Raw genomic sequence first — 40,413 nt, forward strand, 5'->3', positions numbered from 1 at the left:
CGCGCAGGTCCTCGGTCTCCTCCTGGGCGTGGCGCAGCCGCAGGGCGAGCAGCCGGCGCGGGTCGGTCCCCGTCCGGTGCGGCTCGCGGGGCTTCGACACGGCGTCAACTCTCCAGCCAGTGAAGGACGGTGGTGATCAGGTGGGTGGTGTCGACGGGCTTGGTGAGGTGGTCGTCGGCGCCGGCGGCGAGGCTGCGGGCGCGGTCGTCGGGCAGGGCCTTCGCGGTGACGGCGATGATCGGCACGTTCGCGTGTTCGGCGCTCTCGCGGATCGCGGCGGTGGCGGCGTAGCCGTCGAGTTCGGGCATCATCAGGTCCATCAGGACCAGGTCGGTCTCGGGGTGGGCGCGCAGCAGGGCGAGTCCGGTGCGGCCGTTGGCGGCGTGCAGGGCGGTGGCGCCCTCGCGTTCGAGGGCGGCGCTGAGCGCGTACACGTTGCGGGAGTCGTCGTCGACGACGAGCACGGTGCGGCCGGCCAGCCGGCCCGCGCGGTCGGAGGGCGCGGCGGCGGGGGCGGGTTCGTCGGCGGGCGGGCCGGCGGCCTTGCCGACGCGTTCGCGCAGTTCGTCGAGGCCGGTGGTGATCTCCAGCCGGTCGCCGTCCGGGAGCGGGGCGTCGGGGGTGGTGGTGTGGCCTATCACCGGGACCGGCGCGGGCCGGCGTTCGAGGGCGGCGAGCAGGGTGCGGGCGCCGTCCTGGGGCAGCGCGAGGTCGAGGACGATCAGCCGGGGCGGGCGGCGGTCGAGGGCGGCGAGGGCGCTGTCGGGGTCGGCGGCGCTGTCCACGGTGGTGTCGCGGTCGGCGACGGCGCTGCGGGCGAGCACGGTGAGCAGCCCGGGCGGGTCGGGTTCGACCACCAGGATGCGGCGTTCGGCGGCTTCGGCGGGCTCGGCGGCCTCGGCGGGGGCCGGGGCGGGCAGCAGCAGGGTGAAGCAACTGCCTTCGCCCGGCACCGATTCGGCGCTCACCGCGCCGCCCAGCAGGCGGGCCAGTTCGCGGCTGATGGACAGTCCGAGGCCGGTGCCGCCGTACTTGCGGCTGGTGGTGCCGTCGGCCTGCTGGAACGCGCCGAAGATGGACTCCAGGTGGTCCGCGCCGATGCCGATGCCGGAGTCCTGGACGCGGAACGCGACGGCGGCCGACTCCCGCTGCCCGGTGGGCAGTTCGCCGGGCCGGGCGGCCTCGACGGTGAGTTCGACGAAGCCGCGGTCGGTGAACTTGACGGCGTTGGAGAGCAGGTTGCGCAGGATCTGCCGCAGCCGGGCCTGGTCGGTGCGCAGCTCCTCGGGCGCGCCGGGCGCGGTGCCGATCCGGAACTCCAGGTTCTTCTCGGCGGCCAGCGGCCGGAAGGTGGTGTCGACGTAGTCGAGCAGTTCGCGCAGCGGGAACGGCTCCACGGTGACGTCGAGCTTGCCGGCCTCGACCTTCGACAGGTCGAGGATGTCGTTGATGAGCTGGAGCAGGTCGGAGCCGGCCGAGCGGATCACCTCCGCGTACTCGACCTGCTTGCCCGTCAGGTTGCCCTCGGGGTTCTGCGCGAGCAGCTGGGCGAGGATCAGCAGGCTGTTCAGCGGGGTGCGCAGTTCGTGGCTCATGTTCGCCAGGAACTCCGACTTGTACATCGAGGCGGACGTCAACTGGCGGGCGCGTTCCTCCAGTTCGCGGCGGGCCTGTTCGATCTGCAGGTTCTTCGCCTCGATGTCGCGGTTCTGCGCGGCCAGCAGCTCGGCCTTCTCGCCGAGTTCCGCGTTGGAGCGCCGCAGCTCCTCCTGGCCGTCGACCAACTGCTCGGAGCGGGCCTGGAGTTCGGCGGTCAGCCGCTGCGACTCCTGGAGCAGTTCGTCGGTCCGGGCGTTGGCCAGCAGGGTGGCCAGGGTGGTGCCGATGTCCTGGGCGAGGCGCTCCAGGAAGTCCCGGTGCAGGTCGGTGAAGTGGTGCAGGGTGGCGACCTCGACCACGCCGAGCAGCCGGTCCTCCATGGCGATCGGCTGGATCAGCAGTTCCCGGGGCGGCCCGGAGCCCAGCCCGGAGCGGATCTCGGCGTAGCCGGGCGGCAGTTCGGTGATCGCGATCGGCCGGCGGCTGCGCCCGGCCTGGCCGATCAGCGACTCGCCGAGGCCGAAGCGGCGCGGCGCGCCGGCCTCCGGGTGTCCGTAGCCGGCGGCCCGGACCAGGGCCGGCCGGTCGGGGCCGTCGCCGCCGCCGTCGTCGGGCTGCTCGGCGGGGCCGCCGCCGGGGCGGTTCTCGGCGGGGCCGGACTCGGCGAGGTAGCAGGTGCCGTACTGGGCGCCGAGCAGCGGGCAGAGCTCGTCCATCAGCAGCTCGGCGACGGCGGCGGGCTCGCGGCGGCCCTGGATCATGCCGGTGAGCCTGGCCAGGTGGGTCTTCAGCCAGTCCTGCTCGCGGTTGGCCCGGGTGGTCTCGCGCAGCGACTCCACCATCACGTTGACGTTGTCCTTCAGGTCGGCGACCTCGCCGGACGCGTCCACGGTGACCGACCGGGTCAGGTCGCCGGCGGTGACGGCGCTGGTGACCTCGCCGATCGCCCGGACCTGCCGGGTCAGGTTCCCGGCCAGCTCGTTGACGTTCTCGGTGAGCCGCTTCCAGGTGCCGGAGACGCCCTCCACCTCGGCCTGCCCGCCGAGCCGGCCCTCGGTGCCGACCTCCCGGGCCACCCGGGTCACCTCGGCGGCGAACGAACTCAGCTGCTCCACCATGGTGTTGACGGTGTTCTTCAGCTCCAGGATCTCGCCCCGGGCGTCCACGTCGATCTTGCGGGTCAGGTCGCCGCGGGCCACCGCCGTGGTGACCTGCGCGATGTTGCGGACCTGGCTGGTCAGGTTGTGCGCCATGAAGTTGACGCTGTCGGTGAGGTCCTTCCAGGTGCCGGCCACGTTCGGCAGCCGGGCCTGGCCGCCCAGGGTGCCGTCGGTGCCGACCTCCCGGGCCACCCGGGTCACCTCCGCCGCGAACGCCGACAGGGTGTCCACCATGGCGTTCAACGCGCCCACCAGTTCGGCGACTTCGCCCGCCGCCTCGACGGTGACCCGGCGCGACAGGTCGCCGCGCGCCACCGCGGTCGCCACCTGCGCCATCGAGCGGACCTGCCCGGTCAGGTTGGCCGCCATCACGTTCACGTTGTCGGTCAGGTCGCGCCACGTCCCCGACACGCCCCGCACGTCGGCCTGCCCGCCGAGGGCGCCCTCGGTGCCGACCTCCCGGGCCACCCTGGTCACCTCGCCGGCGAACGAACTCAGCTGCTCCACCATGGTGTTGACGGTGCTCTTCAGCTCCAGGATCTCGCCGCGCGCCACCACGTCGGTCTTCCGGGTCAGGTCGCCGCGCGCCACCGCCGTCGCGACCTGCGCGATCGAGCGGACCTGCGCGGTCAGGTTGCCCGCCATGAAGTTCACGCTGTCGGTCAGGTCGCGCCACGTTCCCGACACGCCCCGCACGTCGGCCTGCCCGCCGAGGATGCCCTCGGTGCCGACCTCGCGGGCCACCCGGGTCACCTCGGCGGCGAATGAACTCAGCTGCTCCACCATGGTGTTGACGGTGTTCTTCAGCTCCAGGATCTCGCCCTGCGCGTCCACCGCGATGGTCCGGGTCAGGTCGCCGCGGGCCACCGCCGTGGTCACCTGCGCGATGTTGCGGACCTGCGCGGTCAGGTTGCCCGCCATGGCGTTCACCGAGTCCGCCAGCTCCCGCCACGCGCCGACCGCCTGCGGCACCTCGGCCTGGCCGCCGAGCATGCCCTCGGTGCCGACCTCCCGGGCCACCCTGGTCACCTCGGCGTTCAGCCGGGACAGCCGCTCCGCCATGTCGTTGTAGACGCCGGAGATCTCGCCCAGCACCCCGGGCGCGTCCGGCAGCCGCAGCGACAGGTCGCCGTCGCGCACGGCGGTGAGTCCGGCCAGCAGCCGGCGCAGCGCGACGCCGTCGGGTTCGGCGTGCTGCTGCGCGGGCCGCTCGGGTTCCGGCGCCTTCGGGTCGGGTGTGCTGTCCACGTGGCCACCACCTCGGGTCCGGTCGACGGGGCCGGGGCCGACGGGCGGGTCGGGCCCGGGCGTTCACGGTGGGTCCTCTCCACTGTGGCACCCTCCCGGTCAGGGTTCCGCCGGAGGGCGCAGCGTCTCCAGCCACACCCGCTTGCCGCCGCCGGGCACCGGATCGCTGCCCCAGGCGGCGGCGAGCCGGTCGACCACCCGCAGGCCGTGGCCGCCCGGCCGGGCCGGCGTGTGCGCGGCGCGCAGCACCGGCAGCCGGTCGTCCCGGTCGCGGACCGCGATCCGCAACAGCGGTCCGCAGCAGGTCAGTTCCAGCGCGTAGGGGCCGCTCGCGTGCTGGCAGGCATTGGTGACGAGTTCGCTGGCCATCAGCAGGACGTCCTCGGCGGCGGCCCGGCCGTCGGCGTCCCGGGCCGGCAGCCAGCCCCAGGCCAGCAGGGCGAGGCGGGTGAACTCGCGGCTGCGGGCGACGGCCCCGGGCGCGGTGTCCAGCGCGAGGCTGCGCCGCTCGGTGCGGTCCTCCCCCCGGTCCTCGGCGCGGTCGTCCCCGGCCCGGTGGCGGTCCTCGGCGCGGTCCTGGCCGGATCCGTGGCTCTCGGCGCGGTCGTCGGTGCGGTCGCTCTCGGTGCGGTCCTCGGCGGCGGGACGGTTCATCAGTGCTCCTCGTACCCGTCGCCGTACCCGTCCGTCCTGTCCAGCAGCCCTTGGGCGTCCGCGGCGAGCGCGTCCGCGACGGTCGGGCGGACGACCAGGACCTCGTCCGCGCCGGTGATCTCCAGCATGCGGACCACCACCGAGCCGGGGGCGGCCAGCAGCAGCGGGATGCCGGCCCGCCGGGCGGCGACGTTGGCGCGCAGCAGCAGGTTGAGCCCGGTGGAGTCGCAGAAGTCCAGGCCGCCGCAGTCGACCACGAGCCGGGCCGGCGGGTCGGCGACGGCCCGCTCCAGGGCGTCCCGGAGCGGGCCGACGCTGTCGTGGTCGAGTTCGCCCTCGGGCCGCACCACCAGCGCACCGGGGGGACGGTGCAGAGCGACGGTGAGCGGGACACCGGTGGCAGGCTGTGCGTCCACGGTCCGAACACCTCCTGCCGTACGGCGTTGGTCCTCCACCCTCGGGTGGCTCGCCCGCGCGGCTACCCGGCGGGAGCGGACTCAATCAGCGTCCGGGACGGGCCGCCCGTCGCCCTCGATCTGCTCGCGCAGCCGGGTCAGGGTGGCGGCGAGGATCCGCGAGACGTGCATCTGGGAGACGCCGATCTCGCTCGCGATCTCGCTCTGGGTGAGTCCGCCCCAGAACCGCAGCAGCAGCACGGTGCGTTCGCGCTCCGGCAGTTCGGCGAGGAACGGGCGGGCCACCACCCGCAGTTCGGCGAGTTCGAGCTCGGGGTCGCAGGTGCCCAGCCGGTTGATCAGGGCGCTGCCGGTGTCCTCGGAGTCCTCGTCGCGCAGCGAGTCCAGCGAGTCGCAGCGGCACAGCCGTCCGGCGTCCAGCCCTTCGGCGGCCTCGGCCTCGGTGAGGTGCAGTTCCTCGGCGAGTTCGGCGGTGTCGGGCAGCCGGCCCAGGTCCTGTTCGAGCCGGTCGGAGGCGCGGGCGGCGGCCAGGTAGCGCTCCTGGACGCTGCGCGGGACCCGCAGCGGCCACGAGGTGTCGCGGAAGAACCGCTTGATCTCGCCGGAGATGGTCGGGATCGCGTACGTCACGAACTCGACGCCGCGGTCCGGGTCGAACCCGTCGACGGCCTTGATCAGGCCGATGGTGCCGACCTGCAGGATGTCGTCGAGCTCCTCGGGGCGGTGCCGGAACCGCGCGGCGACGAACCGCACCAGCGGCATGTTGAGTTCGATGACGGTGCCGCGCACGTAGCTGTACGTCGATCCCTCGCGCGGCAGTCGGCGCAGCCGGCGGAACAGGGCGTCGCTGATCTCGCGGGCCTCGAACTTGCCCATGGCGCGCATCTCGCGCCGGGTCGGCCGGTACATCGGGTCGATGTCGCGGGCGGCCGCGGCGCGGGACCGCGCGGTGCGCTCCTCGTCGTGGGGGTCGGGTGCGTGCTGAGGTCCGCCGGTCCCGTTGCGGGACGGCGGTCGGCGGTGGGTCGTGGTGGTCACGGGGAGTCATCTCCCGGGGACGGCGTGGGCCCGTCGCGACGCTCCGGCGAAGGACGGCTCGCCGCACGCCGGGGCACTGGGCCCGGACGGGGGCGGCCGCCGCGCGGAGCGGCGGTGGGACGGGCGGAGAACCGTGGTGCCCGGCTTCTTCAGGCGGACGGCTCCCGGCACGCAGCTCGCATGCCGTGGCTGGCGACCTTGCGGGTCGGACCACACCGGGCGCGGTGCACTCGGCGTGACGTCCCACTCGTACCCGATCGGCTGCGGTTGAATCCGATTCGCCCCGGTCGATCCGGGTATGCGAGCGCGTGACCCCGTACGGCGACGAGAGGAGAGCGGTCATGCCTGCCGGTTCGAGCCCCAAGCGGGAGCGCCAGTACGAGCACATCAAGGAGAGCCAGCTGGAGCGCGGCGCCAGCAAGAAGCGCGCCGAGGAGATCGCCGCCCGCACCGTCAACAAGGAACGCGCCCGGCACGGCGAGAGCCGCACCGCGTCCCGCAGTTCGCTGAAGGACGTCTCCTCCGGGCACCGCGGCGGCAAGCGCTCGCACAGCGGCTCGCAGGGCCCGACCTACGACCAGCTGTACAACGAGGCCCGCCAGCGCAACATCAAGGGCCGCTCGAAGATGAACAAGCACCAGCTGGAGAACGCCCTGGGACGGTGAGAGCGATGACGATGACGGTTCCGACCCCCTTCGACCCGGACGTGCGGCCGCCCGAGCCCCGGACAGCCCGCCCCGGCCCACCGACCCGCCGGGCCCCTCGGCCCCTCCCCGCTGCCGCCGGACCCGGACCCGCCGCTCTCGCCGCCCGTCCCCCACGACCCGCAGCCGCCGTCGCCGCGGCCCCGGTCCCGGGCCGCCCCGAACGACCCGAACCGCCCGCCCGGGCGGCCGGACCCGGAACCGACCCCGCAGCCGGCCACTCCGCCGCCCGGCGGGTAGCCCTTACTCCACGTTCGCGGCGGTCACGGTCCACGCCTCGGCCGACGCCTCGTCCATCCGGAGATCGAACGTGAGGGCGATCGGCCGGCGGACGCGGGCGTCGCCGCGGAGCACCTGCTCGGTGCGCCGGTCGACCTCGTAGTAGACGCCCTCCGCGTCGGCCGAGACGCGGAAGACGATCGGCTCGCGCGAGACCAGCGAGCGCACCGTGACCGCCTTGACGACGGCCTCGCGCATGACGGTCCGGTTGATCGTGCGCACGGGCGTGAAGTCGAGGCTGCCGTCGTTCATCACCCACTCCTCGAGGAACCGCTCGACGGCGACCTCCAGGACCGCCCGGTCGAACCGGCCGTCCAGCACGCTCAGGTCGCCGGCGGCGGTGTCGGCGTCCGTGCTCCACGAGATGTTGGTGAGCGACAGGACGTCGCTCACGCCCCGCACCGCGGTCTTCCCGGCCACCTCCAGCACCGCCTCGCGGGCGACCTCCTTCTGGTCCCAGCCGTCCGTCTCGATGGCGCTGGTCAGGTGGTGCGCGCCCTCGGCCGCCTGCTCGATCGACGAGACGATCCACTCCCCGGCCTGGTTCTTGCGCAGCGTCCAGTACTCCACCGGGCGCGTCGAACCGTCCTTGCGCACCGCGTCCGAGCCGTAGCTGCGGCGCACGTAGTCGTTGAGCGTCGCGGTGATCCGGAACGTGACGGTGTCGTTGACCTCGCCGGCGCGGTTCGCCACGTCGACCAGCTCGACCTCCGGGCCGGAGACGATCTCCACCACGTTGACCTCGCCGCGCGACTCGTAGTCCCGCAGCTCCTCGCCCCACTTGCCGTACAGCACCGGGGACAGGATCTGCTGCAAGGTGCCGTGGTCGTGCTGCGTCCACGCCTGCTGGGCGGTCCGGTACAGCCACACCGCCCGCTGCTCCAGCGCGGCCCGGTCGAAGGTCGCGTCGGTTTCGGCGATCGCGTCCACCCGCGCCCCGACCTGGGCGGCCCGCTCGCGCGCCTGCTCGTCCGAGCGGTGCGCCGTACGGTCCGACACCGTGTTCAGGCCGGCCGACTGCTGCGCCTTCCGCTTCCGCCGCCGGAGCCACAGGAACACCAGGACGACGATCACGAGCACCAGCAGCGGGAAGAACCCACCGCCACCGCCGCCCGCGACGAACCCGTAGCCGAAGCCCCCGCCGGTCGTGTGGAAGCCGCCGCCACCGCCACCGCCGCCCCCACCCCCGCCGTTGAACCCGTGGCTACCGCCCCCGCCACGCGCGTACGCCACCGCCGGGCTGCTCAGCGCAGCGGCTCCGGCGACCACAGTTATCCACCGACGGGTGCGCACTCGGCTCCCCCTTCAAGAATTCAGAGCTGCTCCCTGCGAGCCTACAAGCCGGGCCACCGCGGACCGCACCCGCCGGGAGACGCGGTGCCCGGGGCCCGGTCGCCGCCCCGGGAATTGACCCCGAACACCTGGGCGGAATTGACCTGAACCACGGGCCACTCCGGGCCATAGGCTCGTGATCATGACTACCGAGAGCGTGCACCTGCCCGCGATGCTGACCCGCCGTGCCGAGGCCGAGACCTGTGCCGACCCGAGCAGTGTGATGACCCTGCTCGGCGAGTCGGACGCCGCGCCGGGCGGCTTCACCAGCTACCGGTCCAGCTTCGCCGCCGGGGCGCCGGGGGCTCCGGCGCACTTCCACACGAAGGCGACGGAGCTGTTCTTCGTGCTCGGCGGCTCGCTGCGGGTGCTGGTGGACGACCTGGTCACCGTCCTGCACGAGGGCGACTTCCTGGCGGTGCCGCCGCGCACCCCGCACGCCTTCGCGGCGGCGCCCGACTCGGAGGCGGACGTCCTGTTCGTCTTCACCCCCGGCCTGGGCCGGTTCGACTACCTGCGGCTGCTCGGCCGGGTGATGCGCGGCGAGGCCGACCCGAAGGAGATCGCCGAGTCCGCTGAGCGCTTCGACAACCACTACGTCGACAGCCCCGTCTGGCGCGCCGCCCTCGACGCCTCCGCCTGACCCGGCCGCGCGGCGGCGGACGGGCCTGCCTGCCGGGGTGCTCCTCCGGACCGGCGGGGCGTCAGGGGATCAGCGAGTCCTCCGCGCTCTCCAGGGCGAGGCGGACGGCGCCGACGGCGGCGGACTCGTTGCGCAGCGGGGAGCGGTGCAGGGCGGGCGGGGAGAGCGTGATGTGCCGCAGGCGGGTGCGGAGTTCGTCGACGAGGTCCGGGTGGCGCTCGACGACGCCGCCGCCGATCACGAGGGCGTCGGGGTCGAGCAGGTGGGTGAGGGCCGCGAGGCCCGCGCCGATCCGGCGGACGGCGGTGGCGCGGGAGTCGGGATCGGTGAGGTCGGCGTCGAGCAGCCGCTGTTCGAGCCAGCCGGGCCGGGCCGGCCCGGTGCGCGGATCGCCGGGGACGTCCGCGGGGGCGAGGTACCCGAGTTCGCCCGCCGCTCCCCCGGCGCCCCGGTGGAGCCGGCCGCGGATGAGCAGGCCGGCGCCGACCCGTGAGCCCCAGTGGACGTAGGCCACGGTGTCGAGGCCGCGGGCCGCGCCGTGGTGGTGCTCGCCGAGTACGGCGAGGTTGGCGTCGTTCTCCACCAGGACGGGGCAGCCGGGGTGGGCGGCGAGGAGGTCGGCGCGGAGCCCGGCGACCGGCCACGGGCCGCGCTCGGGGAGCGGGGCGGTGACGAGGCCGGGCGCGCCGACCGCGACGGCGCGCAGGCTGCCGGAGCCGGGCAGTCCGGCCAGCAGTTCGGCGAGGCGGTCGCACACCTCGCGGGCGGCCCGAGGGGCGGTCATGCCGTGGTCGTCCAGCCGCCAGCGGCCGACCACGGCGCCCTGGAGGTCGGCCAGCAGGACCACCAGGCGGGTCGGCCCGACGTCGATGCCGGCGACGTGCCCGGCCTCCGCCCGGAACCGGACCGTGCGCGCGGGCCGGCCGGGCCACTTCGCGGCGCTGTCCGACACCCTGGCCCCGCTCGGCATCGAGGTCGGCTGGAGCTGGTACCTGACCCACACCGGCACCTCGACCCCGGAGACCATCGGCGACGCCCTCCGTCGGCACGGCGTCACCCCCGTCGAGCCGGTGGACGCCCTGGTGGCCGTCTGCGAGGAGCGGTACCTCGACCACCTCGCGGAGGTCCGCGAGATCCCCCGGGTCGCCGACCTGGCCCGCTCGCTGGCCGGACGCCTGCCGCTCGCCGTCGCCTCCGGCGGCATGCGCCGCACCGTGCAGGCCACCATGGCGCACCTGGGCCTCACCGGTCTGTTCAGCTGCACCGTCACCCGCGACGACGTCGCCGAGGGCAAACCCGCACCGGAGATCTTCCTGCTCGCCGCGGAGCGCCTGGGCGTCGACCCCGCCCGCTGCCTGGTGCTGGAGGACAGCGACTCCGGTCTCCTCGCCGCCCACCGCGCCGGGATGGCCGCCGTCGACATCCGCACCGACGCCTTCTGACCCGGCCCGCCGCCCGGCCGGGGCGGGTGAGGAGCGGCCCCGGCTGCGCCGACCGGGTGGCGCCGGGCGGGCGGCGGCGCGGAGCGCGGAGGGCCGGTCCGGGCGGGGCTAGCGTCCTGCGCGGGCGGAACAGGCGGACCCGTGGGAGCGGCGGATGCGGTGGTGGACGGCGGTGGCGGAGACGGCGCTGTGGTGGGCCGGGCTGTGCGGCCTGTACACCGTGCTGATCTCCACCGTTGACGCCCTGGAACTGCTGGTCGGGGCGCTCGCCGCGCTGCTCGGAGCCCTGGCCGCCCGCCCGGCCCGGCTCGCCTCCGGCGCCCGGGCGGGCGGCGCGGCGGGCCTGTGGCCCGCCATGCGGCGCTGGCCCCCGGCGGTGCTCGTCGACACCTGGCGGCTCGCCGTGCTCACCCTCCGACCGTCCCGCGCCCGCCCGGCCTTCCGCGACCTGCTGCTGCCCGAACGCACCGGCCCCGCCTGGGCGTTGGCGCTCTACTCGGCCACCCCGGGCGGCTACGCGGTGTCCGCCGACCCGGCCCGGGTGCACGTCCTGACTCCCGGACCCGGGCTGCTGGAACGGGCCCTGACGACCCGCCGGGTGACCGGGTGAACGCCTGGCTGGCCGCCGCGGCCGTGGACACCGCCGTCCTCGCGCCCTGCCTGTGGCGGTGCGCCCTCGGCCCGCCCGAGGAGCGGCTGGCGGCGGTCGCGCTGGCCGGGCCGGTGGTGACGGTGCTGTTCCTGCTGCTCTCGCAGGGGCTGTCGCGGCCCTCGTACGGGGATCTGGCGCTGGTGCTGGCGGTGCTCGCGCCGGCCGGGACGCTGGTCTTCACCCGGCTGCTGGCCGGCGAGCCGCACGGGGACGCCGCCGACGAGGGCACCGGATGACGGGCCGTCACGCGGTCGCGCTGGTGCTGCTGTCCGCCGGGAGCGCGGCGCTGCTGCTCGCGGGGGCGGCGTTCGCCCGCCTGCCCGGGCGCTACCTGCGGCTGCACGCTCTGTCGGCGGCGACCACCCTCGGCGCGCCGCTGACGGCCGCCGCGCTGGCGGTGGAGACCGGGCCGGGGCGGGCCGCGCTGAAGCTGCTGCTGATCGGCGGCCTGGTCCTCGCGGCGGGCCCGGTGACCACCATGGCGATCGGGCGGCTGACCGCCCGTCAAGGCCGGGAGCAGCCGCGGTGACCGCCCTGATCGCCGTCGCGCTGCTGCTGACCGCCGCGTTCGCCACCCTCGCGGCGCTGACCCGTGACCCGGCCCGCCAGGCGATCGTGCTCTCCGGGCTCGGCCTCGCGCTGGCCTTCCTGTTCACCACCCTCCAGGCCCCGGACGTCGCCCTGTCGCAGCTCGGCGTGGGCACCGCCGTCACCCCCCTGCTGATCCTCCTGACGGTCCGCAAGGTGCGCCGCCCCCGGGCCGGCGACGAGCCCGACCGGCCCGCCCCGCCCGACCGGCGCCGGGAGCGGCGGTGAGGCCCGGCACCCGGCTGGTGCTGTTCGCCCCGGCGGCGGCCGGCCTCGCGCTGGCGTTCGGCGCGGCCGCGCTGCGCCTGCCGGCCTTCGGCGGCGACCAACACCCGTACGGGGCGCGGGCGGTGACGGCGGCGCTGGCGCACCGGACGGCGAACGCGGTGTCGTCGGTCAACTTCGACCAGCGGGCCTTCGACACGCTCGGCGAGGAGTCGATCCTGTTCGCGTCGGTGCTGGCCGCGACGCTGCTGCTGCGCCTGGCGCGGGACGAGCGGCGGCGGCGGCCGGGCCGGCGCGGGTGCTGCCGAGCACCCGGCTGCTGGGGGCGGCGCTGCTGCCGTTCACGCTGCTGACCGGCGTGTACCTGGTGGCGCACGGGGCGCTGAGCCCGGGCGGCGGGTTCCAGGGCGGGGTGGTGCTGGCGACCGGCCTGCACGTGGCGTACGTGGCGGCGGACTACCGGGCCCTGCGGCGGGTGCGTCCGCTGGCGGTGCTGGACGTGGCGGACGCGGTCGCGGCGGGCTCGTTCGCGGCGCTGGGGCTGGCCGGCCTGGCGGCGGGCGGGGCGTACCTGCAGAACGTGCTGCCGTGGGGGACGTTCAACACGCTGGCGTCCTCGGGCCTGGTGGCGGTGGTGAACGCGGCGGTCGGCGTGGAGGTGGCGTCCGGGGTGGTCGTGCTGCTGGCGCACTTCCTGGAGCAGGCCGTGGAGACGGCGGAGCGGGACGGGGGCTGAATGGGCGTCATGGCGTACCTGGCGGCGGGCTGGATCCTGCTGGTGGGCTGCTACGGGCTGGTGACCAGCCGGAACCTGATCCACGCGGTGGGCTGCCTGGCGGTGTGCCAGTCGTCCACGTACGTGCTGCTGCTGGCGGTCGGCTACCGCTCGGGCGCGACCGCGCCGGTCTTCGCGGACCTGCCGACGGACGCGCCGGTGGTCGATCCGGTGGTGCAGGCGCTGGCGCTCACGGACGTGGTGGTGGGCGCGACGGTGACGGCGCTGCTGCTGGCGCTGGTGATCCAGCTGCGCAAGCGGCACGGCACCGTCGACCCGCAGCGCCTGACCGGGCTGCGGGGCTGACGGGGTGCCGGGGCCGCCGCGCTGCTGCCGCTGTCCGTCGCGGTGCCGCTGCTGGGAGCGGCACTGCTGGCCGTCGCCGGGCGGTGGCTGCCGCGCACGGCGCGGGACGCGCTGGCCGGGTGCTGCGCGCTGGCGCAGGTACTGTGCCTGGTGGCGCTGTGGGTGCGCACCGGTGACGGGGTGTCGGTGTCCTGGCTCGGCGGGTGGCGTCCGGTGGGCGGCTCGTCGGTGGGCATCGTGCTGGCCGCCGACCGGATCGGGGTGCTGCTGGCGCTGGTCGCGGCGGTGCTGGTGCTGGCGGTGGTCGGCTACTCCTGGCGGTACTTCGAGGAGCCGGCCGGGCGGAAGGGCGGCGTGTACCCGGCGCTGCTGCTGCTGTTCTCGGCCGGCATGTGCGGGTTCGCGCTGACCGGCGACCTGTTCGACGCCTTCGTGTTCTTCGAGCTGATGGGCGCCGTCGCGTACGCGCTGACCGGCTTCCGCATCGAGGACCCGCGTCCGCTGCACGGCGCGCTGGCCTTCGGCATCGTCAACTCCCTTGCCGCGTACTGCTCGCTGCTCGGCATCGGCCTGCTGTACGCGCGCACCGGCGAACTCGGCCTGGCCCAGCTCGGCCGGGCGCTCGACGGCCGCCCGCCGGACGCGCTGGTGCGGTGCGCGTTCGTCCTGGTGCTGGCCGGGCCGCTGGTGAAGGCCGCCGCCGCGCCGTTCCACTTCTGGCTGCCGGACGCGCACGCGGTCGCGCCGAGCCCGGTGTGCATGCTGCTGTCGGGCGTGATGGTGGAGCTCGGCGTGTACGGCGCGGCGCGGATCCACCGGACGGTGTTCGCCGGCCCGGGCGGGGTGCCGGCCGACGCGGTCCGGCCGGTGCTGCTGGCGCTCGGCGTCGTCACGGCGCTGGTCGGGGCGGTGATGTGCTGGCAGCAGCGACACCTGAAGCGGCTGCTGGCGTTCTCGACGGTCGGTCATATCGGCCTGTTCCTGGTCTCCTTCGCGCTGCTCACGCCGGCCGGGGTGGCGGGCGCGGCGGTGTACCTGGCGGGCCACGCGGGCTGCAAGGCCGCGCTGTTCGGGCTGTGCGGCGTGCTGCTGGACCGCTTCGGCTCGGTCGACGAGCACGGGCTGTTCGGCCGCGGCCGCGAACTCCCCTTCACCGCAGCCCTGTTCGCGCTGGGCGGGCTCGCCCTGGCCGGGCTGCCGCCGTTCGGCACCGGCCTCGGCAAGGCGCTCGCGGAGGACGCGGCCGGCGAGTGGGCGTGGTGGCTGCCCGCCCTGTACGTGCTGGTGTCCGCAGTCACCGGCGGCGCGGTCCTGCGGGCCTGCGCCCGGGTGTTCGGCGGCCGGGGGCGCCACCCCGCCGAACACCCGGACGAGCCGGAGACCACCGGCGAGGGCGAGGAGCCGGAGGTCCGCGACCCGACCCGCCCGCTCCCGCTGCCGGTCCTCGCCGTCCCCGCACTGCTGCTGGCGGCCTGCCTGGCGATCGGCCTGTGCCCGCCACTGGCGCGGCAACTCGCCGCGGCCGCCGCCCGGTTCACCGACCGGGCCGGCTACCTGGACGCCGTCCTGCACGAGGCCGCGGCGCTCCCCGCGCTCGTCCCCCCGCCCGCCGGGTGGACCGCCCCCGGCCTGCTGCTCGGCCTGCTCTCCACCGCCCTCGCCTGCGCCCTGGCCGCCGCCGCGCTCCGCGGCCCGCTGCCGGCCCCGCCTGGACCCGCCCCCGCTCCGCGCGCTCCGCCGCCTCCACTCCGGCCTGCTGGGCGACTACGTCACCTGGCTCCTGGTCGGCCTGGCCGGCCTGCTCGCGGCGATCACCGCACTGGGCTGAACCGGCGGCCTCGAGGCACCGCCGGGCGCGGAGCGGAGGACCGCCCGAGGGAACGAGGCGCGGGCGGCGCGGCCACGTATCGGATGCGCACCGCCCGACCGGCCGGCTCCGGATTCGGTACGCGCCGAGCTGACGCCCCGTCAGTTCGCGGCGGCGAAGAACGCCAGCAGGCGGGCGTTGACCGCGTCCGGGCGCTCCAGGGTGAGGCCGTGGCCCGCGCCCGGGAGGATCTCGGCCTGCGCGTGCGGGACCAGGGCGGCGATCCGGCGCAGCACCCGGCGGGGCGGAGCAGCGCGCTGCGGGCGCCGATCAGGGCGAGGACGGGGACGGTGATCCCGCGCAGCTCCTCGTCGCCGAAGGGCGGGGCGGCGGGGCGGGCGGCGGGCTTCCAGGTGCGCATGCCGAGCATCAGCGGGGCCAGCATCTCCGGCGGGGCGGCGAGCGCGGGATTGGCGAGCAGGCGGGCCAGGGCGGGGCGGAGGCGGCGGGGGGCGAGCATGCCGAACAGACCGGCGACCATGTAGAGGTAGAACCGGGCCGGGACCTTCTCGATGCCGCCGGGGTCCAACGGGGCTACGGTGGCGAGCCGTTCGGGCGCGCGGATCGCCTGGTTGAGGGCCAGCCAGCCGCCGTAGGAGACGCCGACCAGGTGCACCCGGCGCAGGTCGAGCCCGGCCAGCACCTCCCCCAGCCAGGCGGCGTTCTCGGCCGGCCCGGCGGCGACGGCGCGCTGCACGCTGCGGCCGGGGTCGTCGAGGGTGGAGACCGCGTACACGGGGTGGTGCGCGCCGAGCGCGGCGATCTGCGGGTGCCAGTTGGCGGGGTGACCGGCGTGGCCGTGCAGCAGGACGACGGGGTCGCCCGTGCTCGGGCCGTAGTGGTGGACGTGGACGGTGCCGTAGGCGGTCTCGACGTCCAGGGCGCGGTGCGGGGCGGGCCACAGCTCCATGGCCCGGTCGTAGGCGTCGAGGTACCGGTGGCGGGCCTCCTCGCTGACGAAGTGTCCGACGCTGGTCCTGGTCATGGGCCCCTCCCGTTGCTTTGGTGGTATGGTTGTACCATAAAAACGTTCGAAGGGGCCGGGATGCCGAAGCTGGTCGACCACGAGGAACGGCGGGCGCTGATCATCGACGCCCTGCTGCGCGACGCCGCCCGGACCGGCCTGCACGCCGTCACCATGCGCTCCGTCGCCGAGGAGGCCGGCGTCTCCGTCCGCCTGGTGCAGTACTACTTCCACACCAAGGAGCAGCTCCTCCTCGACACCCTCACCCGCCTCGGCGTCCGCATGGGCGAGCGCGTCCGCGACCGCGTCCGGGCCGCCGAGGCCTCGTCGACCGCGCCGCCGTCCCCGCGCGAGATCGTCGAGGCGGTGCTGCTGGAGGCCGTCCCCACCGACGAGGAGAGCCGCACCTTCCACCTCGTCTACACCGCCTACGCCGTGCTCTCCGTCACCGACCCGGCGCTCGCCGCCCGGTCCTTCCTCGCCGCGCCGAACGAAATGGAGGCCTTCCTGGTCGCCCACCTCACCGCCGCCGGCCTCCCCGAGCCCGACCACGAGGCCGTCGTCCTGCTCGCCCTCTCCGCCGGCCTCGGCCTGAGCGTCCTGCTCGGCCAGCGCACCCCCGAGGCCGCCACCACCGTCCTCCACCACCACCTCAGCCGGCTGTTCCCCACCCCCTGAACGCCCCTCCGGACGGCCGCGGCTCTCGCGGGCGCACCGCCCGGCACGTTTCCGTTCCGGATTCGCGGCCAGACGCGCGGCAGTGGTGTCTTCGCGTGAAGGAGGGACGTCCCGTGTCCAGGAACGTGGCCGATCAGGTGCTGGCGCGACTGCGGGAGTGGGAGGTGGACCAGGTCTTCGCGTACCCCGGGGACGGCATCAACGGGCTCCTCGCGGCGTGGGGGCGGGCCGACAACCGGCCGTCGTTCGTGCAGGCCCGGCACGAGGAGATGGCGGCGTTCGAGGCCGTCGGGTACGCCAAGTTCTCCGGCCGGGTGGGGGTGTGCGCGGCGACCTCCGGGCCCGGCGCGATCCACCTGTTGAACGGCCTGTACGACGCCAAGCTCGACCACGTGCCGGTGGTGGCGATCGTCGGGCAGACCGACCGCACCGCGATGGGCGGCTCGTACCAGCAGGAGGTGGACCTGCTCAGCCTGTACAAGGACGTCGCGTCCGCGTACTGCCAGATGGTGACGGTCCCTCAGCAGCTGCCGAACGTCCTCGACCGGGCCTTCCGGACCGCCGCGCTGTACCGCACCGTCACCGCCGTGATCATCCCGGCGGACGTCCAGGAACTCGCCGAGGAGGCCCCGGAGCACGCGTTCAAGATGGTGCCGTCCAGCCTCGGCCTGCCGCGTTCCCGGCCGGTCCCGGAGGACGCCGACCTGGACCGGGCCGCCGAGGTGCTGAACGCCGGGAAGAAGGTCGCCATGCTGGTCGGCCAGGGCGCCCGGCACGCCCGGCCGCAGCTGGAGCAGGTCGCCGACCTGCTCGGCGCGGGCGTCGCGAAGGCCCTGCTCGGCAAGGACGTGCTGCCCGACACCCTGCCGTACGTGACCGGCTCGATCGGACTGCTCGGCACCCGGCCCTCGTACGAGCTGATGCGGGACTGCGACACCCTGCTGACCGTCGGCTCCAACTTCCCGTACAGCCAGTTCCTGCCGGAGTTCGGGCAGGCCCGGGCGGTGCAGATCGACGCTGACCCGTTCATGGTCGGGCTGCGCTACCCGAACGAGGTCAACCTGGTCGGCGACTCCGCGGACACCCTGTCGCGGCTGCTGCCGCTGCTGCGCCGCAAGAAGGACCGCAGCTGGCGGGAGGGCATCGAGAAGAACACCGAACGCTGGTGGCAGGTGATGGAGGCGCGGGCGAAGGTCGAAGCCGACCCGATCAACCCCGAGTACCTGGTGCACGCGCTGGACGCGCTGCTGCCCGACAACGCCATCGTGACCGCCGACTCCGGCTCCGCCGCCAACTGGTACGCCCGGCACCTGCGGATGCGCGGCACCATGCGCGGCTCGCTGTCCGGCACCCTCGCCACCATGGGCCCGGGCGTGCCGTACGCGATCGGCGCCAAGTTCGCCTGCCCCGACCGGCCGGTGGTGGCGCTCGTCGGCGACGGCGCCATGCAGATGAACGGCATGGCCGAACTCATCACCGTCGCCAAGTACTTCGAGCAGTGGACCGACCGCCGGCTGGTGGTCTGCGTGCTCAACAACTGCGACCTCAACCAGGTCACCTGGGAGATGCGCGCCATGCAGGGCGCTCCGCAGTTCCTGCCCTCGCAGTCGCTGCCGGACGTGCGCTACGCGGACTTCGCCGAGTCCGTCGGCCTGCGCGGCCTGCGCGTCGAGGAGCCCGGCAAGGTCCGCGCCGCCTGGGAGTGGGCGCTGACCACCGACCGGCCGTGCGTGCTGGACGTCCGCACCGACCCGGCGGTGCCGCCGATCCCGCCGCACGCCGACTGGTCGCAGATCAAGGACGCCGCCGAGTCGGTGCTGCGCGGCGACAGCGACCGGGCCGCCGTGGTCAAGCGGGGCCTGCGCGCCAAGCTCGCCGAACTGCTGCCGCACCGCTCCGGGAAGTGATCGCCGTGCTGACCGCCGCCCTGGAGGCCGTGCGCACCGGCCGGTTCCAGCGCTCGCTGGCACTGGCCACCGCCGGCGGCTCGGTGGTCACCGCCGCCGAGATCTACCTCGAACACGACCGGGCCGGCTTCGGCAACCGGATGATGTGGTGGCCGGTGCTGCTCGGCCCGCTCGGCGCCGGCGCCGGCCTGGCCGCCGCGCTCGACGCGCGGGCCGCCCGCACCGTGCTGCCGCTGGTCTCCGCCGCCGTCGCCGCCAACGGCGTGCAGGGCTTCTGGCTGCACCTGCGCGGCCTGCTGGAGAAGCCCGGCGGGTGGCGGATGGCCCGGTTCAACCTGGAGACCGGCCCGCCGCTGTTCGCCCCCCTGCTGATGGGCATGGTCGGCGGCATGGGCCTGGTCGCCACAGTGCTACGCCGCGAGGGCGACACACCTGGCCGGGAAGGGAGTTGAGCGATGGAGCGGTTTCCCGGCTACCACTCCATGGACCGGCGCCGGCACTGGGATCCGGCGACCGCCGCCGTCGTCACCTCCCGGGTCGCCGGGCCCAGGCCGCCCCTGCGGCTGTTCTCCCCCGCCGAGGAGGCCTGCGCCCGCGCCCTGCTGAACCGGCTGCTGGACACCCCGCCCGTGGACCTGCTGCCGATGATCGACTCCCGCCTCGCCGAACGCGAGACCGACGGCTGGCACTACGCCGACCTGCCGCCCGACGACCGCGCCTGGCCCGAGACGATGCGGGCACTCGACGAGGACGCCCGCGCGCTGCCCGGCCGCCCGTCCTTCGCCGAGCTGACGGAGCGTCAACAGGACGGCCTGGTGGAGAAGGTGCGCCGCGCCGAGCGCTGGCACGGGTGGCCCGCGAAGCACGTGTGGAGCCTGTGGACGCGCTACGCCTGCACCGCCTACTACAGCCACCCGGCCGCCTGGGACGAGATCGGCTTCGGCGGCCCGGCCTTCCCGTCCGGCTACGCCCGGCTCGGCGTCGGCCGGCGCGAACGGTGGGAGGTCGCCGACGCGCACCCGCAGGCCCCGGACGCCGACCGGACCGACCCGCCGCCGCTGCCCGCGGTCACCGACCCCGGCCGGCACGGCGAGGCCCGGGCCGCGCTGGCGACGCTCCGTCAGACCGCCCGCCGGCAGCGCTCGGTGCGGCGCCGCAACGCCTCCGCCTGGCTGCTGCCGCCCGGCGGGCTCGGCTTCGACCACGGGCTGGTCGAGCAAATGCGGACGTTCCGCGACGAGGACGAGGTGGACCTGCTGATCGTCGGCTGCGGCGCGGGCGGCTCGGTGCTCGCCCAGCGGATGGCCCGGGCCGGCTGGTCGGTGGTGGTGCTGGAGGCCGGCCCGTTCTGGGATCCGCTGCGGGACTGGGTGAGCGACGAGTACGCCTCGCACCAGCTGTACTGGACCGAGCCACGGGTGCTCGCGGGCAGCGACCCGGTGCCGATGGGGTCGAACAACTCCGGGCGCGGGGTGGGCGGTTCGATGGTGCACTTCGCCGGGTACACGCCGCGCTTCCACCCGTCCGACTTCGCGACCCGCAGCCGGGACGGCGTGGGCGCGGACTGGCCGCTCGACTACGCCGACCTGCGGGAGTCCTACCGCCGGCTGGAGGCGGAACTGCCGGTCGCCGGGCAGTACTGGCCGTGGGGCGAGCCGCACGCCTACCCGCACGCGCCGCACCCGGTGGGCGGCAACGGCGAGGTGTTCCTGCGCGGCGCGGCGGCGCTCGGCATCGAGGCCCGGGTCGGGCCGGTGGCGATCACCAACGGCCGCTTCGGGCGCCGCCCGCACTGCGTGTACCGGGGCTTCTGCCTCCAGGGCTGCAAGGTCAACGCGAAGGCGTCCCCGCTGATCACCCACGTCCCCGACGCGCTGGCGCACGGCGTGGAGATCCGCGCCGACGCGATGGCCGCCGCCGTCGAGCTCGGCCCCGACGGGCTGGCGCGCGGCGTGCGCTACCTGCGCGGCGGCCGCGAACGCTTCCAACGGGCCCGCACGGTGGCCGTCGCCGGGTACGCCATCGAGACGCCCAGGCTGCTGCTCAACTCGGCCGGAAAGCGTTTTCCGAACGGCCTGTGCAACGACCACGACCAGGTCGGACGGTACGTCATGGTGCAGGGCGCGCCGCAGACCTCCGGCCGCTTCGACGAGGAGATCCGGATGTACAAGGCGCCGCCGCCGGAGGTCACCACCGAGGCCTTCTACGAGACCGACCCGGCCAAGCCGTACCGACGCGGCTTCACCGTCCAGAACATCTCCCCGCTGCCCATCACCTGGGCCGAGCACGTGGTCGCCCAGGGCCACTGGGGGCCGCAGCTGCGCCGCTACCTGTCCGACTACGTGCACTGGGCGACCCTCGGCGCGATGGCCGAACTGCTGCCGCAGGCCGACAACCGGGTCACCCTCGCCGAGGAGACCGACCGGCACGGGCTGCCCGTCGCGCACTTCTCCTACTCGCAGTGCGACAACGACCGGCAGCTGATCGCCGCCGCGCGCGGCGTGATGGAGGCGATCCTGACGGCCGCCGGGGCCACCGAGGTGATCACCATCGACCGCTACGCGCACCTGGTCGGCGGCTGCCGGATGGCCGCCCGGCCCGAGGACGGCGTGGTCGACCGGGACCTGCGCACCTTCGCGGTGCCGAACCTGCTGATCACCGACGGCAGCGTGCTGCCCACCCAGGGCGCCGCCAACCCGGCGCTCACCATCATGGCCCTGGTCGACCGGGCCGCGTCCGTCCTCGCCGCCGGTGCCCGCAGCGGCCTGCGCAGCCCCACGGAGGCGTCATGACCGACCGTCAGCCTGCTTTCCCCGTCGACCGCCTGACGGTGCGGGTGTACACCGTCCCCACCGACCACCCCGAGGCCGACGGCACGCTGTCCTGGGACGCCACCACGCTGATCCTGGTCGAGGCCCGCAGCGGCGGCACGGCCGGCCTCGGCTGGACGTACGGCGCGCCCGCCACCGCCGCCCTGGTCCGCGCACCGCTGGCCGCCGCCGTCCTCGGCCGCGACGCCCTCGACACCGCGGGCGCGTACGAGGCGATGCGCCGCGCCCTGCGCAACGCGGGCCGCCCGGGCGCCGGCGGCTACGCGCTGTCCGCCGTGGACGTCGCCCTGTGGGACCTGTCCGCCCGGCTGCTCGGCCTGCCACTGGTCCGCCTGCTCGGCGGGCGCCCCCGGCCCGTCGCGGTGTACGGCAGCGGCGGGTTCACCAGCTACCCGGACCGCCTGACGGAGCGTCAACTACGCGGCTGGACGGACGGGCAGGGCATCCCCCGCGTCAAGATCAAGATCGGCGAGGCCCGGGGCACCCGCCCCGAACGCGACCTGGAGCGGATCGCCGCCGCCCGCCGCACCGTCGGCCCGGACACCGCGCTGTACGTGGACGCCAACGGCGCGTTCACCGCCAAGCAGGCGATCCGGCTGGCCGCGGCCTTCGCCGAGGACGGCGTCACCTGGTTCGAGGAACCCGTCCCGTCCGACGACCTGCCCGGCCTGGCCGCCGTCCGCGCCGCCGTCTCCCCCGACGTCGCGGCCGGCGAGTACGGCGACGAGCCGCGCTACTTCGCCGCCATGGCGCCCGCCGTCGACTGCCTGCAGGCCGACGCCACCCGCTGCGGCGGCCTCACCGGCTTCCTGCGGGCCGCCGCCGTCGCGGAGGCCGCCGGGGTGCCGCTCTCCGCGCACTGCGCGCCGCACGTCCACGCGCACGCCGCGGCGGCCCGGCCCGGGGTGCGGCACCTGGAGTGGTTCCACGACCACGTCCGGGTCGAGGGGCTGCTGTTCGACGGCGTCCTCGACCCGGCGGGCGGCGCCGTCACCCCCGGCGCGTCCGGCGAGCCCGGCCACGGGCTGCGCCTCGCCGCCGACCGGGCCGCGCCGTACCTCGCCGAGGACTGGAGCGTCCGGCCCGATTGAGACCCGCCGGGCCGGGCAGACGCGCCACGACACGGAGCAACGGAGCAAGCGAAAGGACTCGGACCATGCTGCTGCTCGGACTCCTCCTGTTCGCCGCCTCCGGCGCGTTCGCCGGACTGCTGATCGCCGACAACCTCGGCGGCGGACCCGAGACCGGGGTGACGGTCCTCAACAACAACATCGGCACCGTCAACACCCTCGGCGCTTTCCTCGCCGGGATCGCCCTGACGCTGATGGCCTGCGCCGGAATCGCGCTGATGGCCGGCGGCCTGCGCTGGCACCGGCGCCGCCGGGTCGCCGCGGACCAGCCGGTCGCCGTCGACCGCACCGCCGACCCGAGCCTGCGGACCGGCGCGAGCACCGACCCGACCGTCACCGCCCCGACCACCACCGCCGACCCGGCGGGCACGGCCCAGCGGCCGCGCAGCCGGCCCCGGCACCGATTCACCCACTGACCCCCGAACCACCACCCCAGAAGGGACACCCTCATGAGTGACGCCTCCGACAAGCTCAAGCACCGTGCCGAGGAAGCCGTCGGCGCCGCCAAGGAGAAGACCGGCGCCGCCACCGGCAACGAGCGGCTGGAACAGGAGGGCCGCGCCGACCAGGCCGAATCCCAGGCCAAGCAGACCGCCGACCAGGCGAAGGACAAGCTCAAGGAGGGCGTCGACCGGGTCAAGGGCGCCTTCAAGCGCTGACCCCCGCACCACCCGGCCCGGCCCCGAAGACGCTTCGGGGCCGGGCCTTCTGACGCCCTGTCCGTTCGGTGGTGCCTGGCGGTCCGTTTGCGGTGGCTGCGCGGGCCGGTCAGTCCTGGCGGCGGCGCAGGCCGGCCGCGAGGACGGCGCCGGTGAGCAGCGCGGCGGCGGCCAGCGGGACGCGGTGGCGGTCCGCCCAGGCCTGCGGGGCGTGGGCGTGCGCCTCCGGGTCGAAGCGGCCGTGCGCGCCGTGGTCGACGGTGGCGTCCTGCGGGGTCCACAGGTTGTCGGGGTCGTCGAGGTCGCGCGGCCGGTCGGTCTGCTGGGAGTCCCAGCCGGTGCGGGCCAGGTAGCGGTCCAGCAGGCCGGGTGCGACGGCGTTGGCCAGCAGGGTGGCGACGGTGGACGCGCCGACCCGGTACTCGCGGCGGCCCGGGTGGTCGGCGGCGTACAGGATCGCGCGGGCGATCGGCTCCGGCTGGTACACCGGGGCGACCGGGCGGGCCTGCCGGGGCAGCCGGGAGCGCACCCAGTCGAACTGCGGGGTGTTGACGGCGGGCAGCTGCACCATCGTGCAGCGCACCGCCGTGCGCTGGTGCAGCAGTTCGCAGCGCAGCGCCTCGTGCCAGCCCTGCAGGGCGTGCTTGGCGCCGCTGTACGCGCTCTGCAGCGGGATGCCGCGGTAGGCGATCGCGGAGCCGACCTGCACCACGCAGCCCCGGTCGCGGGGCAGCATCCGGCGCAGCGCGGCTCGGGTCGCGTACACGTAGCCGAGGTAGGAGACCTCGGTGACGCGGCGGAAGTCGGCGGGGCTGATCTCCATGAACGGGGCGAAGACGGACGCCAGGGCCGCGTTGACCCAGACGTCGATCGGGCCGAGGGCGCGTTCGACGCTCTCGGCGGCGCGCTCCACGGCGTCCGGGTCGGCGAGGTCGACGGTGACGGCCATCGCCCGGACGCCGGCCTCCCGGGCCTCGGCGAGGGCGGCGTCCAGTCCGGCGCTGCCGCGGGCCAGCAGCGCCACTCGGTCGCCGCGGGCGGCGAAGGCCCGGGCCGCGGCGCGTCCGACGCCGGCCGACGCGCCGCTGATCACGACGGTGCGGGGTTCACTCGTTGTCATGGCGGGCGTCTGACCGCCTGCGGCGGCCGGAAACCCGGCCGGCCGTGGCCCGGCGGCGGGCCGCCTTGCCCGGGCGGCCGGCGGCGGTGCTGCGCCGGCCGGCGGCCGCGGCGCGGCGGCGGGCCTCGGCTCCGCCCGGCCGGTCGCGGAGCACGCCGCTGCGGCGCATCAGCAGCCACGGCAGCAGCAGCCACCAGACCGTGAACCAGGCCATCACCCCGCCGACGATCAGTCCGGCGCCGGGGCCGCCGATGGCGACGTGCAGCAGCAGGAGCAGCGCGGAGCCGACGGTCAGCGCGAGCAGCACCACGCCGAGGGCGACCACCCGGGAGGTGGCGTCGACGAGTTCGGGCTTGAGGCGGCGTCCGGCGAGCAGGCGGTGGTAGGCGACGGGGGCGATCAGCGCGCCGGTGGCGAGGGCGCCGAGGACGACGGTGACCACGTACAGGCCGCGTTCGAAGGCGGACAGGATGGCGAAGCGCGGCATGAACACCACGCTCAGCAGGAAGCCGAACAGGATCTGCGCACCGGTCTGCACCACCCGGACCTCTTGCAGCAGTTCCGTCCAGCGCCGGTCCGCGCGTTCGTTCGGGGTCTCGTGCCGGCCCCTGCCGTCCTCGGGCACCATCGGGCGCTCCCCCTTTCCGGGCCCGCGTCTGTCCGCCGCCGCGGGTCCGGAAACGGGCCGCCGTCAGACAGGGAGTGTGCGCGACGGCGACCGGGGTAGACGGGGCGACGCGCCGGAACGGCTCCGGCGGGAATCGGACGGCCCCGACCGCTCCGTCCGGAGGAGGAGACGCCATGGCTGCGGACGCCCCGGCCGCCGCACTGTTCGACGTGGACGGCACCCTGGTGGACACCGCCTACCTGCACACCCTCGCCTGGTGGGAGGCCCTGCGGCAGTACGGCCACCTGGTCGACGCGGCGCCGGTGCACCGCGCCATCGGCATGGGCAGCGACCAGCTGCTCGACCACCTGCTCGGCGCCGACCGGGACCGCTCGGACGACGAGGCGATCAGCGCCGCCCACCTGGCGCTGTACGCCCAGTTCTGGCCCGGCCTGCGGGCCTTCGACGGCGCCGCCGACCTGCTGCGCGCCTGCGCCGGCCGGGGCTGGCGGGTGGTCCTGTGCACCTCCGCCTCCGGCCGTGAACTCGACGTCCTGCGCGGGGCGTTGGACGCGGACGACGCCGTCTTCGCGGTCACCGACTCGGATTCGGTGGCCGTCTCGAAGCCGGCCCCCGACCTGGTGCACAGCGCCCTGGAGCGGGCCTCGGCCCCCGCCGGGCGGGCGGTCTTCGTCGGCGACAGCGTGTGGGACGTCCGGGCCGCGAACCGGGCCGGCACGCCGTGCGTGGGTGTCGAGACGGGCGGCTTCGCGGGCGAGGAGCTGCGCGGCGCCGGCGCCGTGGAGGTGCACTCCTCGGTCGGGGACCTGCTGGCCTCGCTCGACGACAGCGTGCTCGCCCACCCGAGGGGCGGTGACCGATGAGCAGCGTCCACGAGGCGGGAGTGGCCGCCCGCCGGGCCGCGTACCGGGTGCGGGCGGCGACCTGGACGGCGCTGTGCGCACTCTGCTCGCTCGGCGCGGTGTCCGGCTCCGGCGCGGGCGGCCCGCTGCCCGGCACCGCGACCGGCGGCGCGGGCGGGCCCGGGGCCACAGCGGATTTCCCGGCGGCTCCGGGACGGCGGACGAGTGGCGGTGAGCGGGGTGAGCATCGTGAGCGCGGTGGACGAGTGGTGGTGAGCACGGTGGACGGTGCGACTCTCTCCCCCAGCGAGCGGCAGCGGCTGGCCGTACTGGAGGCCGAGCTGCGGGTCGACGTCGAACTCGACCTGCGGCTGCGCACCATGCGCTATCACCCGTTCCGCGCCGTCCTCGGCCCGGTCTGCCGGGCGCTGCTGACCGCCACCCGGCGGGTGGTCCGGCCTGCCGGCTGAGTCGCGCGCCCGGCGCACGCACTGCCCCATCGCGCGCCCTTGCGCGCGCCCGGCTCACGGCACCAGCACGACCTTGCCGAGGTTCGCCCGTCCCTCCACCAGTGCGTGCGCGCGGGCGGCCTCGGCCAGCGGGAGGGCGGCGTGCACGGGCGCGCAGGGCGCCGGAGCGGAACGCCGCCCACTGCTCCTCGCGCCAACGGGCGTACCGCTCCGGCTGGTTGCGGGCGATCGTCGCCATCTGGAAGCCGATCACCGAGGCGCTGCGCACCAGCAGTTTCGAAGGCGTCCACCGAGCCGCCGCCGGAGCTGAACGCGACCAGCCGCCCGCCGGGCGCCAGGCCCGCACCGCCGGACCGAGCAGCTCGCCGCCGACGCCGTCCAGCACCACGTCGACCGGCTCGCCCCAGGACGCCTCGCCGTAGACCACCACCTCGTCGGCGCCGAGGGCACGGACGAAGTCCGTCTTCGCGGCGTCGCCCACCGCCGCCACCACCCGCGACGCCCCGCCGTTCCGGGCGTACTGCAACGCGAGCCCGCCGACCGCACTGGCCGCCGCCGTGACCAGCACCGACTCGCCGGCCTCGACCCGCCCCGCCCGGTACGCGCCGCGCGCCACCAGCCCGCTGCGGACCAGCGCCACCGCGTCGACGGCGCTCGCGTACGCGGGAACGTGCGAGGCCATGCCCTGGTGCACCACCGCGAGTTCCGCGTAGCCGCCGGCGAAGGCCAGCCCGGTGACGCGGTCCCCCACCGCGAACCCGTCGACCCCCGGGCCGAGCGCGACCACCGTGCCCGCCACCTCCCCGCCGAGTGGCGCAGGCTCCCTGCCCTCGCGCACCTTCCGCACGACGGGCAGCGTCACCCCGATCGCCTCGCAGCGCACCAGCAGCTCACCGGGGCCGGGCTCGGGCTCCGGGGCTTCCTCGACGAACAGCACCTCGGGGCCGCCGTTCTTCTCGTAGCGGACGCGACGCAACGCACACCTCCAGGAGGACCGATTCATTGGGGTTCCCAACGGTCTGCACTCTAGCCGCCTTTTCATTGGGATGCCCAACGTTTTCCGCTACCCTCGCCCCATGAGCCCCGACCCCCGGCAGCCCGGCGCCCAGCGGCCCGATCCCCAGCACCCCGATCCTCAGCACCCCGGCGCGCTCGCCCACCTGCAGTCCCTGCCGAGCTGGCTCGCCGGCCGCGTCGCCGCCCGGGGCCGGGCCCTGGTCGCCGAGGCCATCGCAACCGAGGGCCTGAAGCTCCAGCACTACGCGGTCCTGGCGAACGTCGCCGACGACGGCCCGCTCGCCCAGGCCGACCTGGTCCGCCGCCTGGGCTTCGACCCGAAGGACGTGGTCCTCCTCCTCAACCACCTCGAACACGAGGGCCTGGTGGTGCGCGAGCCCGATCCCCGCGACCGCCGCAAGAACGCCGTCACGGCCACCCCCGAGGGCCGCCGCCTCCTCCACACCTGCGCCCGCCTCGCCGACCGCGCCAACGAGCACCTCCTCGCCCCCCTCGACCCGGCCGAACGCCGAACCCTGCTCGCCCTGCTGACCCGCCTCGCCCAGGACTGAGCACCGCCCCCGTCTGCCGGAGCCCTCGGCGGGCGGCCCCGTGCCACGGGGCCACGGCACCTGACAGCCCGTCAGCCGCTGCCCCGGCCGCCGTGCAGCTCACGGAACACCGCCCACCCCACCGACAGCACCGGCACCGCGACAGCCGCGCCGACGATGCCGCCGAGGGTGCCGCCGACGGCGACGGCCAGGGCGACCGTGACGGGGTGGAGGCGGACCGCCCAGCCCATCACCAGGGGGTGCAGGACGTGGCCCTCCAACTGGCCGATGACCACGATCAGGGCGAGCACCAGGAGGGCGGTCACCGGGCCGCGGGTGGCGAGAGCGACCAGGGAGGCGACGGCGAGGGCGATCGGGGAGCCGATCAGCGGGATCAGGGCCGCCACGAACTCCAGGCCCGCCAGCGGCACGGCGAGCGGCACGCCGAGCGCGGCGAGGACCACGCCGACCAGCACGGCGTTGGTGCCCGCGACCAGGAACAGGCCCCGGGTGTAGCCGGCGAAGGTGCGCCAGGCGGCGTGCCCGGCCCGCCGCCACAGGGCTCCCGCGCGGGCGGGCAGCAGGGACGTCCCCCAGGTCCACATCCGCTCGCCGGAGTGGGTGAAGAACACCGCGCAGAACAGGGCGAGCGCGCCGGCGGCGGCCGCCTCGACCACGAAGCCGGCGCCGGTGACGGCGGTCGAGAGCACCGTCTGCCGGTGCGAGCTGATCAGCTCGCCGAGCCGGTGCCGCAGGTCGCCCAGGGTGCCGGCCCGGGCGTGGAACGGCGGGCCCTCCAGCCAGTGCTCCAGCCGGTCCAGGCCGCCGCGCACCTGCCCGCCGAGCTGCCCGGCCTGGGAGCGGATCACCACCGCGATCAGCGCCGCCACCCCCGCGAGCAGCACCAGCGCACCCAGCACGGCGAGCAGCACGGCCAGCGCGCGCGGCATCCGCCGGGCCAGCAGGTCGACGGGCGGGCGCAGCACCGCGGTGACCACCAGGGCGACGAACACCGCCACCACCGGCAGCAGCAGCCGGCTGACCAGCAGGAATCCGGCGTACCCGGCGAGGGCGACGGCGAGCAGGCGCCAGGCGCGGCCGGCCAGCCGGTCCAGGCCGCCGTGGTCGGGACGGGCCGGTGCGGGGGCGCGCCGGAGCACCGGCCGGGCCGGGCGGCTGCCCAGCGGCGCGCGGGTCCTGCCGTCCCTCCGCCCACCTGTGCGTCCGGCCATCGCGCTTCCACCTCCGGCTCCCGTCTGCCCTCCCCACGCCAGCACTACCCTGCTTCCGCGCCGCCCGTCCCGCGGCGCGGCCGGACAGCGCCCGTTTCGTCCCCCGCACGGCAGGACAGACGTGCCGCATGAACGCGCTACCGGTCGACACCAGGCCGCCGCCCCGGGCGGGGCGGCGGCGGTACCTGCTCTGCCCGCCGGAGCACTTCGCGGTGGAGTACGCGATCAACCCGTGGATGGATCCGGCGCAACCGGTGGACCGGGGCGCGGCGCTGCGGCAGTGGGAGGGCCTGGCGGCGGTGCTGCGCGGGCTGGGACACCGGGTGGAGCTGCTGGAGCCCGAGCCCGGACTGCCCGACATGGTGTTCACGGCGAACGGGGCGACGGTGGTGGCGGGGCGGGTCCTGGTGGCGCGGTTCCGGCATCCCGAGCGGGCCGGCGAGTCGGCGGCGCACCTGCGCTGGTTCACGGCGGCCGGGTTCCGCGGGGTCCGTACCGCGACGGAGGTGAACGAGGGCGAGGGCGACCTGCTGGTGGCCGGCCCGCGGATCCTCGCCGCCAGCGGCTTCCGCACCACCGCGGCGGCCCACCGCGAAGCCCAGCGGATGCTCGGACTCCCGGTCGTGACACTGGAGTTGACCGATCCGCGGTACTACCACCTGGACACCGCCCTGGCGGTGCTGGACCACGACCGGATCATGTACTACCCGCAGGCCTTCTCCCCGGCCAGCCGCCGGCTGCTGCGCCGCCTGTACCCGGACGCGATCCTCGCCCGGGCGGCGGACGCGGCCGCGTTCGGCCTGAACGCCGTCAGCGACGGGCGGCACGTGGTGCTGCCGGACGCGGCGCGCGGCCTCGCGGAGCAGCTGCGGGCCGCCGGGTTCGAGCCGGTGCCGGTCGCCGTGCCGGAGCTCCGGAAGGCCGGCGGCGGCCCCAAGTGCTGTGTCCTGGAACTGCGTTCGGAGGGAGGACCGTCATGACCGCGACGCCCGACCTGCGCCCGGCCGCCCCGCCGCTGCCGGAGCCGCGCGGCCCGCTCTCGGCGGCCGTCCTGTCGGCGCTGCTCGGCCGCGACCGCTACCCGCTGCCGGAGCTACCGCCGGCCGCCGACCCGTGGGGCGACGACCTCCACCTCGCCCTGTACGTCTGCTACGAGCTGCACTACCGGGGCTTCGCGGGCGTGGACGACGCCTGGGAGTGGTCGCCGGCGCTGCTGGCGCTGCGGGCCGCCTTGGAGGAGGTGTTCCTGTCGGCGCTGCGCCGCGAGGTGGGCGAGCCGCCGCCGCTCGCCGAGGTGCTGGCCGGGCTGCTGGCCGAGCCGCCGGACGGCTACGGGCCCTCGCACCACCTGCTGGCGGCGGGCACCAGGGCGCAGGCCCGCGAGTACCTGGTGCACCGCTCGCCGTACCACCTCAAGGAGGCCGACCCGCAGATGTGGGCGGTGCCGCGACTGCCGAACCCGGCGAAGGCCGCGCTGGTCGCCGTCCAGTACGACGAGTACGGGGCGGGCCGGCCGGAGCGGGCGCACGCCGAGCTGTTCGCCGCGATGATGGCGGACTTCGGACTCGACCCGGCGTACGGCGCGTACCTGGACGCGGTGCCCGGGCCGGCCCTCGCGGTGGTCAACACGATGTCGCTGTTCGGGCTGCACCGGTCGCTGCGGGGCGCGCTGGTCGGTCAGTTCGCGGCCGTGGAGATCACCTCGCCGCCCGGGGCGGCCCGGCTCGCCGACGCCTTCGAACGGCTCGGCGCCTCGCCGCGCGGCACCCTGTTCTACCGCGAGCACGTGCTCGCGGACGCCGTCCACGAGCAGCTCGTCCGGCACACCGTCATCGACCCGCTGGTGGCCCGGCCCGGCTGCCCCGAACAGGACATCGCCTTCGGCGCGCTCGCCTACGGCCACGCCGAGGACCGGCTCGCCGCCCACCAGCTCGACGCCTGGCGGGCCGGTGCGAGCTCGCTGCGCACGCCGCTGCCGGAGGAGGACTGACCGCATGAACGGACCCGAACCCTTCCTGAACCTGCTCGACCCGCCCGTGTACGTGGTCACCGCCGAGGCCGACGGCGCCCGGGCCGGCTGCCTGGTCGGGTTCGGGTCGCAGTGCTCGATCCGCCCGGTCCGGTTCGCGGTGTGGCTGTCGCCCGCGAACCACACCTACAAGGTGGCCTCCCGGGCCCGCGCGCTGGCCGTGCACCTGCTGCCGCCCGACGACGCCGGACGCGCGCTGGCCGCGCTGTTCGGCGGCACGAGCGGCGACGAGGTCGACAAGTTCGCCCGCGCGGCCTGGCGCCCCGGCCCGGCCGGCGTGCCCGTACTGGCCGACGCGGCAGCCTGGTTCGCCGGGGCCGTGGTCGGCCGGGTCGAGGGCGGCGACCACACCGCGTTCCTGCTCGACCCGATCGGCGACGGCCCCGCCCGCCCCGCGCCCGGCGCGGTCCTCGGGCTGCACGACGTCACCGACCTCGAACCCGGACACCCCGCATGAACAGCCTCATCACCCAACCCCCCACCGTGCCACTGCGGTTCGGCGTCGAGGAGGAGTTCGTCCTGACCGACCCGCACAGCCGGATCACCGTGCCGGCTGCGGCGCCGGTGCTCGCCCACGCGGCCCGCGCCCTCGGGGACCGCGCCCAGCACGAGTTCCTCGCCTCGCAGGTCGAGGCGTGCACCCGCCCGGTCGCCACCGCCGCCGAGCTGCGCGCCGAACTCGCCGAATCCCGCACCGCGTTGCTCACCGGCGCGGAACGTGCCGGCTGCCGCCTGATCGCCACCGGCACCCCCGTCCTGCCCAGCCGCCACCCGCTGACCATCACCCCCGACGCCCGCTACCTGGACATGGCCCGGCGCGTCGACGGCGTCGCCGACCAGATCGGCGCGGAACTCTCCGGCTGCCACGTCCACCTCGGAGACCTGACGGTCCGTCAGGCGCTGGCGCTCAGTGCCGCGTTGCGCGGCTGGTTGCCGCTGTTCCAGGCGATCTGCGCCAACTCCCCGTTCTGCGAGGGCACCGACCTCGGCACCGCCGCGGTGCGCCCCGAACGGTACTCGCACTGGCCGACCTTCGGGCCCGCGCCCGTGCTCGACGAACCCGGCTACCACGCCGTGCTCGACCGGCTGATCGCCGAGGACGTCATCCCCGACCGCCGCGCGGTCTTCTGGTACGCCCGGCCGTCGACCCACCTCCCCACCCTGGAGATCCGGATCGCCGACACCTCCGCCGACCTCGACACCGTCGTCCTGCTCGCCGTCCTGCTCCGCGGCCTAGCCCACACCCTGCTCGACCCGCGCCGCCACGCCCGGCCGGTGCCCGAGACCACGCTGCGCCGCGCCCACCACAGCGCCGCCGCCCACGGCCTCGACGCCCGCCTCCCCCACCCGCCCACTGGCGAGCACCTCCCCGCCCGCGAACTCCTCACCGCGCTCCTGGAGTTCACCACCCCGGCGCTGCTCCGCACCGACGACCTCCCGCTCGCCCGCCGCCTCACCGCCGGGCTCCTCACCGGCGGCAGCGGCGCCGACCGCCAGCGCGCGGCCCTCGCCGGCCGCGGCACCCTCACCGCCGTCGTCGACGACCTCGCCCGCCGTACGGCGACGCTCTGAGTCCGCCCGCCGCCTCCGTGTCTCCCGGAGGTGTCGGCAGCTCCGGCGCGGGCATACGCGTGGCCATGTTGCTGCTCAGACCCCCCGGTGTGTACCCCGTGCAGGGCGACACCGCACTGCTGTTGGAGGTACTGCGGCGGGAGCCCGTGCGGGCCGGCGCCCGGTGCCTGGACCTCGGCACCGGCTGCGGCGCCCTCGCCCTGGCCGCGGCCGTCGCGGCTGCCGGGTCACTGCCGTCGACCTGTCCCGCCGCGCGCTCGCCACGGCCTGGCTGAACGCCCACCTGCACCGGCTGCCGGTGCACCTGCGGCGCGGCGACCTGACGGCGCCCGTGCCCGCGTCCGACGGGCGGTTCGACCTGGTGCTGTCCAACCCGCCCTACGTTCCGGCCGGTTCCGCCCGAGCACCCGCCGCGGGCCGGCCGTCGCCTGGGACGCGGCCGGACGGGCGGCTGCTGCTCGACCGGCTCTGCCGGCAGGTGCCGCCGCTGCTCGCGCCCGGCGGGGGTGCTGCTGCTGGTGCAGTCCTCGCTGGCCGAACCCGACGCCACCGTCCGCCAGTTGCGTGCCGCCGGGCTCCAGGTGAACGTCGCCGCGCGGAAGTGGCAGGAGTTCGGCCCGGTGATGACCGGCCCGGGCGGAATGGTTCGAGCGCGCCGGCCTGATCGAACCCGGCGTCCGGACGGAGGAGTTGGTGGTGGTGCGCGGGTGTCCGGCGCTGAACGCGAACCGTCCGCGCAGGCCGTGCCGCCCACCCCGCCGGTGCCCCGGGTCCGGCTCACCGAGCGCGGCCCGCTGCTGATCGACGGCCCGGTGGAGCTGCTGCTGCCGGACGGAACCACGCTCTCCTGCGACCGTCCGGTCGTCGCCGTCTGCACCTGCCGCCGCAGCCGCCGGTACCCGCTGTGCGACACCAGCCACCGCCGGCGCGGCCGCCCGCGCCCCGAACAGCCGTAGCGACCATCGGCCGTTTCCGCCGCACTCTTCCGCCGACCGTTTCCGCTGTCCCCGCCGGGCACGCCCGACCGAGCACGAAGACGAAGGCAGGAAGCGCAGAGGCAGAAGGAGGTGGACACCATGGGGCGGCTCAGCGTTCCGGTGATCTGCGGACTCTCCGGTGATCTGGCCATTCCCGCCCTGCAGGTGGTCGAACTCCTGCGGGCACTGCCCAACGAGTGGCAGGAGTGGCGGACCGCGACGACAACGGGCTGGACCCGGTGACCACCGCGGCGCTCGCCGATCTGGTCCGCCAGCTCGCCGACCAGATCGACCTGGCCTGCATCGAGATCGCCAGCGAGACCTGAACCACGACCAAACGGCTGAACAGCTGAACAGCCGAACGACCGAACGACCGACGACCGTTGGACGGCCGGGCCCAGGAGGCCCGGCCGTCCGCCGTGCTCCGCCCGCCGCAGGGTCAGCCCGCCAGCTCCGGGAGCACCCGGTCGCGGTAGCACGCGAAGAACTCCTCGACGTGGCCACCGATCTGGCCGACGTACACCTCGTCGAACCCGGCCTCCACGTACGGTCGCAGCAGCGCCAGGTGCGCCTGCGGGTCAGGGCCGTTGCCGCCGCCCGGCGGCCGCCGACTCCGGCACCAGCTCGATCGCCTGCTCGAAGTGCCGCGGGTGGGCAGCAGTTGGTTGAGCTCGCCGGGCAGGTGCTCGCTCGCCCACAGCCGGTGCCGGGTGGCGACGGCGCGCTGCTCGTCCGGGGCCCAACAGGCCTTCGTGCCCGCCAGGGTGGGGCCGGTGCCGCCGGACTCGCGGTAGGCGCGCAGCAGTTCGGGATCCGGCGCGGTGGTGACCAGGCCGTCGCCCAGATCGGCGGCGAGCCGGGCCGCGCGCGGGCCGAACGCCGAGACGTAGACCGGCCAGTTCGCTCTCGGGCGCGGTGTACAGCCGGGCCTGGTCGACGGTGTAGTGCCGGCCGCGGTGGTTGACGGTGGCCGCCGGCGAACAGCGCCCGGATCACCCGGACGGCCTCGGCGAGCATCTCCGCCCGCTCCGCGAACGAGGGGCCAACGCCCGCCCAGCACATGCTCGTTCAACGCCTCGCCGGTGCCGACCCCCGAGCGGAACCGGCCCCCCGGTCAGCCACGCTGGAGGTGGCCGCGGCCTGCGCCGTCACCACTCCGGGTGTGGGCAGCCGCACCGTCGGGCAGGTCACCAGCGTGGTCACCGGCAGCGTGCAGAACTGCGAGAGCGCACAACGATCATCGACCACCACGAACGGGCTGTTGCCCTGCTCGTCCGTCCACGGATGGAAGTGGTCGGAGATCGCCAGCCTGGTGAAGCCGGACCGCTCCGCGAGCCGTGCCTGCTCCAGCAGTTCGGCCCGGCGTGTACTCCTCGCAGGACAGGAAGTAGCCGTACTCCGTCATGCGGCGGCCCTCCCCGCGAGAGTGCCGCTCCCGCCCGCGTGCCGGACGGGACCAGTGCCGCGCGCGTACCGGACCTGGGCCCGGCGGCACAGTGGCGGCGGGTAGCCGGTCTGCCCGCGCGGGGGGCGAGCGGCGACCGGCGTCCGGGGCGGTGGGCCCACGCGGTGCGGATGACCGGCGACCGCCGGGGTCGAGGGGTTTCGTCCTGGCAGCATGGCTCCTCCAGGGGGTCGGCTGGCTGCTGCCGACGCGGCTACCCGGCGGCCCCGATCGAAATCAGCTCCACCGGGCGGGCCGCCTCCCGCGCCCGCCGACGGGCCCGCACGCACCGCAGCAGCTCCTCGGCGTACAGGCAGCCCGTGGCGGCGCGCCGAGGCCCACCCCGAGCAGAAAGCGCCGGGGCAGCGGCGGGCTGCGCAGCGTCAGGCGAGCCGTGATCCTGCCCCGGCTCAGCTCCCGGACCTGGTCCGGGTGGAGGCAGCCGATGATCGACAGGGCGGTCAGCGGCAGCGCCTCCAGGAAGCTGTGCACGTGCTGTTCGAGCACCGAGACCCGCCGTCCGGCGTCCTCGGCGGTCCGCACGTCCCCCAGCGCGGTCGCGCCGTGGGCGAGGGCCGCGCCCGCGAGGACCGCCAGCAGCGCCGGATCGACCTCGCACAGCAGCAGCGCCGTGGCGGGCAGTCCGACCTCGGCCATCATCGCCAGGTGGATCGCCGACTCCCGTACGCCCGCCGTCCGTTCGATCTCCGTCCGCCGGTGCAGCGCCCAGTCCACGGCCGCCGGCACCACCCAGGCGGGCAGCAGCCCGTACAGCAGGTACCGCGCGGTCGCGTCCGTGACGTCCCCCGGCCCCGCACTCGACCGCCGCACCCGTACAGCCGCGGACCGGCCCGCCGCCCCCGCCGTTCACGGCGCCTGGACGTCGGCAGCGGGCGGCTCCGGCTCCTCCGGGTCACCGCTCTCGGCCTTCGGCTCCCGCTGCTCCTTGACCTCGCTCGGGGGTCGGCGTGACGATCGGCGCGTCGCTCTCGTCGCCGAGGTGCTGCTCCTGACGCTCCGTCGGTTCCGTGTCCTCCGGTCGCTGCGACGGCGTACGGTGTTCGGCGGTCATGGTCCACGCTCCTTCGCTCTCGGCCGCCGGCGATCCCTGTCGGTCGATCACCGGTCTGCCGCCGCGCCTACCCGGCAAGATTCGCGCCAATCCCCCGGGGTTTGGGGGCTCTGCCGCCGGTGCAGACGCTGGTCAGCCCGTCCCCGCGGCGGAGCCCGACAAGGCGTCCCGAGCAGCCCCGACCGCGCTGCCCGGGGCAGTCGGCCGCCCACCGATTTGGAGCCACCATGGCCGACCGCGACACCCCCACCCCCGCCGAACGCGCCCGCGAACAGGGCCTGCGTGACCCGTCGATCGGCCAACTCCCCGAAGACCGGCCGAAGTCCGCACCAGAACCGGACCCTCCCGACGAGGCCGCCCCCGACAAGCCGGACGACTCCTACGCCCCCGACGCCTGGGACGACCTGTTCGCCGACCCGACCGCGCCCCGTTCCCGCCGTCGCAGCATCGACGACCTGGAACTCCCGCCGGAGAAGTAGGCCGTCCGCCGGCCAAACGCACAGGGGCGCGGCCTCGCTCGTGCAGCGGACCGATGGGCCTGCCAACGCCTGCCCGTCGGGGCACTGCCTCGGGCGGCTCGCGCCACGAGCGGCGAGGAAGTCGGGAACACCGTCCAGTGGCCTGTCCGGTCGGCGTACCTCCCGCCCTCCGGTGAACCTGCTGAGATGCGCCTCGTCGTGCTGCCCGGCGTTGTCCGGCGAACCTGCCGCCGGAGAAGCGTGCACGCCGTCAGTCCGCGAGCAGCCGGGCGACGGCCCGTTCCACCGCCGGCCCGATCCCGGGCAGACCCGGGCCCGGGTGCGGGGATTCGGCGCCCAGGTCGGGCAAGGCGTCGGCCACGGTGATGCCCCGGTCGAAGCGTTCGAAGAGGGCCGGGTTCAGGTAGGAGGCGCGGCAGACGGCGGGGGTGTTGCCGAGGTAGCCCGCGACCTCGCGGACCACGCGGGCGGCGGCGCGCCGCCGTTCGGCCGCTGAACGGGCCGCCTGGGGCCAGGAGACGGCGAGGCCGACGGCGGCCAGGACGGTGGCGTGCCAGGTGCGGTGGTCCTTCGCGGTCAGGTCGGTGCCGGACGCCTCGCGCAGGTAGGCGTTGAGCGCGTCGGCGTCCACCGGATGCCACTGGCCGCCCTCCCAGTACGCCCACAGGGCGGGGGCCGGGTCGCGCCGCCGCAGCAGGGATCGGACGACGGCGGCGCACTCCCGGTCCACGACGGTGAGTTCGCGGTGTCGCCCGGACTTCGCCGGGTACTCGAAGCGGATCCTCTCCCCGCGCACCGCGACCTGCTCGCGCAGCAGCGTGGTCAGACCGTAACTCCCGTTCTCCTCCACGTAGTTCGACGAGCCCGAGCGGAACAGTCCGAGGTCGAGCAGCCGCGCGGCGGCGGCCAGCACCCTGGCCCGGCAGAGTCCGCGCCGCCCCAGGTCCTCGGCCACCACGGTCCGTACGGCGGGCAGCCGTTCCGCGACCGCCAGCACGTGTGCGTGCTTCGCCGCCTCCTGCCGGGCCCGGAACTCGGGGTGGTACAGGTACTGCCGCCGGCCGGCCGCGTCGGTCCCGACCGCCTGGAGGTGGCCGCGCGGATCGGGGCAGATCCACACCTCCGTCCAGGCGGGCGGAACGGCCAGCTCGGCCAGGCGGCGTCGCACCGCAGGGTCACGGATCACCGCCCCGTCGACGTCCCGGTAGCCGAATCCGCGCCCGTGCCGCACCCGCCGCCACCCGGGACGGTTCGGGTCACTCGTCCGCAGCCGCGCCATCGTCCGCCCCCACCGCGTCACCCTCCGGCCCCGCGGCGCCATCGTCCGCCGCCACGGCGCCGCCCTCGGCCGGCGGCCGCAGCGTCCGCCGGAAGAGTTCCAGCGCGGTGCGGACGGCACGCGACTGGACGGCGTGGCGATCCCCGGAGACCGGGGACGGACGGTCGACCAGGGTGAGCGTCGGAGTCGCCAACGCCACGTACACCAGGCCCGGTTCGGCGTCCCCCTGCGGCTCCGGGCCGGCCGCCCCCGTGGTCGCCAGCCCGTACGTGGTGCCGCAGACGCGCCGGACGCCGTCCGCCATCGCCGCTGCGACCTGCGGATCCACCGGGCCCTCCGCGCGCAGGAGTTCCTCGTCCACCCCGAGCAACTCCCGCTTCAGGGCCGTCGCATAGGCCACCACCCCGCCCCTGAACACCGTTCCGGCCCCGGGGGCATCGGCCAGCGCCGCCGACAGCAATCCCCCGGTCAGCGACTCGGCCACCGACACCGTGTGCCCGGCAGCCGCCAACGCGGCGGTCACCTGCCGCGCCAGCCGCGCACTGGAGCCGGCGGAGGGACCGTTCGACGGCACTCGCACGAGATCGCGGCTGCCCACCCGCACGATCCCGAAACGACCCACCGCCGCCTGCGCACGGTGGGTATGACATGATCACCCGCCGCACCCCTGCCGCCCCGGAGAACCACGGCGACCTGGACGGGTCCAGCAACCATCTGCAACGGAGGCGGAGTTGAGCGCAACCGGCGTCTGGATCGTCGGCGTGGTGCCGGACGAGAGGATCGCGGACCTGCTGCTCACGGCGGCACGCTCCGCGCCCTCGACCGCAACTGCGGCTGGGCCTGCGCCTTCGCCGCCCACCCGTGTCGACATGGCGACCGAACTCAACTGGTGGCGGAGCAAGCCGACGGAGTCGCTGTTCCACCCGTCGGCCGCCGCTCCGGGCAGCTGGCGCGCCGACGACGACGCCTACCGGCTGAGCGCGTTCCTCGACAACTGCCGGGACGGCTCCGACCCGGTGGAGGCGCTGCGCGACGCCGTCATGGACGAGTTCCCACCCACCACGGGAGAAGACCTGTTCGCGGCCGTGGCCCGCAAGGCCAGCCCCTTCTCGGCACTGGCGTACGCACTCGGCCCGGACGCGACGCTCCAACTGCCGGGCTGGTTCGGTGACTTCCTGCTCGACGCCGACGAGGTCCGCACCCACCTGCCCGCCGCCACCGAGGCGCTCACCCTCACCGGAGCCACCCGGCAGCGGGCCGTCGAGCGGATCCACGCCTGGATGACCGGCCTGGGCGACGACCCCGACCACGATGCGGAGGAACTGCTGGACGGCCCGCTGCGCGTCCTCCGCCATGCCGCCCGCACCGGTCGGGGTGCGGCCGCACAGGTCCGCTGGTACTGACGGGGGCACCTGGCAGACGTCTGCCAGCCAGCGGGAAAGCGTTTACCGCATGCTCCCCGGTAAGCGCTTTCCCTCCGGTGCCTGGAAAGCGCTTACCGGGCGGCTGCCGGAAAGCGCTTACCGTTCACCCCTCGCGCCGTCGTGGTTTCCGGTGCGCGGGGCCGGGCAGGCCCATGGGGAGGGGGCTGGACCGCGGACGAAGAGGTGCTGACGATGGCGACCGAGCTGGAGTTGGACCTGTTGGAACAGCTGACCACCGACCATGACGTGCTGCGGGTGCGCTTCAGTGAACTCGCCGGTCTGCCGCTGGGCGACCCACGGCGGGAGCGGCTGGCGTTCCTCACCGCCGACACCCTGGTGCGGCATCTGGCGGCGGAGGACGAGTACCTGTACCCGATCGCCGGCCACGGGCGCCCGGCGGTCGACGAGGCGGTCACGCACGGCCGGCACTCGCACACGGCGATGTACGGGCTGGTGCGCGAGTTGCGGGCGTCGCGGGCCGGCTCGGCCGAGTTCGACCGCCTGCTGGCCCGGCTGATCGAGGAGGCCACCGGGCACTTCGGCCTGGAGGAGGCCCGGGTGTTCCCGACGGTCCGCGAACAGGCCACCCCGGTCCGGCTGGTGGCGCTTGGCGAGCAGGCCCGCGACACCGAACGGACCCCCTCCCGCTGCCCCCGACCACCGGCCCCCGCACCACCCTGCCGCCGGACGACCTGGTCGCCCCCGAACTGCCGTGGCACGAGCGGATGCACCGCCTCTTCCGCTTCGGCGACACCCGCGAGAACTGACCCGGCCGATCACCCCGAGCGTCGGGACCGGGGCGCTCCCCCATCAGCCGCCCGGCCGACACGCACCCCGACCGCGCCGCGACCGCACCCGACCGCGCCGCGACCGCACCCCGACCGACCTCTGACGCAACGTCAGTACGCCTCCGCTCCCGTGCCGGTGAGGCGGACGGCGAGCAGGCAGGTGTCGTCGAGCGGGTTGGGGGCGCCGAGGCGGCGGAGCAGGTGGTCGAGGAGTCCGTCGAGGCCGGGGGCGCGGTATTCCGTGCAGACGTGCAGCAGGCGGTCGAGGCCGGCGCCGAGGTCGGTGCCGCGGCGTTCGATCAGGCCGTCGGTGTAGAGCAGCAGGCGGTCGCCGGGGGCGAGGGTCAGTTCGGCGGTGGCGTAGCGGGCGCGGGGGGCGACACCGAGGATCATGCCGGTGGGCGGATCGAGGG

The 40,413-nt window shown here is 75.5% G+C and carries 41 protein-coding genes and 7 pseudogenes; 30 read left to right on the forward strand and 18 right to left on the reverse strand.

Features of this window, described 5'->3' with window-relative positions:
* Positions 1-104: 104 nt before the first annotated feature.
* The 4 genes from KCH_RS03020 to KCH_RS03035 all read right to left on the reverse strand — a co-directional run bounded on the left by KCH_RS03020 (position 105) and on the right by KCH_RS03035 (position 6,115).
* Entirely contained in the window at positions 105-4,007 is a 3,903-nt protein-coding gene (locus KCH_RS03020) for a HAMP domain-containing protein (RefSeq protein ID WP_035858676.1), read from the reverse strand.
* Positions 4,008-4,106: 99 nt separating this feature from the next.
* A complete protein-coding gene (locus tag KCH_RS42205) occupies positions 4,107-4,661 on the reverse strand; it encodes an ATP-binding protein (RefSeq protein ID WP_244305116.1) in 555 nt (184 codons plus the stop codon).
* Positions 4,661-5,077 carry an STAS domain-containing protein gene (locus KCH_RS03030; RefSeq protein ID WP_063750105.1) on the reverse strand — a complete coding sequence of 139 codons (417 nt, stop codon included), beginning with the start codon at positions 5,075-5,077 and terminating at the stop codon, positions 4,661-4,663. Before KCH_RS03030 ends, KCH_RS42205 begins: the two co-directional genes overlap by 1 nt.
* An 81-nt stretch (positions 5,078-5,158) precedes the next feature.
* Positions 5,159-6,115 carry a SigB/SigF/SigG family RNA polymerase sigma factor gene (locus tag KCH_RS03035; protein ID WP_244305118.1) on the reverse strand — a complete coding sequence of 319 codons (957 nt, stop codon included), beginning with the start codon at positions 6,113-6,115 and terminating at the stop codon, positions 5,159-5,161.
* 341 nt (positions 6,116-6,456) lie between these two features.
* Between KCH_RS03035 and KCH_RS03040 the strand changes: the two genes are divergently transcribed.
* Positions 6,457-6,780: a hypothetical protein gene (locus KCH_RS03040; RefSeq protein ID WP_035858677.1), complete on the forward strand. Its 324-nt coding sequence runs from the start codon at positions 6,457-6,459 to the stop codon at positions 6,778-6,780.
* Positions 6,781-7,062: 282 nt separating this feature from the next.
* Here the strand turns inward: KCH_RS03040 and KCH_RS03045 are convergent, their stop codons facing one another.
* Positions 7,063-8,331 carry a TIM44-like domain-containing protein gene (locus KCH_RS03045; RefSeq protein WP_244305119.1) on the reverse strand — a complete coding sequence of 423 codons (1,269 nt, stop codon included), beginning with the start codon at positions 8,329-8,331 and terminating at the stop codon, positions 7,063-7,065.
* A gap of 241 nt (positions 8,332-8,572) precedes the next feature.
* Here KCH_RS03045 and KCH_RS03050 point away from each other — a divergent pair, with 241 nt between their 5' ends.
* Positions 8,573-9,073, forward strand: coding sequence for a cupin domain-containing protein (locus KCH_RS03050; RefSeq protein ID WP_035870589.1), 501 nt, complete (start codon positions 8,573-8,575; stop codon positions 9,071-9,073).
* A 61-nt stretch (positions 9,074-9,134) separates the two neighbouring features.
* Here KCH_RS03050 and KCH_RS03055 read toward each other — a convergent pair whose 3' ends face one another.
* A complete protein-coding gene (locus tag KCH_RS03055; protein WP_208865911.1) occupies positions 9,135-10,025 on the reverse strand; it encodes an ROK family protein in 891 nt (296 codons plus the stop codon).
* Here KCH_RS03055 and KCH_RS03060 point away from each other — a divergent pair.
* The 8 genes and pseudogenes from KCH_RS03060 to KCH_RS47605 all read left to right on the forward strand — a co-directional run.
* Positions 9,982-10,515: an HAD family hydrolase gene (locus KCH_RS03060; RefSeq protein WP_208865912.1), complete on the forward strand. Its 534-nt coding sequence runs from the start codon at positions 9,982-9,984 to the stop codon at positions 10,513-10,515. The two genes, KCH_RS03055 and KCH_RS03060, sit on opposite strands and share 44 nt — an antisense overlap.
* 154 nt (positions 10,516-10,669) lie before the next feature.
* Entirely contained in the window at positions 10,670-11,125 is a 456-nt protein-coding gene (locus KCH_RS42210) for a hypothetical protein (RefSeq protein ID WP_035858682.1), read from the forward strand.
* Entirely contained in the window at positions 11,122-11,403 is a 282-nt protein-coding gene (locus KCH_RS42215; protein WP_051652683.1) for a monovalent cation/H+ antiporter complex subunit F, read from the forward strand. The genes KCH_RS42210 and KCH_RS42215 overlap by 4 nt, the downstream gene beginning before the upstream one ends.
* Complete coding sequence (locus KCH_RS43860; RefSeq protein ID WP_035858685.1) at positions 11,400-11,696, forward strand: cation:proton antiporter; 297 nt, start codon at positions 11,400-11,402, stop codon at positions 11,694-11,696. The genes KCH_RS42215 and KCH_RS43860 overlap by 4 nt, the downstream gene beginning before the upstream one ends.
* On the forward strand, positions 11,693-11,983 hold the full coding sequence (locus KCH_RS43865; RefSeq protein WP_051652684.1) for a Na(+)/H(+) antiporter subunit B: 291 nt from the start codon (positions 11,693-11,695) through the stop codon (positions 11,981-11,983). The genes KCH_RS43860 and KCH_RS43865 overlap by 4 nt, the downstream gene beginning before the upstream one ends.
* Positions 11,980-12,716, forward strand: a pseudogene (locus KCH_RS03085) (MnhB domain-containing protein). Before KCH_RS43865 ends, KCH_RS03085 begins: the two are co-directional and overlap by 4 nt.
* Positions 12,717-13,061, forward strand: a complete 345-nt coding sequence (locus KCH_RS03090; RefSeq protein WP_035858687.1) for a sodium:proton antiporter — start codon at positions 12,717-12,719, stop codon at positions 13,059-13,061.
* Positions 13,062-13,508: 447 nt separating this feature from the next.
* Positions 13,509-14,294: pseudogene (locus tag KCH_RS47605) on the forward strand (complex I subunit 5 family protein); the annotation flags it as partial.
* A gap of 578 nt (positions 14,295-14,872) precedes the next feature.
* On the opposite strand, the gene KCH_RS47610 reads toward KCH_RS47605, so the two are convergent.
* Positions 14,873-15,913 carry an alpha/beta fold hydrolase gene (locus KCH_RS47610; RefSeq protein WP_035858689.1) on the reverse strand — a complete coding sequence of 347 codons (1,041 nt, stop codon included), beginning with the start codon at positions 15,911-15,913 and terminating at the stop codon, positions 14,873-14,875.
* A gap of 60 nt (positions 15,914-15,973) precedes the next feature.
* Here KCH_RS47610 and KCH_RS03105 point away from each other — a divergent pair, with 60 nt between their 5' ends.
* The 7 genes from KCH_RS03105 to KCH_RS03135 all read left to right on the forward strand — a co-directional run bounded on the left by KCH_RS03105 (position 15,974) and on the right by KCH_RS03135 (position 23,097).
* Positions 15,974-16,570, forward strand: coding sequence for a TetR/AcrR family transcriptional regulator (locus KCH_RS03105; RefSeq protein WP_035858692.1), 597 nt, complete (start codon positions 15,974-15,976; stop codon positions 16,568-16,570).
* A 113-nt stretch (positions 16,571-16,683) separates the two neighbouring features.
* A complete protein-coding gene (locus KCH_RS03110) occupies positions 16,684-18,477 on the forward strand; it encodes a thiamine pyrophosphate-requiring protein (protein ID WP_035858694.1) in 1,794 nt (597 codons plus the stop codon).
* Complete coding sequence (locus KCH_RS03115; RefSeq protein WP_063750106.1) at positions 18,474-18,929, forward strand: hypothetical protein; 456 nt, start codon at positions 18,474-18,476, stop codon at positions 18,927-18,929. The genes KCH_RS03110 and KCH_RS03115 overlap by 4 nt, the downstream gene beginning before the upstream one ends.
* 3 nt (positions 18,930-18,932) lie before the next feature.
* Positions 18,933-21,269 (forward strand): GMC family oxidoreductase, encoded by a 2,337-nt coding sequence (locus KCH_RS03120; protein ID WP_084223168.1) that lies wholly within the window; start codon positions 18,933-18,935, stop codon positions 21,267-21,269.
* Positions 21,266-22,399 (forward strand): enolase C-terminal domain-like protein, encoded by a 1,134-nt coding sequence (locus tag KCH_RS03125; protein ID WP_035858696.1) that lies wholly within the window; start codon positions 21,266-21,268, stop codon positions 22,397-22,399. Before KCH_RS03120 ends, KCH_RS03125 begins: the two co-directional genes overlap by 4 nt.
* 65 nt (positions 22,400-22,464) lie before the next feature.
* Positions 22,465-22,854: a hypothetical protein gene (locus tag KCH_RS43195; protein ID WP_063750107.1), complete on the forward strand. Its 390-nt coding sequence runs from the start codon at positions 22,465-22,467 to the stop codon at positions 22,852-22,854.
* A 33-nt stretch (positions 22,855-22,887) separates the two neighbouring features.
* The gene (locus KCH_RS03135) at positions 22,888-23,097 is read left to right on the forward strand and encodes a CsbD family protein (protein WP_035858698.1); all 210 of its coding nucleotides are present in this window, start codon (positions 22,888-22,890) and stop codon (positions 23,095-23,097) included.
* 109 nt (positions 23,098-23,206) lie between these two features.
* Here the strand turns inward: KCH_RS03135 and KCH_RS03140 are convergent, their stop codons facing one another.
* Positions 23,207-24,217, reverse strand: a complete 1,011-nt coding sequence (locus KCH_RS03140; RefSeq protein WP_035858710.1) for an SDR family oxidoreductase — start codon at positions 24,215-24,217, stop codon at positions 23,207-23,209.
* Positions 24,204-24,845, reverse strand: coding sequence for a DUF6328 family protein (locus tag KCH_RS03145; protein WP_341865335.1), 642 nt, complete (start codon positions 24,843-24,845; stop codon positions 24,204-24,206). Before KCH_RS03145 ends, KCH_RS03140 begins: the two co-directional genes overlap by 14 nt.
* A gap of 173 nt (positions 24,846-25,018) precedes the next feature.
* On the opposite strand from KCH_RS03145, the gene KCH_RS03150 reads away from it, so the two are divergent.
* On the forward strand, positions 25,019-25,708 hold the full coding sequence (locus KCH_RS03150) for an HAD family hydrolase (RefSeq protein ID WP_035858712.1): 690 nt from the start codon (positions 25,019-25,021) through the stop codon (positions 25,706-25,708).
* Positions 25,705-26,157: a hypothetical protein gene (locus KCH_RS40860; RefSeq protein ID WP_157031864.1), complete on the forward strand. Its 453-nt coding sequence runs from the start codon at positions 25,705-25,707 to the stop codon at positions 26,155-26,157. The genes KCH_RS03150 and KCH_RS40860 overlap by 4 nt, the downstream gene beginning before the upstream one ends.
* Positions 26,158-26,437: 280 nt before the next feature.
* Here KCH_RS40860 and KCH_RS47020 read toward each other — a convergent pair.
* Positions 26,438-26,773 (reverse strand): annotated as a pseudogene (locus tag KCH_RS47020) (zinc-binding dehydrogenase); the annotation flags it as partial.
* Between KCH_RS47020 and KCH_RS47025 the strand changes: the two are divergent.
* Positions 26,715-26,870: a hypothetical protein gene (locus KCH_RS47025; RefSeq protein ID WP_425268726.1), complete on the forward strand. Its 156-nt coding sequence runs from the start codon at positions 26,715-26,717 to the stop codon at positions 26,868-26,870. The pseudogene KCH_RS47020 and the gene KCH_RS47025 overlap by 59 nt on opposite strands.
* A gap of 11 nt (positions 26,871-26,881) precedes the next feature.
* Here KCH_RS47025 and KCH_RS47030 read toward each other — a convergent pair.
* Positions 26,882-27,199 (reverse strand): annotated as a pseudogene (locus KCH_RS47030) (alcohol dehydrogenase catalytic domain-containing protein); the annotation flags it as partial.
* A gap of 34 nt (positions 27,200-27,233) precedes the next feature.
* On the opposite strand from KCH_RS47030, the gene KCH_RS03165 reads away from it, so the two are divergent.
* Positions 27,234-27,725, forward strand: a complete 492-nt coding sequence (locus KCH_RS03165) for a MarR family winged helix-turn-helix transcriptional regulator (protein WP_084223170.1) — start codon at positions 27,234-27,236, stop codon at positions 27,723-27,725.
* A gap of 71 nt (positions 27,726-27,796) precedes the next feature.
* Here KCH_RS03165 and KCH_RS03170 read toward each other — a convergent pair whose 3' ends face one another.
* Positions 27,797-28,936 carry an AI-2E family transporter gene (locus tag KCH_RS03170; protein WP_051652685.1) on the reverse strand — a complete coding sequence of 380 codons (1,140 nt, stop codon included), beginning with the start codon at positions 28,934-28,936 and terminating at the stop codon, positions 27,797-27,799.
* A gap of 128 nt (positions 28,937-29,064) precedes the next feature.
* Here KCH_RS03170 and ddaH point away from each other — a divergent pair, with 128 nt between their 5' ends.
* From ddaH to KCH_RS47040, 6 genes and pseudogenes are all read left to right on the forward strand, one after another.
* Positions 29,065-29,916 (forward strand): dimethylargininase, encoded by an 852-nt coding sequence (ddaH, locus tag KCH_RS03175; RefSeq protein ID WP_035858719.1) that lies wholly within the window; start codon positions 29,065-29,067, stop codon positions 29,914-29,916.
* Complete coding sequence (locus tag KCH_RS03180; RefSeq protein ID WP_035858722.1) at positions 29,913-30,926, forward strand: iron-containing redox enzyme family protein; 1,014 nt, start codon at positions 29,913-29,915, stop codon at positions 30,924-30,926. Before ddaH ends, KCH_RS03180 begins: the two co-directional genes overlap by 4 nt.
* Before the next feature lie 4 nt (positions 30,927-30,930).
* Positions 30,931-31,422 (forward strand): flavin reductase family protein, encoded by a 492-nt coding sequence (locus tag KCH_RS03185; protein ID WP_035858725.1) that lies wholly within the window; start codon positions 30,931-30,933, stop codon positions 31,420-31,422.
* Positions 31,419-32,537, forward strand: a complete 1,119-nt coding sequence (locus KCH_RS03190; protein ID WP_051652686.1) for a carboxylate-amine ligase — start codon at positions 31,419-31,421, stop codon at positions 32,535-32,537. The genes KCH_RS03185 and KCH_RS03190 overlap by 4 nt, the downstream gene beginning before the upstream one ends.
* A 163-nt stretch (positions 32,538-32,700) precedes the next feature.
* Positions 32,701-32,862, forward strand: a pseudogene (locus KCH_RS47035) (hypothetical protein); the annotation flags it as partial.
* 181 nt (positions 32,863-33,043) lie between these two features.
* A complete protein-coding gene (locus tag KCH_RS47040) occupies positions 33,044-33,493 on the forward strand; it encodes a CDGSH iron-sulfur domain-containing protein (protein WP_425268727.1) in 450 nt (149 codons plus the stop codon).
* 460 nt (positions 33,494-33,953) lie between these two features.
* On the opposite strand, the pseudogene KCH_RS03205 reads toward KCH_RS47040, so the two are convergent.
* From KCH_RS03205 to KCH_RS40865, 3 genes and pseudogenes are all read right to left on the reverse strand, one after another.
* A pseudogene (locus tag KCH_RS03205) lies at positions 33,954-34,613 on the reverse strand (LLM class flavin-dependent oxidoreductase); the annotation flags it as partial.
* 582 nt (positions 34,614-35,195) lie between these two features.
* Positions 35,196-35,789: a diguanylate cyclase gene (locus tag KCH_RS36750; RefSeq protein WP_244305120.1), complete on the reverse strand. Its 594-nt coding sequence runs from the start codon at positions 35,787-35,789 to the stop codon at positions 35,196-35,198.
* 82 nt (positions 35,790-35,871) lie between these two features.
* Positions 35,872-36,030, reverse strand: coding sequence for a hypothetical protein (locus KCH_RS40865; protein WP_157031865.1), 159 nt, complete (start codon positions 36,028-36,030; stop codon positions 35,872-35,874).
* 227 nt (positions 36,031-36,257) lie between these two features.
* Here KCH_RS40865 and KCH_RS03215 point away from each other — a divergent pair, with 227 nt between their 5' ends.
* A complete protein-coding gene (locus KCH_RS03215) occupies positions 36,258-36,509 on the forward strand; it encodes a hypothetical protein (protein ID WP_035858731.1) in 252 nt (83 codons plus the stop codon).
* Between the two features lie 250 nt (positions 36,510-36,759).
* Here KCH_RS03215 and KCH_RS03220 read toward each other — a convergent pair whose 3' ends face one another.
* The gene (locus tag KCH_RS03220) at positions 36,760-37,740 is read right to left on the reverse strand and encodes a DNA topoisomerase IB (protein ID WP_341865337.1); all 981 of its coding nucleotides are present in this window, start codon (positions 37,738-37,740) and stop codon (positions 36,760-36,762) included.
* 25 nt (positions 37,741-37,765) lie between these two features.
* Positions 37,766-38,311, reverse strand: coding sequence for a CinA family protein (locus tag KCH_RS03225; protein WP_244305122.1), 546 nt, complete (start codon positions 38,309-38,311; stop codon positions 37,766-37,768).
* 346 nt (positions 38,312-38,657) lie between these two features.
* Here KCH_RS03225 and KCH_RS03230 point away from each other — a divergent pair, with 346 nt between their 5' ends.
* Positions 38,658-39,191, forward strand: coding sequence for a hypothetical protein (locus tag KCH_RS03230; protein WP_035858737.1), 534 nt, complete (start codon positions 38,658-38,660; stop codon positions 39,189-39,191).
* A 213-nt stretch (positions 39,192-39,404) separates the two neighbouring features.
* Positions 39,405-39,770, forward strand: a pseudogene (locus tag KCH_RS47045) (hemerythrin domain-containing protein); the annotation flags it as partial.
* 341 nt (positions 39,771-40,111) lie between these two features.
* Here the strand turns inward: KCH_RS47045 and KCH_RS03240 are convergent.
* Positions 40,112-40,413 (reverse strand): SpoIIE family protein phosphatase (locus KCH_RS03240; protein WP_157032367.1); only part of this gene is annotated, 302 nt, incomplete at its 5' end.

The organism is Kitasatospora cheerisanensis KCTC 2395 (genome assembly GCF_000696185.1).
Classification (GTDB): domain Bacteria; phylum Actinomycetota; class Actinomycetes; order Streptomycetales; family Streptomycetaceae; genus Kitasatospora; species Kitasatospora cheerisanensis.

Coding starts and splice junctions, on each gene's coding strand:
- KCH_RS03190 (WP_051652686.1), top strand. CDS start 31,419: ATGAACAGCCTCATCACCCAACCCCCCACCGTGCCACTGCGGTTCGGC.
- KCH_RS43860 (WP_035858685.1), top strand. CDS start 11,400: ATGACGGGCCGTCACGCGGTCGCGCTGGTGCTGCTGTCCGCCGGGAGC.
- ddaH (WP_035858719.1), top strand. CDS start 29,065: ATGAACGCGCTACCGGTCGACACCAGGCCGCCGCCCCGGGCGGGGCGG.
- KCH_RS43195 (WP_063750107.1), top strand. CDS start 22,465: ATGCTGCTGCTCGGACTCCTCCTGTTCGCCGCCTCCGGCGCGTTCGCC.
- KCH_RS42210 (WP_035858682.1), top strand. CDS start 10,670: ATGCGGTGGTGGACGGCGGTGGCGGAGACGGCGCTGTGGTGGGCCGGG.
- KCH_RS03040 (WP_035858677.1), top strand. CDS start 6,457: ATGCCTGCCGGTTCGAGCCCCAAGCGGGAGCGCCAGTACGAGCACATC.
- KCH_RS03125 (WP_035858696.1), top strand. CDS start 21,266: ATGACCGACCGTCAGCCTGCTTTCCCCGTCGACCGCCTGACGGTGCGG.
- KCH_RS03135 (WP_035858698.1), top strand. CDS start 22,888: ATGAGTGACGCCTCCGACAAGCTCAAGCACCGTGCCGAGGAAGCCGTC.
- KCH_RS03215 (WP_035858731.1), top strand. CDS start 36,258: ATGGCCGACCGCGACACCCCCACCCCCGCCGAACGCGCCCGCGAACAG.
- KCH_RS03140 (WP_035858710.1), bottom strand. CDS start 24,217: ATGACAACGAGTGAACCCCGCACCGTCGTGATCAGCGGCGCGTCGGCC.
- KCH_RS03050 (WP_035870589.1), top strand. CDS start 8,573: ATGACTACCGAGAGCGTGCACCTGCCCGCGATGCTGACCCGCCGTGCC.
- KCH_RS03180 (WP_035858722.1), top strand. CDS start 29,913: ATGACCGCGACGCCCGACCTGCGCCCGGCCGCCCCGCCGCTGCCGGAG.
- KCH_RS03090 (WP_035858687.1), top strand. CDS start 12,717: ATGGGCGTCATGGCGTACCTGGCGGCGGGCTGGATCCTGCTGGTGGGC.
- KCH_RS03185 (WP_035858725.1), top strand. CDS start 30,931: ATGAACGGACCCGAACCCTTCCTGAACCTGCTCGACCCGCCCGTGTAC.
- KCH_RS03120 (WP_084223168.1), top strand. CDS start 18,933: ATGGAGCGGTTTCCCGGCTACCACTCCATGGACCGGCGCCGGCACTGG.
- KCH_RS03150 (WP_035858712.1), top strand. CDS start 25,019: ATGGCTGCGGACGCCCCGGCCGCCGCACTGTTCGACGTGGACGGCACC.
- KCH_RS42205 (WP_244305116.1), bottom strand. CDS start 4,661: ATGAACCGTCCCGCCGCCGAGGACCGCACCGAGAGCGACCGCACCGAC.
- KCH_RS47610 (WP_035858689.1), bottom strand. CDS start 15,913: ATGACCAGGACCAGCGTCGGACACTTCGTCAGCGAGGAGGCCCGCCAC.
- KCH_RS03165 (WP_084223170.1), top strand. CDS start 27,234: ATGAGCCCCGACCCCCGGCAGCCCGGCGCCCAGCGGCCCGATCCCCAG.
- KCH_RS03145 (WP_341865335.1), bottom strand. CDS start 24,845: ATGGTGCCCGAGGACGGCAGGGGCCGGCACGAGACCCCGAACGAACGC.
- KCH_RS03105 (WP_035858692.1), top strand. CDS start 15,974: ATGCCGAAGCTGGTCGACCACGAGGAACGGCGGGCGCTGATCATCGAC.
- KCH_RS03230 (WP_035858737.1), top strand. CDS start 38,658: ATGGCGACCGAACTCAACTGGTGGCGGAGCAAGCCGACGGAGTCGCTG.
- KCH_RS03170 (WP_051652685.1), bottom strand. CDS start 28,936: ATGGCCGGACGCACAGGTGGGCGGAGGGACGGCAGGACCCGCGCGCCG.
- KCH_RS40860 (WP_157031864.1), top strand. CDS start 25,705: ATGAGCAGCGTCCACGAGGCGGGAGTGGCCGCCCGCCGGGCCGCGTAC.
- KCH_RS40865 (WP_157031865.1), bottom strand. CDS start 36,030: ATGACCGCCGAACACCGTACGCCGTCGCAGCGACCGGAGGACACGGAA.